At 62.7% G+C, this 56,876-nt stretch carries 56 protein-coding genes (2 of these 56 cut by a window edge); 22 read left to right on the top strand and 34 right to left on the bottom strand.

The window, feature by feature from the left end; all coding sequences use genetic code 11:
• Together BLW80_RS27895 and BLW80_RS27900 are read left to right on the top strand one after the other, a co-directional pair.
• Window positions 1-233, top strand: the 3' portion of a protein-coding gene (locus BLW80_RS27895) for a F0F1 ATP synthase subunit B family protein (protein WP_089266933.1). The gene continues 337 nt to the left of window position 1, outside the view; only the last 233 of its 570 coding nucleotides appear in the window; its start codon lies beyond the left edge, outside the window; the stop codon is at window positions 231-233.
• A 4-nt stretch (window positions 234-237) separates the two neighbouring features.
• Complete coding sequence (locus BLW80_RS27900; protein WP_068732624.1) at window positions 238-726, top strand: F0F1 ATP synthase subunit B family protein; 489 nt, start codon at window positions 238-240, stop codon at window positions 724-726.
• A 72-nt stretch (window positions 727-798) separates the two neighbouring features.
• Here BLW80_RS27900 and BLW80_RS27905 read toward each other — a convergent pair whose 3' ends face one another.
• The 12 genes from BLW80_RS27905 to coxB all read right to left on the bottom strand — a co-directional run bounded on the left by BLW80_RS27905 (window position 799) and on the right by coxB (window position 11,735).
• Window positions 799-1,485 carry a hypothetical protein gene (locus BLW80_RS27905; protein WP_244528475.1) on the bottom strand — a complete coding sequence of 229 codons (687 nt, stop codon included), beginning with the start codon at window positions 1,483-1,485 and terminating at the stop codon, window positions 799-801.
• Window positions 1,486-1,651: 166 nt separating this feature from the next.
• Entirely contained in the window at window positions 1,652-2,239 is a 588-nt protein-coding gene (locus tag BLW80_RS27910) for a GNAT family N-acetyltransferase (protein ID WP_068732622.1), read from the bottom strand.
• Window positions 2,240-2,273: 34 nt separating this feature from the next.
• Window positions 2,274-3,563, bottom strand: coding sequence for a M16 family metallopeptidase (locus BLW80_RS27915; RefSeq protein WP_093761650.1), 1,290 nt, complete (start codon window positions 3,561-3,563; stop codon window positions 2,274-2,276).
• Window positions 3,563-4,978: a threonine synthase gene (gene thrC / locus BLW80_RS27920; RefSeq protein ID WP_170849832.1), complete on the bottom strand. Its 1,416-nt coding sequence runs from the start codon at window positions 4,976-4,978 to the stop codon at window positions 3,563-3,565. Before thrC ends, BLW80_RS27915 begins: the two co-directional genes overlap by 1 nt.
• A 127-nt stretch (window positions 4,979-5,105) precedes the next feature.
• Entirely contained in the window at window positions 5,106-5,861 is a 756-nt protein-coding gene (locus BLW80_RS27925) for an SURF1 family protein (RefSeq protein WP_093761652.1), read from the bottom strand.
• On the bottom strand, window positions 5,858-6,253 hold the full coding sequence (locus BLW80_RS27930; protein WP_093761820.1) for a DUF983 domain-containing protein: 396 nt from the start codon (window positions 6,251-6,253) through the stop codon (window positions 5,858-5,860). The genes BLW80_RS27925 and BLW80_RS27930 overlap by 4 nt, the downstream gene beginning before the upstream one ends.
• An 80-nt stretch (window positions 6,254-6,333) precedes the next feature.
• Window positions 6,334-7,191, bottom strand: a complete 858-nt coding sequence (locus BLW80_RS27935; protein WP_089266832.1) for a cytochrome c oxidase subunit 3 — start codon at window positions 7,189-7,191, stop codon at window positions 6,334-6,336.
• Window positions 7,192-7,287: 96 nt separating this feature from the next.
• On the bottom strand, window positions 7,288-7,908 hold the full coding sequence (locus tag BLW80_RS27940; RefSeq protein WP_093761654.1) for a cytochrome c oxidase assembly protein: 621 nt from the start codon (window positions 7,906-7,908) through the stop codon (window positions 7,288-7,290).
• A 19-nt stretch (window positions 7,909-7,927) separates the two neighbouring features.
• Window positions 7,928-8,101 carry a cytochrome c oxidase system small membrane protein gene (locus BLW80_RS27945; RefSeq protein WP_093761656.1) on the bottom strand — a complete coding sequence of 58 codons (174 nt, stop codon included), beginning with the start codon at window positions 8,099-8,101 and terminating at the stop codon, window positions 7,928-7,930.
• A 16-nt stretch (window positions 8,102-8,117) separates the two neighbouring features.
• Complete coding sequence (locus tag BLW80_RS27950) at window positions 8,118-9,059, bottom strand: heme o synthase (RefSeq protein WP_093761822.1); 942 nt, start codon at window positions 9,057-9,059, stop codon at window positions 8,118-8,120.
• Between the two features lie 101 nt (window positions 9,060-9,160).
• Window positions 9,161-10,786, bottom strand: a complete 1,626-nt coding sequence (gene ctaD / locus BLW80_RS27955; RefSeq protein ID WP_068732612.1) for a cytochrome c oxidase subunit I — start codon at window positions 10,784-10,786, stop codon at window positions 9,161-9,163.
• A 103-nt stretch (window positions 10,787-10,889) separates the two neighbouring features.
• Window positions 10,890-11,735, bottom strand: a complete 846-nt coding sequence (gene coxB, locus BLW80_RS27960) for a cytochrome c oxidase subunit II (RefSeq protein WP_093761658.1) — start codon at window positions 11,733-11,735, stop codon at window positions 10,890-10,892.
• Between the two features lie 483 nt (window positions 11,736-12,218).
• On the opposite strand from coxB, the gene BLW80_RS27965 reads away from it, so the two are divergent.
• The gene (locus BLW80_RS27965) at window positions 12,219-12,779 is read left to right on the top strand and encodes an invasion associated locus B family protein (RefSeq protein ID WP_244528476.1); all 561 of its coding nucleotides are present in this window, start codon (window positions 12,219-12,221) and stop codon (window positions 12,777-12,779) included.
• Window positions 12,780-12,797: 18 nt separating this feature from the next.
• On the opposite strand, the gene BLW80_RS27970 is transcribed toward BLW80_RS27965, so the two are convergent.
• From BLW80_RS27970 to BLW80_RS27980, 3 genes are all read right to left on the bottom strand, one after another.
• Entirely contained in the window at window positions 12,798-13,430 is a 633-nt protein-coding gene (locus tag BLW80_RS27970; protein ID WP_093761826.1) for a TlpA family protein disulfide reductase, read from the bottom strand.
• Between the two features lie 46 nt (window positions 13,431-13,476).
• Window positions 13,477-13,989 carry a DsrE family protein gene (locus tag BLW80_RS27975; RefSeq protein ID WP_093761660.1) on the bottom strand — a complete coding sequence of 171 codons (513 nt, stop codon included), beginning with the start codon at window positions 13,987-13,989 and terminating at the stop codon, window positions 13,477-13,479.
• A gap of 89 nt (window positions 13,990-14,078) precedes the next feature.
• Entirely contained in the window at window positions 14,079-14,462 is a 384-nt protein-coding gene (locus BLW80_RS27980; RefSeq protein WP_093761662.1) for a DoxX family protein, read from the bottom strand.
• A 149-nt stretch (window positions 14,463-14,611) separates the two neighbouring features.
• On the opposite strand from BLW80_RS27980, the gene BLW80_RS27985 reads away from it, so the two are divergent.
• Window positions 14,612-15,028, top strand: a complete 417-nt coding sequence (locus tag BLW80_RS27985) for a winged helix-turn-helix transcriptional regulator (protein WP_093761828.1) — start codon at window positions 14,612-14,614, stop codon at window positions 15,026-15,028.
• Window positions 15,029-15,045: 17 nt separating this feature from the next.
• Here the strand turns inward: BLW80_RS27985 and BLW80_RS27990 are convergent, their stop codons facing one another.
• On the bottom strand, window positions 15,046-16,230 hold the full coding sequence (locus tag BLW80_RS27990; RefSeq protein WP_093761664.1) for a PepSY-associated TM helix domain-containing protein: 1,185 nt from the start codon (window positions 16,228-16,230) through the stop codon (window positions 15,046-15,048).
• Between the two features lie 343 nt (window positions 16,231-16,573).
• On the opposite strand from BLW80_RS27990, the gene tldD reads away from it, so the two are divergent.
• From tldD to BLW80_RS28010, 4 genes are read left to right on the top strand one after another with little or no spacing between them, the layout of a single operon-like run.
• Entirely contained in the window at window positions 16,574-18,001 is a 1,428-nt protein-coding gene (gene tldD / locus BLW80_RS27995; RefSeq protein ID WP_089266822.1) for a metalloprotease TldD, read from the top strand.
• Window positions 17,998-18,774, top strand: coding sequence for a signal peptidase I (gene lepB / locus BLW80_RS28000; RefSeq protein ID WP_093761666.1), 777 nt, complete (start codon window positions 17,998-18,000; stop codon window positions 18,772-18,774). Before tldD ends, lepB begins: the two co-directional genes overlap by 4 nt.
• Before the next feature lie 16 nt (window positions 18,775-18,790).
• Window positions 18,791-18,988, top strand: coding sequence for a nucleotidyltransferase family protein (locus tag BLW80_RS28005; RefSeq protein ID WP_093761668.1), 198 nt, complete (start codon window positions 18,791-18,793; stop codon window positions 18,986-18,988).
• Window positions 18,985-19,341: an MmcQ/YjbR family DNA-binding protein gene (locus tag BLW80_RS28010; protein WP_093761670.1), complete on the top strand. Its 357-nt coding sequence runs from the start codon at window positions 18,985-18,987 to the stop codon at window positions 19,339-19,341. The genes BLW80_RS28005 and BLW80_RS28010 overlap by 4 nt, the downstream gene beginning before the upstream one ends.
• Here the strand turns inward: BLW80_RS28010 and BLW80_RS28015 are convergent.
• The 5 genes from BLW80_RS28015 to BLW80_RS28035 form a co-directional block, all read right to left on the bottom strand.
• The gene (locus tag BLW80_RS28015) at window positions 19,332-19,823 is read right to left on the bottom strand and encodes a hypothetical protein (protein ID WP_093761672.1); all 492 of its coding nucleotides are present in this window, start codon (window positions 19,821-19,823) and stop codon (window positions 19,332-19,334) included. The two genes, BLW80_RS28010 and BLW80_RS28015, sit on opposite strands and share 10 nt — an antisense overlap.
• 9 nt (window positions 19,824-19,832) lie before the next feature.
• Complete coding sequence (locus tag BLW80_RS28020; RefSeq protein WP_093761674.1) at window positions 19,833-20,192, bottom strand: DUF6152 family protein; 360 nt, start codon at window positions 20,190-20,192, stop codon at window positions 19,833-19,835.
• 27 nt (window positions 20,193-20,219) lie between these two features.
• Window positions 20,220-20,735 (bottom strand): PAN domain-containing protein, encoded by a 516-nt coding sequence (locus tag BLW80_RS28025; RefSeq protein ID WP_086937046.1) that lies wholly within the window; start codon window positions 20,733-20,735, stop codon window positions 20,220-20,222.
• A 149-nt stretch (window positions 20,736-20,884) separates the two neighbouring features.
• Window positions 20,885-22,255, bottom strand: a complete 1,371-nt coding sequence (locus BLW80_RS28030; protein WP_093761676.1) for a glutamate--cysteine ligase — start codon at window positions 22,253-22,255, stop codon at window positions 20,885-20,887.
• 96 nt (window positions 22,256-22,351) lie between these two features.
• On the bottom strand, window positions 22,352-22,852 hold the full coding sequence (locus BLW80_RS28035) for a MarR family winged helix-turn-helix transcriptional regulator (protein WP_068732586.1): 501 nt from the start codon (window positions 22,850-22,852) through the stop codon (window positions 22,352-22,354).
• 125 nt (window positions 22,853-22,977) lie between these two features.
• Here BLW80_RS28035 and gstA point away from each other — a divergent pair, with 125 nt between their 5' ends.
• Complete coding sequence (gene gstA / locus BLW80_RS28040) at window positions 22,978-23,592, top strand: glutathione transferase GstA (protein WP_093761678.1); 615 nt, start codon at window positions 22,978-22,980, stop codon at window positions 23,590-23,592.
• A gap of 237 nt (window positions 23,593-23,829) precedes the next feature.
• Here the strand turns inward: gstA and BLW80_RS28045 are convergent, their stop codons facing one another.
• The 4 genes from BLW80_RS28045 to BLW80_RS28060 all read right to left on the bottom strand — a co-directional run bounded on the left by BLW80_RS28045 (window position 23,830) and on the right by BLW80_RS28060 (window position 29,700).
• On the bottom strand, window positions 23,830-26,046 hold the full coding sequence (locus tag BLW80_RS28045) for a 3-hydroxyacyl-CoA dehydrogenase NAD-binding domain-containing protein (RefSeq protein ID WP_093761680.1): 2,217 nt from the start codon (window positions 26,044-26,046) through the stop codon (window positions 23,830-23,832).
• A 12-nt stretch (window positions 26,047-26,058) separates the two neighbouring features.
• The gene (locus tag BLW80_RS28050; protein WP_093761682.1) at window positions 26,059-27,267 is read right to left on the bottom strand and encodes an acetyl-CoA C-acetyltransferase; all 1,209 of its coding nucleotides are present in this window, start codon (window positions 27,265-27,267) and stop codon (window positions 26,059-26,061) included.
• Between the two features lie 157 nt (window positions 27,268-27,424).
• Window positions 27,425-29,215, bottom strand: a complete 1,791-nt coding sequence (locus BLW80_RS28055; protein WP_093761684.1) for an acyl-CoA dehydrogenase C-terminal domain-containing protein — start codon at window positions 29,213-29,215, stop codon at window positions 27,425-27,427.
• Window positions 29,216-29,313: 98 nt separating this feature from the next.
• The gene (locus BLW80_RS28060; protein ID WP_093761686.1) at window positions 29,314-29,700 is read right to left on the bottom strand and encodes a nuclear transport factor 2 family protein; all 387 of its coding nucleotides are present in this window, start codon (window positions 29,698-29,700) and stop codon (window positions 29,314-29,316) included.
• 77 nt (window positions 29,701-29,777) lie between these two features.
• Between BLW80_RS28060 and BLW80_RS28065 the strand changes: the two genes are divergently transcribed.
• From BLW80_RS28065 to BLW80_RS28085, 5 genes are all read left to right on the top strand, one after another.
• Window positions 29,778-30,365 carry a TetR/AcrR family transcriptional regulator gene (locus tag BLW80_RS28065; protein WP_349633314.1) on the top strand — a complete coding sequence of 196 codons (588 nt, stop codon included), beginning with the start codon at window positions 29,778-29,780 and terminating at the stop codon, window positions 30,363-30,365.
• Between the two features lie 227 nt (window positions 30,366-30,592).
• Window positions 30,593-34,000, top strand: a complete 3,408-nt coding sequence (locus BLW80_RS28070) for an SEL1-like repeat protein (protein ID WP_093761690.1) — start codon at window positions 30,593-30,595, stop codon at window positions 33,998-34,000.
• A 116-nt stretch (window positions 34,001-34,116) separates the two neighbouring features.
• Window positions 34,117-34,932: a COG3904 family protein gene (locus tag BLW80_RS28075; RefSeq protein ID WP_244528477.1), complete on the top strand. Its 816-nt coding sequence runs from the start codon at window positions 34,117-34,119 to the stop codon at window positions 34,930-34,932.
• A 215-nt stretch (window positions 34,933-35,147) separates the two neighbouring features.
• Window positions 35,148-36,077 (top strand): sulfite exporter TauE/SafE family protein, encoded by a 930-nt coding sequence (locus BLW80_RS28080; protein WP_093761694.1) that lies wholly within the window; start codon window positions 35,148-35,150, stop codon window positions 36,075-36,077.
• Entirely contained in the window at window positions 36,074-36,847 is a 774-nt protein-coding gene (locus BLW80_RS28085) for a TIGR02186 family protein (protein WP_093761696.1), read from the top strand. Before BLW80_RS28080 ends, BLW80_RS28085 begins: the two co-directional genes overlap by 4 nt.
• Before the next feature lie 126 nt (window positions 36,848-36,973).
• Here BLW80_RS28085 and BLW80_RS28090 read toward each other — a convergent pair whose 3' ends face one another.
• The 3 genes from BLW80_RS28090 to BLW80_RS28100 all read right to left on the bottom strand — a co-directional run bounded on the left by BLW80_RS28090 (window position 36,974) and on the right by BLW80_RS28100 (window position 40,046).
• Entirely contained in the window at window positions 36,974-38,278 is a 1,305-nt protein-coding gene (locus tag BLW80_RS28090; protein WP_093761698.1) for an NRAMP family divalent metal transporter, read from the bottom strand.
• 73 nt (window positions 38,279-38,351) lie between these two features.
• Window positions 38,352-39,116: an MBL fold metallo-hydrolase gene (locus BLW80_RS28095; protein ID WP_093761700.1), complete on the bottom strand. Its 765-nt coding sequence runs from the start codon at window positions 39,114-39,116 to the stop codon at window positions 38,352-38,354.
• A gap of 3 nt (window positions 39,117-39,119) precedes the next feature.
• Window positions 39,120-40,046: a DMT family transporter gene (locus tag BLW80_RS28100; protein WP_093761702.1), complete on the bottom strand. Its 927-nt coding sequence runs from the start codon at window positions 40,044-40,046 to the stop codon at window positions 39,120-39,122.
• A gap of 95 nt (window positions 40,047-40,141) precedes the next feature.
• On the opposite strand from BLW80_RS28100, the gene BLW80_RS28105 reads away from it, so the two are divergent.
• The gene (locus tag BLW80_RS28105; RefSeq protein WP_093761704.1) at window positions 40,142-41,005 is read left to right on the top strand and encodes a LysR substrate-binding domain-containing protein; all 864 of its coding nucleotides are present in this window, start codon (window positions 40,142-40,144) and stop codon (window positions 41,003-41,005) included.
• A gap of 80 nt (window positions 41,006-41,085) precedes the next feature.
• Entirely contained in the window at window positions 41,086-41,634 is a 549-nt protein-coding gene (locus BLW80_RS28110; protein WP_093761706.1) for an ureidoglycolate lyase, read from the top strand.
• A gap of 9 nt (window positions 41,635-41,643) precedes the next feature.
• On the opposite strand, the gene pdeM is transcribed toward BLW80_RS28110, so the two are convergent.
• The 4 genes from pdeM to BLW80_RS28130 form a co-directional block, all read right to left on the bottom strand.
• Window positions 41,644-42,339, bottom strand: coding sequence for a ligase-associated DNA damage response endonuclease PdeM (gene pdeM, locus BLW80_RS28115; RefSeq protein WP_093761708.1), 696 nt, complete (start codon window positions 42,337-42,339; stop codon window positions 41,644-41,646).
• 38 nt (window positions 42,340-42,377) lie between these two features.
• On the bottom strand, window positions 42,378-45,098 hold the full coding sequence (locus tag BLW80_RS28120; RefSeq protein ID WP_093761710.1) for a ligase-associated DNA damage response DEXH box helicase: 2,721 nt from the start codon (window positions 45,096-45,098) through the stop codon (window positions 42,378-42,380).
• Window positions 45,099-45,285: 187 nt separating this feature from the next.
• Window positions 45,286-46,503, bottom strand: a complete 1,218-nt coding sequence (locus BLW80_RS28125) for an ABC transporter substrate-binding protein (protein ID WP_093761712.1) — start codon at window positions 46,501-46,503, stop codon at window positions 45,286-45,288.
• 106 nt (window positions 46,504-46,609) lie between these two features.
• Complete coding sequence (locus BLW80_RS28130) at window positions 46,610-47,830, bottom strand: ABC transporter substrate-binding protein (RefSeq protein WP_093761714.1); 1,221 nt, start codon at window positions 47,828-47,830, stop codon at window positions 46,610-46,612.
• A 345-nt stretch (window positions 47,831-48,175) separates the two neighbouring features.
• Here BLW80_RS28130 and BLW80_RS28135 point away from each other — a divergent pair, with 345 nt between their 5' ends.
• Window positions 48,176-49,525 (top strand): outer membrane protein, encoded by a 1,350-nt coding sequence (locus BLW80_RS28135; RefSeq protein WP_093761716.1) that lies wholly within the window; start codon window positions 48,176-48,178, stop codon window positions 49,523-49,525.
• A gap of 198 nt (window positions 49,526-49,723) precedes the next feature.
• Entirely contained in the window at window positions 49,724-51,130 is a 1,407-nt protein-coding gene (locus BLW80_RS28140; protein WP_093761718.1) for an outer membrane protein, read from the top strand.
• Between the two features lie 129 nt (window positions 51,131-51,259).
• Here the strand turns inward: BLW80_RS28140 and BLW80_RS28145 are convergent, their stop codons facing one another.
• A complete protein-coding gene (locus BLW80_RS28145) occupies window positions 51,260-52,192 on the bottom strand; it encodes a class I SAM-dependent methyltransferase (protein ID WP_093761720.1) in 933 nt (310 codons plus the stop codon).
• 74 nt (window positions 52,193-52,266) lie between these two features.
• Here BLW80_RS28145 and BLW80_RS28150 point away from each other — a divergent pair, with 74 nt between their 5' ends.
• The 4 genes from BLW80_RS28150 (at window position 52,267) to BLW80_RS28165 (ending at window position 56,749) form a co-directional block, all read left to right on the top strand.
• Complete coding sequence (locus tag BLW80_RS28150) at window positions 52,267-53,304, top strand: ligase-associated DNA damage response exonuclease (protein ID WP_093761722.1); 1,038 nt, start codon at window positions 52,267-52,269, stop codon at window positions 53,302-53,304.
• A complete protein-coding gene (locus BLW80_RS28155; protein WP_093761724.1) occupies window positions 53,301-54,977 on the top strand; it encodes an ATP-dependent DNA ligase in 1,677 nt (558 codons plus the stop codon). The genes BLW80_RS28150 and BLW80_RS28155 overlap by 4 nt, the downstream gene beginning before the upstream one ends.
• A gap of 86 nt (window positions 54,978-55,063) precedes the next feature.
• Window positions 55,064-55,369: a DUF6460 domain-containing protein gene (locus BLW80_RS28160; RefSeq protein WP_093761830.1), complete on the top strand. Its 306-nt coding sequence runs from the start codon at window positions 55,064-55,066 to the stop codon at window positions 55,367-55,369.
• Window positions 55,370-55,399: 30 nt separating this feature from the next.
• Complete coding sequence (locus BLW80_RS28165) at window positions 55,400-56,749, top strand: MATE family efflux transporter (protein ID WP_093761726.1); 1,350 nt, start codon at window positions 55,400-55,402, stop codon at window positions 56,747-56,749.
• Here BLW80_RS28165 and BLW80_RS28170 read toward each other — a convergent pair.
• On the bottom strand, window positions 56,724-56,876 hold the 3' end of the coding sequence (locus BLW80_RS28170; RefSeq protein ID WP_093761728.1) for a quinone-dependent dihydroorotate dehydrogenase. It continues 942 nt past the right edge of the window; only the last 153 of its 1,095 coding nucleotides appear in the window; its start codon lies off the right edge, out of view; it ends in the stop codon at window positions 56,724-56,726. The two genes, BLW80_RS28165 and BLW80_RS28170, sit on opposite strands and share 26 nt — an antisense overlap.

The raw sequence follows: 56,876 nt of genomic DNA on the forward strand, positions 1-56,876 counted from the left end.
TTCGTGAGAAGCTCAATGCGGAACAGGAGCAGGCCAAGGCGAAGCTCGAAGAGAGCCTTGCCACCAAGCTTGCTGCAGCGGAGCAGACCATTGCCACCACCCGCGCAACGGCGATGGGCAATGTGCGCAGCATTGCTGCGGACACGGCCTCGGCGATCGTCGAACGCCTGACGGGCATCAGCCCGGATGCAGGCGCCGTCAACGCCGCGCTCGACGCGTCGCTGAAAGGATAAACGGATGTTCGGACTTCAAGCTGAATTCTGGGTCGCCGTCGCTTTTGTCCTTCTGATGGCGGTTTTCGGCTGGTTCGGTATTCACCGCACCATCCTGACGGCGCTCGACCACCGCAGCGTCCGTATCAAGCAGGAACTCGACGACGCCCGTCGCCTGCGTGATGAAGCCGCCGCGCTGCTCGCAGACTACAAAAAGCGTCATGCAGCGGCCGAGCGCGAAGCGCAGGACATCATCACGTCCGCCAAGGAAGAGGCCGAGCGCATTGCCGCGGAAGCCAAGACCAAGATGGAAGATTTTGTCGCTCGCCGCACCAAGAGCGCCGAAGGCAAGATCGCAATGGCGGAAGCCCAGGCTATCGCAGATGTTCGCGCAGCCGCAGCCGAAGCCGCAGTGAATGCCGCAGCCTCGGTACTGTCGCAGTCCGTAAAGGGCTCGGTGGCCGACGACCTGATCGCCAAGGGTATCGGCGAAGTTCGCTCCAAGCTGAACTAAGCGAAAGACTTCAAACTAAAAAAGCCGGCGCGAAATGATCGCGCCGGCTTTTTTGTTGGCTCGGATAACCCCTTAGCGCCGCTTGCGTGCGGGTGCCTGCGATTTCAGGGCCTGCGGATCGAAGCCGATATAGAAGATGTAGGAATCGCCTGCAGTGCCTGTGGGCACGGGATAAACAAGATCCTCACCGACCAGACTGAACGGCACGCTGGTCTCGCTGCCAATCTGCACATTGGTCTGGAACACCTTGGTGGCGATGGTCTTCGGCGTCACACCTTCCTGCACCACGGCGACACGCAGCGGCACATCGACCACTGCTGGCGCGCCGGCCGGCCCGACGATGACGCGGCCCTGGATGCCGATCTTGACCGAGATCTGACCGCCATTGAGATCGCAGGAGCGCGCTGTCCGGGTGATGGTGGCCTGAAAAGCCAGATCGTTGCCGACCGCAGGCTTGCCTGCGGCGCCGACCGCATAGGTCGAGGCGCCCGGCCGGATGCTGACGCTCGGGCAGGTCAGATCGTTCTCATCGGTCTGCGGCGACTGCGGCGCGCCGACCTCGGTGGACTTGCCCGAAAACAACTGGGTGAAGCGATCGGTCATCGACGGACTACCGCCGCCGCTGCTGCTCGGCGAACCGCCGCCAAACATACTGCCGCCGCCGCAACCGGCCAGCGTCAGGCTTGCTGCAGTGATCACCAGCAGGCCGCGGAGCGCGCCGGTGCGGCCGCTGATCGGCATCGAACGAATGTTGCGCATTGTGAAGATATCCCCGGAAATTCAGTCGTTTGCGCTGCCCCGCCCAAGGCGTGCGCAGGGCCTTATAACAGCGCAATGGCGGCGAACCCAAGGCACTTAACGAGGCGCTTGAGACAGGACAGATGCGCGCCATTGCGCCACATCCGGACATCGCGTTGCAGCAGAACTACCCGCGGAAGTCCTCATGCAGCATGCCGTAAAGCAGGTGATCCTGCCAGATGCCATTGATGCAGAGATAACGCCGCGCCAGCCCTTCGCGCGAGAAGCCACACTTCTCCAGCACCCGCACCGACGGCAGGTTGGTGGGAATGCAGGCCGCCTCGATGCGGTGCAGGTTCAACTCGCCAAACAACGTTGGCAACAACACCCGCAGCGCCGCGGTCATCACGCCCTGCCCGGTATAGGGCTGGCCGACCCAGTAGCCGATGGTGCCGGCCTGAACGATACCCCGGCGCACATTGGCCAGCGTCACGCCGCCCAGCAGCGTGCCATCGGACTCGCGAAACACCAGAAACGGATAGGCGCGATCAGCGGACGCATCGTCGGCATAGCGGCGCAGCCGGCGGCGAAAGCCGGAGCGCGTCAGGTCGTCTGACGGCCAGATCGGCTCCCACGGCGTGAGATAACCCCGGCTCAGCTCACGCAGATCGGCCCATTGCGGAAAATCGCTCATCACGGGCGCGCGCAATGCAACGCCGTAGCCGCGCGGCGCCAGCGCCGCCGGCATGCTCGATGGCAAACGAAACAGGGCCATAGGCTCGCTCCCTGATGCCTCGGACCTCACCTGCCTAGTGGAGCAGGCTCTTGTCCTTGGCGCGGGTCAATCCTTCCGCAAAAGCCACTGCCGTGTCCAGCCCCCGGCCGCTGCCGAGCGCCGCCACGGCCGGGCGGCTGCGCGTCAGCAGGCCACGGGCGACGTTGCGGGTCGATTCCACGCTGACATCATCGATGCGCTGGACGAGCTCTTCCACGGTGAGCGGACGGCCATAGGCCAGCATGTGCCGCGCCAATTGCTCGGCGCGCGAGCTGCAGCTCTCCAGCGCCATCAGCAGACCGGCCTTCATCTGCGCCTTGGCGCGCGCGATTTCGGCTTCGGTCAATGTCTCCACCGACTCGTTGATGACGTCGACGATGACTTCCATCATCTCCGGCGCATCGGTGGGATCGGTGCCGGTATAGAGACCGAAGAAGCCGGTGTCGGTATAGGGCGCGTGGAAGGTGTAGATCGAATAGCAGAGACCGCGCTTTTCGCGCACTTCCTGAAACAGCCGCGAGGACATGCCGCCGCCGAGAATGTTGGTGAAGACCTGCAGACTGAACAGCGACAGGTCCGATTGCGGCAGGCCTTCCAGCGCCAGCGTCAGATGTGCCTGTTCGAGATCGCGATTGACCACGCGCGAACCGCCCTTGCCGAACATCGCCGGCTGCGGCTTCGGCGCAGCCGTGCCTTCGAAGCTGGAAAAGCGATCGGCGGCTTCATGCACGACCTGGCGGTGATTCACGGCGCCTGCGGCAGCCACCACCATGTCCGGCCCGCGATAATGCGTGGACAGGTAGCTCTGCAGCATGTCGCGATCAAAACCCTTCAGCGTCTTGGCGGTGCCCAGAAGCGAACGGCCCATCGGCTGGTCGGGATAACAGAGCTCGTTGAGATGTTCGAACACGACATCGTCCGGCGTGTCCTGTGCCGCACCGATCTCCTGCACGATCACGCTCTTCTCGCGCTCCAGTTCATCCGGCACGAAAGTGGGATTGGCGAGAATGTCCGAGAGCACATCGAGCGCCAGCGGCACATCGGCCTTCATCACGCGGGCGTAATAGGCCGTGGTTTCGGTCGAGGTCGCGGCATTGAGATCGCCGCCGACCGCCTCGATCTCCTCGACGATCTCGCGCGACGAACGCTTCTTGGTGCCCTTGAACGCCATGTGTTCGAGCAGATGCGAGATGCCGTGCTCGTTGGGCTTCTCATCGCGGCCACCAACGCCGGTCCAGACGCCGAGCGCGGCGGTTTCCAGATGCGGCATGGTATCGGTGATGACCGTCAGGCCCGAAGGCAGTTTGGTAACTTCGACAGTCATCAGGAAACTCCTTGCTTCGCAGCGCGGCTGACCGACAGCACGAACTGCTCAATATCGCTTTGGTCATTCTTCATGACCTTAATATGCTCGGGCTTCGTCATCAGCCCTTCCAGATAGACCGGCAATGCCGGCCGGACGCCGCAAGCGGCTTCGACTGCATCGGGGAATTTCGCTGCATGCGCTGTCGACAGCACGACATTGGGCACATGCATCTCGGTGGTGTCGCGATCGGCGACGGCCAATGCCACGGCGGTATGCGGATCGATCAGATCGCCGGTTTCGCGCCACGCCGCGCGAATGGCAGCCGATGTCTCATCCTCATCGGCGCGGCCGGATTCGAAATCGGCACGGATCGCGGTCAGCACTTTCTCGGGCAGCACGAAACGACCGGACTGCTTGAGCGAATCCATCAAGCCGCGCACCAGCGCAGCATCGCGGCCGGAGGCTTCGAACAGCAGGCGCTCGAAATTCGACGACACCTGAATGTCCATCGACGGCGACGACGAGGCGTGGACCTCACGCACTTCGTAGATGCCGGTCTTGAGCGTACGATCGAGGATGTCGTTGACGTTGGCGGCGACGCGCAGCTTGCGCACCGGCAGACCCATGCGCTTGGCCACATAGCCGGCAAAGATGTCACCGAAATTGCCGGTAGGTACCGTGAAATCAACGCTGCGTGCAGGCGCACCGACCGCGACGGCCGAGGTGAAGTAGTAAACCACCTGCGCAACGATACGTGCCCAGTTGATCGAGTTCACACCCGACAGCGACACGGCGTCACGAAACTTGTGATGATTGAACAGACCCTTCACGATCGCCTGGCAATCGTCGAAATGGCCCTCGACGGCGAGCGCATGGACGTTCGACGCGCCGGTCGTGGTCATCATGCGACGCTGCACGTCGGAAATACGGCCGTTTGGGAACAGTACGACGAGATCGACATTGTCGCGACCGGCGAAGGCATCGACGGCAGCGCCACCGGTGTCCCCGGAGGTCGCGACCACGATCGTGGTACGCTGATTGCGCTTGGCGAGGACGTGATCCATCAGCCGCGCGATGAGCTGCATGGCGACGTCCTTGAACGCCAGCGTCGGGCCGTGAAACAGCTCGAGCACGAACTGGTTCGACGCGGTCTGGTCGAGCGGCACCACGGCGGGATGGCGGAAGGTGGCATAGGCCTCATTGGCCATGCGCCCGAGATCCTCGTCGGAAATCTCGCCGGCCACGAACGGCCGGAGCACCTCGACGGCGACTTCCCAATAGGGCCGGCCGAACAGCGACGCGATGGTCTCGGCTGACAACTGGGGCCAGACCTCGGGAATGTAGAGGCCGCCGTCGCGGGCAAGCCCGGTCAGCATGACATCGCAAAAACCGAGTTTCGGGGCCTCTCCCCGCGTCGAGATATAGGTCGTCAAGGCGTCCTCCAAAGGCGCGGAAACCGCCAAGCCTTTGATAATAATGGGGTTAAAACTTCACGCCGCGTGAAATCGAAGGGCACCATAATGGGTTTCGCCGGGCGAGGAAACCGACTTTGGCCAGGGTTCAGGCTCGCCGCTGGCCCCTGATCCAGACCCCGAAAGCAATCACCACGGCGGCCGCGAGGCCAAACCATGTGATGGCATATTGCATGTGGTCATCCTTGAGATGGATTTCGAGCGGACCGGCCTTCGGAATGGCGTTGGCCGGCACCGGACTTTCCAGATCGACATAGAACGGCGCGACAGGGCCCCAGCCGAGCGCCTGCGCCATGGCACGCTGGTCGCGGTTGAACCAGAGACGCTTGGTAACGTCGTCATGGGGCGTCAGCGTGCCCGCGGTTTCGGGAAAGCGCAGATAGCCGGTCATGGTCACCGGCGCTCCGGTGATGAGCTTCTGCACGGCGCGGTCCTGCTGGGCGCGATCCTGCATCGTGTTCTGCACGAAGCCCGCATTGATCACGACAGTCTCGCCGGATACCAGCTGCGCCGGCAGGAAGGCCCAGGTCACCGGACCCGGCACATCGGGCCGCACGCCGGAGCCGGAGCTGTAGACCATGCCGTCAGGGACCGGCTTGTAGACCGCCGAAAAGCTGACGCGGCGGAATTCATCTTTCGCCGGGGTCAGCACGCCCCATGTGGCCGGCGCGGGCAATGTGCCGGGCGCACCTGCAAGGCGCTCCGTGAGTGCGGCGATCAACGCGTGTTTCTCGGTACGGCGCTGCAACTGCCAGAAGCCGAGGCTGAGGAGCACACCGACGATGATGAGCGTGACGATGCCGAGACCGGTGATACTGCGCCGGCGCGCTGCAACTGTGTTCATTTCGGCGTGCGATCGATCAACTGGCCTTCGGAGGCCTTGTGGTGGAATTGCAGGGCGATCAGCAGCGACTTCATTGAGCGCAACGGCAGCAGCGTGGTCGCGAGAATCAGCGGCAGCCACAGCGCGGCATGCAGCCAGAATGGCGGCTGATACTTGACCTCCACCACCAGCGCGCAACCGACAACGATGGCCCCTGCGATCATGATGATGAAGATCGCAGGACCATCGCCGGTGTCGATGAAAGCATAGTCCAGTTCGCAACGCTCACAGCGCGGCGCCAGATTGATGAAGCCCGCATAGAGCTTGCCCGCGCCGCAACGTGGGCATTTGCAGGTCAGGCCGCGGATGACGGTCTGGCCAAGACTGACGGGAACAGCGGCTTGATCGGGCATCGAGTCGAATTCTTTCACGGCGCAAGCGCCAAACAAAAAGGGCGGCCCTGCGGCCGCCCTCTTGTAGCACCCGAATGCGATCAGTGCGCGGCTGCGCCGACGATAGGGCCGCCATAGCCCCAGACATAGATCGTAACGAACAGGAACAGCCAGACCACGTCCACGAAGTGCCAGTACCAGGCGGCGAATTCGAAACCGAGATGCTGCTTTGGCGTGAAGTGACCGGCATAGACGCGGAACAGGCAGACCAAGAGGAAGATGGTGCCGACCAGCACGTGGAAACCGTGGAAGCCGGTCGCCATGAAGAAAGTCGCACCGTAGATGTTGCCCTTGAAGCCGAAAGCGGCGTGGGCGTATTCGAAGGCCTGCACGCAGGAGAAGGCAGCGCCGAGCAGTACGGTGAGGATCAGGGCGTATTTCACCGCCTTGCGGTCGCCTTCCAGCAGCGCGTGATGCGCCCAGGTGACGGTCGTGCCCGAGGTCAGCAGGATCAGCGTGTTGAGCAGCGGCAGGTGCCAGGGATCGAAGGTCTGGATGCCCTTCGGCGGCCAAACGCCACCGAACAGTGCTTCGCGGGTGGCATGGACGGGATCGCCGGGGAACAGCGACGAATTGAAATAGGCCCAGAACCAGGCAACGAAGAACATCACTTCCGAAGCGATGAACAGGATCATGCCGTAGCGATGGCTGATCTGCACCACGCGGGTGTGATCGCCCTTGTACTGGGCTTCACGAACCACGTCGGTCCACCAGCTTGCGAACACGTAGAGCACGCCGATGGTGCCGACGCCGAACACGATGGGCGCCGCGGCATACATGTGATGCATCCAGCTGACCGCACCGACCGCCATGATGAAGGCGAACAGCGAGCCTACCGCCGGCCACGGCGAGGGATCGACGAGGTGATAGTCGTGGTGCTTTGCTTGCGCCGTAGCCATTGCGGTTCTCTCCGTCAGCTGCGCCGGTTGAAGCCGGTGCGAGTTCTCTCAATTTTATAACGCGGAACGCTCCAGGATTTCTCTCAGAGCTTTCTCTTAGAGGTTACCCTTGCGCTTGTCAGTCTCCGTCGCCGCCAGCGGCTTCGGCGCGGGATCGCGCAGGGGGTAGAACGTGTAGGACAGTGTGATCGACTTCAGTCCGTCATTCTCGCTATCCGCGGCCAGCGCAGGATCGACATAGAATACGACGGGCATTTCGCGCTTCTCACCGGGCGCCAGGGTCTGGTCGGTGAAGCAGAAGCAATTGATCTTCTGGAAATACGCACCCACCGTCAGCGGCGCCACATTATAGGCAGCCTGTGCGGAGGTGGTACGGGCGGACTGGTTGGTCACCGTATAGAACACGGTCACGACCTCGCCGATCTTGACCTCGATCTCGCTCTGCTCCGGGACGAATTTCCATGGCAGGCCGCCCGACACATTGGCATCGAAGCGCACCGCGATCTTGCGCGCGATCGGCCCGGATGCGGGCGCCGAACTGGCCACCATCGTGGTGCCGTTGAAGCCAGTGGCGCGGCAGAACCAGTTATACAGCGGCACGGCCGCGTAGGACGCGCCGACCATGAAAGCCACCAGCAGACCGCAAGCCGCAGCCACCGTCGCATCGCGACCGAGGCGCGGCTTCGAGGCTTTGATGTTCTGCGGCTGATCGGTCATGTCACTCGGCTTCTGTCATTTACATGGGCCGGATGAGAACGGCCGGCCCCTTGACCATGGTGACGGCAAAGAACAGCACGACGAGGATGCCGAGCACCCAGGCGATGGCCAGCGAGCGTTCGCGCCGGCTCTTCTTCTGCGCCTCGGTGAGGACGATGCCCTCTGGCTCGGTAGGCTTGCGCTCATTGTCCATCGGATCATGCGCCCCTCTACCAAACCATCGGGAGGATGGCCTTCACGACCACCTCGAGCAACAGAATGGCAAACAGCGCGAACAGATAGACGATCGAGAAAGCAAACAGCTTGCGCGTCGCGCGATTGGCAGGCGTGCCTTCGCGCAGACGATAGACCTGCACGGCGAGATACATCATGCCGGCGCCGAGGATCAGCGAAGCCGTGCCGTAGATGGCAGAGAAATAGCCGAGCGGCCACGGGGCCACGGCGGTCGCAACCAGCACGACAGTGTAGAGCAGGATCTGCAGCCGGGTCGCGTCGGGACCAGCGACCACCGGCAGCATCGGCACGCCGGCGCGGGTGTAATCGTCGTTGCGGAACAGGGCCAGCGCCCAGAAATGCGGCGGGGTCCAGAAGAAGATGATCAAGAACAGCAGGACCGGCTCCATCGAGAGCGTTCCTGACGCCGCAGCCCAGGCGACGACCGGCGGCAGCGCACCGGCTGCACCGCCGATGACGATGTTCTGCGCGGTCCAGCGCTTCAGAGCGATGGTGTAGATCACGACATAGAAGAAAATGGTGAAAGCGAGCAGCGCGCCGGCGAGCCAGTTGACGAGGATGCCGAGCGTCATCACCGAGAAGAAGGCCAGCACCAGACCGAAGGTCAGTGCTTCCGGCCGGGTGATGCGACCGCGCGGGATCGGGCGGTTGGCGGTGCGCGACATCAGCGCGTCGATATCGGCCTCGTACCACATGTTCAGCGCGCCGGAGGCGCCGCCGCCGACAGCGATACAGAGGATCGAGGTGATCGCCAGCACCGGGTGATGATCGCCCGGCGCCAGGAAATAACCGACCATCGCCGTGAACACGACCAGCGACATCACCCGCGGCTTGAGCAGCGCGATGTAGTCGGCAACACCCGCTTCGGAGATGCGGGGGGCAGACAGGTCGATGGTATGGTGGTCGAGGACGGACAAGATCATTCTCACTTTTGTTACGAGCACTCCGCCGAAACTCTTGCGAGTTCGGCGGAGGCATTAACTCGGTGCGGCACCCAAGAGCGCCGCACGAAAACCACTTACTGAACGCGCGGCAGCACTTCGAACTGATGGAACGGCGGTGGCGAGCTCAGGGTCCATTCCAGCGTGGTCGCGCCCGAACCCCACGGATTGTTCGCAGCCTGTTCCTTGCGGACGAAAGCTTCGATCACGCCGTAGATGAAGATCAGCACGGCAAAGCCGGAGATGTAGGAGCCGATCGACGAGACCAGGTTCCAGCCGGCGAAGGCATCCGGATAATCGACATAACGGCGCGGCATGCCCGACAGACCCAGGAAGTGCTGCGGGAAGAACACCAGATTCACGCCAATGAAGGTGACCCAGAAATGCGCCTTGGCGATGGTTTCCGAATACATGTAGCCGAACATCTTCGGGAACCAGTAATACCAGCCGGCGAAGATGGCGAACACGGCGCCTAGCGACAGCACGTAGTGGAAGTGCGCGACGACGTAATAGGTATCCTGCAGCACGCGATCGACACCGGCATTGGCCAGCACGACACCGGTGACGCCGCCGAGGGTGAACAGGAAGATGAAGCCCACGGCCCACAGCATCGGCGCCTTGAACTCGATGGAACCGCCCCACATCGTGGCGATCCAGGAGAAGATCTTCACGCCGGTCGGCACCGCGATGACCATCGTGGCGGCAACGAAGTAGGCCTGCGTCGCCGACGACATGCCGACGGTGTACATGTGGTGCGCCCAGACGACGAAGCCGATGCCGCCGATCGCGACCATCGCATAGGCCATGCCGAGATAGCCGAACACCGGCTTCTTCGAGAAGGTCGAGATGATCTGCGAGATCATGCCGAAGCCGGGCAGGATCAGGATGTACACTTCGGGGTGACCGAAGAACCAGAACAGATGCTGGAACAGGATCGGATCGCCGCCGCCGTCTGCGGCGAAGAAGGTGGTGCCGAAGTTACGGTCCGTCAGCAGCATGGTGATGGCGCCCGCCAGAACCGGCAGCGACAGCAGCAGCAGGAACACGGTGACCAGGATCGACCACACGAACAGCGGCATCTTGTGCAGGGTCATGCCCGGCGCGCGCATGTTGAAGATGGTGGTGATGAAGTTGATGGCACCGAGGATCGACGATGCACCGGCGAGATGCAGCGCCAGAATCGCGAAGTCGACGGCGGGACCCGGATGGCCCGATGTCGAGAGCGGCGCATACATGGTCCAGCCGGCGCCAACGCCGTTCGCGCCGGGCTCGCCTTCCACAAAGGTCGAGATGATGAGCAGCGCGAAAGCGGCTGGCAGCAGCCAGAACGATACGTTGTTCATGCGCGGGAAGGCCATGTCCGGTGCGCCGATCATCAGCGGCACCATCCAGTTGCCGAAACCGCCGATCATCGCGGGCATCACCATGAAGAAGATCATGATCAGACCGTGCGAGGTGACGAAGACGTTGTAGGTGTGGCTTTCGTGGAAGATCTGGACGCCCGGATACATCAACTCGATGCGGATCAGGATCGACATGATGCCGCCGATGACGCCCGCCACGATCGCGAAGATAAGGTACATCGTGCCGATGTCCTTATGGTTCGTCGAATAGACGTAGCGCCGCCACCCCGTCGGATGCGCATGCGCATGATCGTCGTGGGCGTGATCGTCGTGAGCCGGTGTTGCCGCGGTCGTTGCCATTTTCAAATCCTGCTTTGTCTTCTTCTGGCAGTCTTTGGACCTTGCGGTCCCCTCGCCCTAATTTCTTACAGTGCGTGCGGAGCCTCGCGGCTCCGCCACCCGCTTACTGCGCCACAGCAGTTCCGGCCGAAGCGTAGGAATTCGTCGGATTGGACGCGAACTTCTTCTTCGCTGTCTCGATCCATGCGGTGAATTCCTGATCGCTGACGACGCGGATCGCGATCGGCATGAACGCGTGATCCTTGCCGCACAGTTCCGAGCACTGGCCGTAGAACATGCCGGTCTTGGTGGCCTTGAACCAGGTCTCGTTCAGACGACCCGGAACGGCGTCGATCTTGATGCCGAAGGACGGGATCGCGAAAGAATGGATGACGTCTGCAGCGGTCGTCTGCACACGCACGACCTTGTTCACGGGAACGACGACTTCGTTATCGACGGCAAGCAGGCGCGGCTGCTTGTCGGTGGCCATCAGCGAGTCGAATTCGAACGGGCCGTTGTCGGGATAGCTGTAGGTCCAGAACCACTGCTTGCCGGTTGCCTTGATGGTCAGGTCGGCTTTCGGAATATCGAGTTCCAGAAACAGCAGACGGAACGACGGCACCGCAACTGCGACCAGGATCAGAACCGGGATGATCGTCCACGCCACTTCGATCAGCGTGTTGTGCGTGGTCTTGGATGCGACCGGGTTGGCCTTGGAGTTGAACTTCATCACCACGATGACGAGAAGTACAAGCACGAACAGTGTGATGGCGGTGATCAGCCAGAGCAGAAAATTATGAAACCAGGTGATGTTCTCCATCACCGGCGTGGCGGCTTCCTGCAGCTTGAATTCCCACGGCGCGGGCTGGCCCATCACCTCTGCGAATGCAGCACCGCCAAAAGCAAGCCCGGCCCCAACAACTGCTAACCCCAGCAACCGGCGGCCAATCTGGCCCCTCGACATCCTCATGCCGCTCGCGCTCCCATATTTACTGTCGCATTTCGGCCTGTCGCCGAATTATGCCGCCCGATCCGCACCCTGCCAATTTGCCAAAACGCCCAAGTGATTGGCCTGGAGGCAGTTGTTAGAATGCGTCGAAATCTAGCCTCTCAAACCATAATTCGCGGTCTGTCGCAATGCAGGAGTGGCGCATCCCGTAATGCATTCGGCGGTATTGAACGAAGGTCGCAATTGCTGCATGAAATCAGGCATAAAGAGGCGTGCGGCAACCGAACGGCGCTTGACAGCGGAATTGTCCGATGTAGGCACAGATCAGGCGATCGGCAGGATGCTGATTCGCGCCTGCGAGCGCTTTCGTGGCTCCGTGGATGCCTTCAAGGCGCCGTCATTGCCGTATCATTCCGTGGTCTGGAAAAATCCTCCAGACAGACAGCGTCAAGCGTGCTGCCCTGGACTACGACCACCACGTCACCGCCTAAGGAATCGACCCGGATGGGGCACTCGAAGTTGCAACATAAACCGACCCTGAACCGCCCAAGCCGCGGGATCGCAGGCTGGCGCCGGCTGGCGCTCGGTTGTCTCGCCCTCGCGGCAATCGCCGCCGTCCCGACTACCGCCAGCGCCCAGGGTGCGGTGCGCTCGGTTCATGGCGACTGGCAGATCCGCTGCGACACCCCGCCCGGTGCCCAGGCCGAACAATGTGCCCTGATCCAGAGCGTGGTGGCGGAAGACCGCTCCAATGCCGGCCTGACCGTGATCGTGCTGAAGACCGCCGACCAGAAGAGCAAGCTGATGCGCGTGGTGGCGCCGCTCGGTGTGCTGCTGCCGTCCGGCCTCGGCCTCAAGCTTGACAATCAGGACGTCGGCCGCGCCGGCTTCGTGCGCTGCCTGCCCAATGGCTGTGTTGCCGAAGTCGTGATGGACGACAAGCTGCTCGCCCAGCTCCGCACCGCCAAGACTGCCACCTTCATCATCTTCGAAACGCCCGAAGAAGGCATCGGCTTCCCGCTCAGCCTCAACGGCATCGGCGAGGGTTACGACAAGCTGCCATAGGCTTTGAACCCGGCAGCATTAGCCGGAACCACGCCCTCTGTAATGGTCCAGCAATCGCCGGGCATCTTCAGATGTCCAGTCGGCCTCTCCAGCAAGATATCCCTCGACCTGCCCCGTCGTCCCGATCAGATATGAGATAGGCATCGCGTAGAGGCTGAACGGAGTATCCGGAGCAGCAACCTCGCCGGCACGCGCGACCAGTCCACCAGGGTCGATACCGACATCGAGATGTCTCAGCTTCAGGTTGCGTACGAACGAAGCAACGTCTGCGCGATCAGTGGCAATCGCGATGACCTGCAGATTCGCGCGCGTCTCAACATCCTGCAGCCGATCAAGGATCGGCAACTCGGTCTTGCAGGCCGGGCACCATGTCGCCCAGAAATTGACCAGAACGACCTTTCCTGGAAACGCGGTCAGATCAACCGGCTTGCCAACTAGGCGAGGCACCGCAACGGACGGGATCGGCCGCGCTCCCCGGATGACGGTGAACTGATGCCGGGTGGTGCCAAAGGGCGGCGGCCCATCAGGCCGCGCATCCGCGGCAGCGCCCCCCACAACCAATGCGGCCGTCGTGGCCAGTGCCCCTTTGAGCAGCGTACGTCGCGAGATTGGCGAGCGAGCGACAGCCCGTTCGCAGTGCGGTGTTGTCACGGTCCAGCCTCCGATGGGCATCAAATAGGGTAGCGAAGCGTGCCGCTCAGGATCGGATATAGGACCAACCCGCTTCCTGTAGCTCGATGATCCGTCCAGGCCCGCTCGGAACCATCTGGACATTGTCGATAAACGAAATCGGATGGCCCTCGCTGCGCTCCATGCCGAGCTTGGTCGCTTCGCAGACCACGAAGCGAATGTCAGGAGTGAGACCCTGCACGACCTTCAGCAGTTCCTTGACCGGCGACGTGTCCACTCGAAACATATGAATACCGGCGTTGTAAGCGACGATTTCGATCGAGAAGTCCTGCTTCGTCTCCCGATAGTATTTCGGCAGGTTCAGCGACGTCGAAATCAGCGCTCTCATGACGGTCGGGTCGTCAGTGTTGATCTGCAGTACGAGACGATGTGCCTTGGCCGCCGCAGGCTTCGTCTCCGGCGCCCACGACTTTGAAATGGCGGGCCCCGCATCCGTCAAAGCCAGAGTGACGAATAACGGTGCCGCAAACGCCAGACCGAACGCCACCGTGGCCAAAGCCTTGCCGTTATAACTCCGCATTGAAATCATCGCTTGCACTCGAACACACTGAAAGGTTCGGCTTTTTTCAACAGCAATCCGTGGAGGCCGGATGAGAGCGTGAGCGCTGGCTACCTGAGGATCATGCTGCGCTTGGCGTAAGCCACGATACCGCTCAATGCGAGCAGCACGATCGCCGGAATCGGCGAACCGCCAATGACAAACACATGCGTGAAAATCGCACCGATCATGATGCAGCACAGGAGGACCGCGCCAAACGCGACCGTTGACGGAATGATGATCAGGACCGCTCCGAGGATTTCGAGCGTGCCGGTCAGATAGCGGAACCATTGCCCAAGACCGATATGTTCGAACTCCTCAACGAGCATCGGCACGCCGTAAAGCTTGGCAGTCCCCGCAGCGGCAAACGCAAGAGCGAGCAAGCCCCTGACGGCCCAGAGACTGATGGAGGTCCAGCGCCGCGGTGCTGAGGAGGTGACGGAAGACGATGACATGGGCAGCTCCGAAGATGGTCAAAACGGTTTCGGCGGCGCGGCTGACGACAAAGTCTGCTTCAGATCCACGGCGCGCTTTCGAAGCACAAATTTCGGCAGTAAGATGAAAAAGACAAGTAGAATGCTTTTTCTGAGATAGTATGAAAAACATGACTAATGGAAAAACAGGCGATATCGCGCTGCCCGAATGCCAACAGGGCCGGGACCTAGAAGATTTTCATCGGGCGCTGGGGATGATTACCGGCAAATGGAAATGTGAGATCCTCTGGCAACTGGTCCAGAGCAAACACCGGTTCGGAGAACTGCAGCGCGCGATTCCGAATGTGACGCAACACATGCTGACGACACAACTGCGCGATCTCGAGTGCAACGGACTCGTCAAGCGCACGGTCTTCGCCGAGATCCCTCCGAGGGTGGAATATGAAATCACGGAATCGGCGAGAGCGCTCAGGCCGGTCTTCGAGGAACTGTTCCGATGGTCGCAGGCGCATTTCTCTGCGATGCAGGCCCGATCCACGACCTCACCCGGCTCCGACGAGAGCGCAGCGCCCCTGACTCATCTTTGATCCAGAAATGGAGCGACTTACTCGCCGGGCACCAGCCCGACCGCATGACGGCGCCCGGGCTTCGATGCCGCACGCAGGCGGCGGCGCGAGAAATACAGGATGAAGCCGGTCACGGTGAACAGCGGCATCAAGGCCGCGGCCAGCAAGAACACGATGCGACCAGGCAGCCCCAGGAATGCACCGGTGTGGATGTGCAGCACCGCGGCCAGAATGCGCTCACCGAATGTCTTGTCGTTGTAGAGCTCTGCCGACACCATGCGGCCGGTCAGGCCATCGATGCGGAAATCGTCGCGCGCTTCATCGAATGACGCATCCTTTGCCACCGAGCGGATACGCACGACACTGCCCGGTCCGTTCGGCACCTGCATGATCGCCATCGCATAGCGGCTGCCTTGATCAGCCAGAAACGTCGACCAGACCTTGTCGAGTGACGGAGTCGCAGGCGTATCAGCGGCAGCTGCTTTGGCGCCCCCCTTTGCTGCGCGCATGGCCGGCGCACTCGCAGCGGGCTTGCTCGACAGAAGCCAAGTCGCGCTGGCCTTGTACCAGTCGAACGACCACCAAAGGCCGGTGAGAATGGTCACCAGATAGACCGGCAGCAACCAGGTGCCGACGACGCTGTGCAGCGACCTGTGAAACGGACGGCCGGGCATCGCCAGATTCGGCTTCATCCAGGCCTTGATGCTGCGGACACGGCGCGGCCAGCGCAGCACCATCCCGGAGATCAGCAACACGAACAGGCCGAGCACGGCGACGCCGGTGACCAGACGGCCATAGCCATTGCCGTTACCCGGCAGCAGCAGAAAGCGATGCAGGTTGCGCAGCGTCGCGAAGAAGCCCTCCCCCTGCATCGCCGAGACGACGCGGCCGTCATAGGGATCGACATAGACCGACGAGCGCTCCCCAGTCTCGCTGCGGGCAAAGCGCATCCGCACCGCCGTGCCGGGCTCGCTCGAAAAGACAATGAGACCAACCTTGCCCGCTCCTGGCACCGCCTGAACCCGCGCCACCAGCTCATCAGGTCCGAGCACAGGTGCGGGGCGCGGATCCACCTTCGTCACATCGCGATTCAGCGCAGCGACGATTTCGTCCTCGAAGCTCAGCATGGCGCCGGTCAGACCGATCAGGCCGAGGATCAGCGAGATCGCCAGGCCGATGATGGAATGGACTTGCAGGAATGCGGATTTGGTTCGTGAGGCCATGAAAAGCGATAATTGCCAGAAGAGATTAGTCCTGCAAGGAGTACCGTTCACACAGGATGGTGCTCGGAGGTCTACCGCACCGCAGCCTGAGGCGCATCGGAGCGCAGTTTGTAATAGCTCCAAGGTAGCCCCATCATGGCTGGCACGGTTGCCCCCAGAGGATCTCGCCCCGGCGATGTGCAGGCCTCCCTTTTTGTCAAAACAGCACTTATCTTGGTTTGAATCGCCTGTTTCGCCGCAGGTTACGCCTTTGTAAGGCGACCCATCCCCGGGTTGTCGCTACAAATTGAAATCGTGGCCCCGCGCCTGGCGCCGGGGCCGCGCCGCTGACATTGGAGCCTGCATGACCAGCCCAGCCACCACCTCCCTGATCGACCGCGCCAATCTGGACCGCGACGAGGTTCGCCGCGAGCTCATGCGGGGGCTTCAGGGCGCCGACGATGGCGAGCTGTTCCTCGAATACAGCCAATCGGAGGCACTCGGCTTCGACAACGGCCGGCTGAAGCAGGCGACCTATGACACCGCGCAGGGTTTCGGCCTCCGCGCCGTCAAGGACGATGCGGTCGGCTATGCGCATTCCTCGGATGTGTCGATCCCGGCGCTGATCCGCGCGGCTGATGCGGTCAATGCGGTCCGTGGCGGCTATGCCGGCACCTTCGCGGCGGCGCCCTCGCATACCAATGTGCGGCTCTATAGTGACGACAATCCGCTGGACGCGCCGGGCTTCGAGGCCAAGGTCAAGCTGCTGGCCGAGATCGACGCCTATGTGCGCGACAAGGACCCCCGCGTCCGCCAGGTCTCCGTCTCCCTCGGCGCCACCTGGCAGGTGGTCGAGATCCTGCGCCCGGATGGCGAGAGCTACCGCGACATCCGTCCGCTGGTGCGCGTGAACATCTCCGTCGTCGCCGGTCAGGGTGACCGGCAGGAAAGCGGCTCCAAGGGCTATGGCGGCCGCGAGGGCTATGCCCGCTTCATCGAGAGCGGTTCGTGGCGCACGGCTGCCGATGGCGCGCTGCGCGAGGCGCTGGTCAATCTCGAATCGATCCCGGCCCCTGCCGGCGAAATGGACGTCGTGCTCGGCCCCGGCTGGCCCGGCGTGATGCTGCATGAAGCCGTCGGCCACGGGCTCGAAGGCGATTTCAATCGCAAGCAGACCTCGGCTTTCGCAGGCCTGATGGGCCAGCAGGTCGCCGCCAAGGGCGTCACCGTGGTCGATGACGGCACGATCTCGTCGCGCCGCGGCTCGCTCTCCATCGACGACGAGGGCACGCCCACCAACCGCACCACACTGATCGAGGACGGCATCCTCGTCGGCTACATGCAGGACCGCCAGAACGCCCGCTTGATGGGCATGAAACCCACCGGCAATGGCCGCCGTCAGGGTTACGCCCATGTGCCGATGCCGCGCATGACCAACACCTACATGCTGGCCGGCCAGCGCGATCCCGCCGAGATCCTCGCCTCGGTGAAGAACGGCATCTATGCGGTGAACTTCGGCGGCGGCCAGGTCGACATAACCTCCGGCAAATACGTGTTTCAGTGCACCGAGGCCTACAAGATCGAGAACGGCAAGATTGGCGCGCCGCTGAAGGGCGCGATGATGATCGGCAACGGTCCGACCGACCTGCACCGCATCAGCATGATCGGCAACGATCTCGCGCTCGATGATGGCATCGGGACCTGCGGCAAGCACGGCCAGGGCGTGCCGGTGGGCGTTGGCCAGCCGACGCTGCGCATGGACAAGGTGACCATCGGAGGAACGGGCCAGTGACCACGGATACGGAAACCACAACCGTCGCATCGACCGCAAAACGCTGGTCCGGCCAGCTGGCACAGATCGTCGCGATCGTCGGCGTCGTCTTCGTGGCAAAGGGGGCTCTCGCCGAGCCCTTCTATGTGCCGTCGGCCTCCATGGAGCCAACACTGCTGATCGGCGATGCATTGCTGGCGACCAAGTTTCCCTACGGCTATTCAACAGCCTCGCTGCCGATCCATGTCTCCCTTCCCGAGACCGGCCGCGTCTTCGCGACCACGCCGAAGCGCGGCGATGTCGTGGTGTTTCGCTGGCCCGGCGACCGCTCCCAGGTCTGGGTCAAGCGTGTGATCGGCCTGCCCGGCGATCGCGTCGAACTGCGCGGCGGTCAGGTCTGGCTCAATGGCGTCGCGACGTCGGTGAAGGCCGACGGCATCGGCGCCGCGGAAGACGATAGCGGCGGCTTCGAACCGGCGCATCGTTATGTCGAAACGCTGCCCGGCGGCGTGTCGCATCCGATTTTCAAGCTGCGTGACAACGGCCGCCTCGACAACACGCCGGAAGTCGTCATTCCCCCCGACCATCTGTTCGTGATGGGCGACAACCGCGACAACTCCGCCGACAGCCGCGTACCGGTGTCGCAAGGTGGTGTCGGCCTGCTGCCGATGGACAACCTCGTCGGCCGTGTCGATGCCATCGTCGGCTCATGGGATCTCGGCGTGCGCAACCAACCGGTGACCAACTGGCTATCGGGCTTCCGCATGGCGCGGTTCTTCACCGGGGTGCATTGAGCGCCGCGACAGCAGCATGCGCACAGCAGATTTCATTTCCGCTGTGCTGTGCAATCCGATCCATGACGCGCTCCTCTGCCGGCTGAATGAACTCGGTCTCCCGGACGCCTGGATCGTCGCCGGTTGTCTGACGCAAACGGCGTGGCCTGAACTCAAGCTTCACGCTCCGGAAGCTTGGCATCTCGACATGACCGGCGAGGCAAGGCCGCTATGACGTTCGAAGATATCCGCACACTCGCGCGCGTTTGGCCTGAAGTCGACGATGGCACTTCCTACGGCACACCGGCTCTCAAGGTGCGCAAGAAACTGCTGGTCCGACTAAAGGAAGACGGCGACTCGCTGGTGATGCCCGGTGTTCCGCGGGACGAGCGCGACATGCTCGTCGAGAACGAACCGAATATCTTCTATTTCACCGATCACTATCGCGATTATCCGATGGTGTTGATCCGCCTCTCCAAGGCGAAGCGCGCCCTGGTCGAACCGCTGTTGCGGCGACAGTGGCTGGCGCTGGCCTCGAAAGCTGCGCGCAAGGCGTTCGAGACCGAAGGCTCTTCCCGTCAGAAATAAGCAATTGCGCGGCCGCATATGGCGACCGCGAACCAGATGGCGATTGATGCCAGCGCGCCTTGCCGCGCGCCCGCAGGCATCGGTGACAGCGGCGGCAACGCGGCGATCCTTGGCATGATGATCGCCTCGACCCAGACGACATTGAGTAGGCCCAGCGCGATCAGGGCCGCCTTGATCTGAAACACGCGGTTCAGCACGACATGACTCGCTTCGGCGGTAAACAGAATGCTGCCGGTGACCACGAGGCCGAGAAATCCGGCAATGGCAAAGCGGCGCGCCCTGCGCAGCAGCGGACCGGGCGCCGTTGCAGCCAACCCGCCTGCGAGCCGAACATCCATCACCGCGATGGCACCGGCGAAGAACATCAGCGCGACGATGTGGCCGATATTGGCGGACATATAGAGCCAGCGCGATTGCCGGATCGCTGCGCCAATTGCGGACGCTTCCATGGCCATGAAGATTGCGGGCGCGCCCTCGGTCATGGGCCGGCGCTATCGCAGCTCGTAGGTCTTGCCGTCCACGGTGATGCGTTCGGCGCGCATCTCGTCTTTCTCGACGGTGGATGGATAGCCAAACGCCGAGACGGTCTTGCCGACAGCCACGATATCGGCAGACGCCCCGCGCGCCGTCATGCGCGAGGTCGGCGCAAGAGTGACGGTCCAGGCCTTGTCGGACCCCTTGATCACGATCGTCGCGTGCGGATTCTCGAATTTGCTGTTTTCGACGGGACCGTTCACGGTGACCGGATGGGCAGCGTCGTAGCTGCCCCAACCGTGATGGGCGACGGCGGCGACCGTCGTAACAGCAATCAGTAATCCAGCGCATGTCAGTGCGGGCAGGAGACGCGTCATGGCTCAACTCCCTTTATTGCTGGAATGCTACCTCACAACGCCCGAAATGAAACCCGGTTTTCGCCGCGGCGGCTTGATGTCGTTCTTCAGGAAGCAGCGCGCATTCTTGCCGGCATAACCGGGCCGCGCAAAGGTCCAGGCGCGGCATTTGTTGTCGCCCTGGCAGGCATCGCGGCAGGCATCGCCGTGTTCGGCCTTGTCGTCGTTCTTGATCTCGAACGAACGATAGTCGCCGCCAAAACGATCTGTCGAGGTTTCCACCGGACCTGTGCGCGGCTCGATGACGCCGGCGCCACGCACGCCGGAGACGCAGCAATAGCTCTCGACCCGCGGCGGCACCTTGTCTTTCAGCCAGCACACCGCGTTTTCGGAATTGTCGCTCGGATAGTTGAAGCTCCAGGCACGGCACTTCTTGTCGCGCTCGCAGATCAGTGCGCATTCGGCGGGATCGCCGGACAGTGAGACCGAGCGCGAATAATCACCGCCGGGACGATCGAAATTGGTTTGCGCCTGAGCAGGTGCAACGGCTGCGACCAACAGCATGGCGAGGGCTGTCAGACACGCTCTGAACAGGTTCCTCGGCATGCAGGATGACTTTCAGCGGTTTGCAAACGGCGTAAGAAGGACGCCATTGGAACGCCGGTCACCTGTACCGCTGATGAACGGATTTTCAGCTTCGCCAAGCCGCTGATCTAGAAGCAGTATTCCTTATAGGCGGGCGCCACCGAGCCACCCCAGGCGCCATGGAACCTGTCGAGCATCTGCTCGGCCGGAGTCTTTCCGGAATCCAGAATCCGATCGAGTGCCTCCAGATGGTGGGACTCATCGCGGCCGTGCGCGTCGAGCTTGCCGCGCCGGCGCAGGCCGCCATGGGCGAGCAACAGACACTCTTTGGCGATTTCGAACAGATACCGATCCTTGATCTTCGCCTTGAAGCCCAACTTCGGCACATCGTCGCGCAACGCCTGTCGCTCCGCCGCAGTCCAGTTCTTGACGATATCCCAGGCCGCATTGAGGGCGCTGTCGTCATAAAGCAATCCGACCCAGAACGCCGACAGTGCCGGCAAACGATCCGACGGCACGCCATCGGCGCCGCGCATTTCGAGATAACGCTTCAGGCGAACTTCCGGGAAAATCGTCGAGAGATGATTGGCCCAGTCCGAGAGAGTGGGACGCTCGCCGGGTATCTTTTCGTTCTTGCCCGCGAAGAAGTCGCGGAACGACGAGCCGGACACATCGATATAGGTATCGCCGCGCTTGACGAAATACATCGGAACATCCAGCGCGTAATCGACCCAGCGTTCGAAGCCCATGCCGTCTTCGAACGCCCACGGGATCATGCCGGAGCGGGCATTGTCGGTGTCGCGCCAGACTTCGGATCGGAACGACAGGAAGCCGTTCGGCTTGCCTTCGGTGAATGGCGAATTGGCGAACAAGGCGGTCGCGATCGGCTGCAGCGCAACGGAAACGCGCAGCTTCTTGACCATGTCCGCTTCCGAGGAGAAGTCGAGATTGGTCTGCACCGTGCAGGTCCGGTACATCATGTCCAGACCGTACTGGCCCACTTTGGGCATGTAGTTGGTCATGATCTTGTAGCGCCCCTTGGGCATCACCGGAATCTGCGCGCGCGACCACGACGGCGTAAGACCGAGACCCAGAAAGCCGATGCCGAGCGGCGTCGCCACTTCGCGCACCTGCGCCAGATGCGCCATCAGTTCGGACTGCGTCTGGTGGACTGTCTCCACCGGCGCGCCCGACAATTCAAACTGGCCGCCGGGCTCAAGCGAGATTGCGCCGCCGCCGGTGACGTCATAGAGGCCGATGATATTGCCGGCTTCCATGATCGGCTCCCAGCCGAGCAGATGCTTCATACCGTCAAGCACCGCGCCGATGCCGCGCGGGCCTTCGTAAGGCACGGGATTGTGACCGTTCAGCGTAAACGGCGTCTTCTCGTGTTCGGTGCCGATGCGGAATTCCGATGGCGGCTTCACGCCCGCCGCCAGCCACGCCACGAGTTCGTCGCGCGACTGCAGCGGCGTCATATCGATTTGGTCACGCGCCATGGAAATTCCGAATGAAAGGCGCTGCAATCTGTTGCGCGCGGTGTCGGGAACGCCCGCGGCCCGTGCGGGTCGCGAACGCAGGCAAAAATTTAAGGTTCATCGCGCCGGCGCGGCGTCTCTGGCGGCCGGCGATGTCACTGTCGATGCCGCTTCTTGGCACGCGCAGCCGAGCCGGTCGAGCAGGCCGCACAGTTTTGCTGCATCTGCGTCGGACAGTTTCGAGCCGACATGTTTCTCGATTGCCGTTGAATAGGCGCAGCCCATCTTCTTGTGCAACTCGCGCCCGGCAGCCGTGATTTCGACGAACAGGCCGCGCTTGTCCATCTTGCATTCGCGGCGTGCAGCCAGGCCTTCGTCGACCAGACGATCGATCAGCCGCGATGTCGAATATTGCGGTATCAGCATCTGCTTTTCGAGCTCGACCGGACGCATCTCGCCGGTCGGCGAGCGCGACAACTCGGCCAACGCGTCGTACCATGCGAGCGGCGGAAAACCGGCGCGCTTGAGGTCCTGCTCGACGCCGTCCAGCACCCGGCTCTGGATTCGCATCAGGCGGATCCAGGCGGCTGTCGCCTCGGTGGAAGGTTTACGTTTCATGGCTCAGTCCAAATGGTGGCGGCACCCTAGCCCACTTGATGCAGCTGCATCAATCTTGACTCTTTCATGCATATGCATTTAGTCACCCGCGTGGTTAAACCAATGTCCTCAGGGAGGAATTTTCGATGAAGCTGTATTATTCGCCAGGCGCCTGTTCGCTCTCGCCTCATATCGCACTTCTCGAAGCTGGCCTGCCTTACGATCTCGTGAAGGTCGACCTCAAAGCCAAGAAGCTGGAAAACGGCGACGACTATCTCGCCATCAACCCCAAGGGCCAGGTGCCGGCCCTCGGCCTCGACAGCGGTGCGCTCGTGACCGAAGGTCCGGTCATCGTGCAGTACATTGCCGACAAGGCTGCTGCCAAAAATCTGGCGCCGGCCCATGGTAGCGATGAGCGCCGTCAGCTGCAGGAGTATCTTGGCTTCATCAACGGCGAGCTGCACAAGAACTTCAGCCCGTTGTTCCAGCCGGTGTTCGATGACGAAGTGAAGGGCTTCTTCAAGACCCGCCTGATGGGCAAGTTCAAATATCTCGATGGCCAGCTCGCAGGCAAAGACTACCTGCTGGGTAAGGATTTCAGCGTCGCTGACGGCTATCTGTTCGTCATGCTGAAATGGGCCGACCGGATGAGCATCGATCTCTCCGAATTCAAGAACCTGATGACCTACAAGGACCGCGTCGCTGCCCGTCCGCAAGTGCAGGCCGCGCTGGAGAAGGAAGGCCTGATGAAGGCAGCGTAAGCTGCTGGCATCGCGCTGAAATACGAAAGGGCCGGATCAATGATCCGGCCCTTTTTTGTTTGTGTTGGATGCCGTGTTGATCACCACATGATAGACTTGGCGCTGTCGTCCCCTCTCCCCTTGCGGGGGAGGGTTAGGGAGAGGGGTGGCCGCAAATCGCGACGCCCGAGTTCTGGGCACCCCTCTCCCCGGCCCTCCCCCGCAAGGGGGAGGGAGCATTACGGTCCGTGCTATCGACTACGCCGCCGCGAGTTTCTTCGGCGGGAAGCGGCCGTAGAACGTCTCGCCCTTGGCGGCCATCTCTTCGAGCAGCTTCGGCGGCGTGAAGCGGGAGCCGTATTTAGCTTCAAGCTTGTGGCAGAGCTCGACGAACTTCTTCGTGCCCATGAAGTCGATATAGCTCAGCGTACCGCCGGTGAACGGCGCGAAGCCGAAGCCGAGGATCGAGCCGACATCGGCTTCGCGCGGATCGACGATCACGTGATCCTCGACGGTGCGCGCGGCTTCCACCGCCTGCACCACCAGGAAGCGCTGTTTCAGCTCCTCCACATCGAGCGTATCGGGATCAACCGGCTTCGGCAGCAGCGGAGCGATGCCCTTCCAGAGCGCTTTCGAACCCTTGCCCTTCGGCGGATACTCGTAGAAGCCCTTGCCGTTCTTGCGACCGAAGCGCTCCTGCTTCTCCACCATCTCGACGATCAGCTTCTTCTGCGCCTGATCGACTGCCTGCGAGCCCAAATCGGCTTCGGTGGCCTTCATGATCTTCAGCACCAGATCGAGCGCGATCTCGTCCGACAGCGACAGCGGCCCGACCGGCATGCCGGCCATCTTCGCGGTGTTCTCGATCATCGCCGGCGGCACGCCCTCGAGCAGCATTTCAAGGCCTTCGGCCGTGAAGCGCAACACGCAGCGATTGGCGAAGAAGCCGCGGGAGTCATTCACGACAATCGGCGTCTTGCCGATGACGCGGACGTAGTCCAATGCGGTGGCGAGCGCGACATCGCCGGTGTTCTTGCCGACAATGACTTCCACCAGCATCATCTTCTCGACCGGCGAGAAGAAATGGATACCGATGAACTTGGACTGGTCCGCGAACTCTTCGGCCAGCGAGTTGATCGGCAGCGTCGAAGTGTTCGACGCGATGATCGCGCCTTCCTTCAGCAGCGGCTGCACCTTCTTGTAGATCTCGGCCTTGACGGCGCGATCCTCGAACACGGCCTCGATGACGAGATCGCAGTCCTTGATGACGTCGAAGTCCGCAGTCGCGGTGATCTTTGCCAGCAGCGCCGTCTTGTCGGCTTCCTTGGCGCGGCCCTTGGCGATCAGACCGTCGATCGCGGCGATGCAATGACCGAGGCCCTTGTCGGCGCTGGCCTGATCGCGATCGATCAGCACGACATCCATGCCGCCGCGTGCGGAGACGAAGCCGACTGACGCGCCCATGAAACCGGCGCCGATGACGGCGAGCTTCTTGACCTTGGTCGGCGGCACGTTCTGCGGACGACGCGCACCCTTGTTGAGCTCTTGCATCGACAGGAACAGGCTGCGGATCATCGCCGCCGCTTCCTTGGTCTGCAGGATATGCGCGAACTGACGGGACTCGACGCGCAGCGCCGCATCCATCGGCAACTGCAGGCCTTCATAGACGCACTGCATGATCGCGCGGGCGGCCGGATAGTTGTCGAAGGTCTCGCGGCGATAGATCGCATTACCAGCCGGGAACATCATCATGCCCTGCTTGGAATAGACGGGGCCGCCGGGCAGCTTGAAGCCCTTCTCGTCCCACGGCGCGACGGGTTTGCCGCCGGCCTTGATCCACTCTTTCGCAGCCGTGATGAGATCGGCCGATGGCACCACCGCGCCGACGATGCCCATCGCCTTCGCCTTGACGAGATTGATCGCTTCGCCCTTGAGCAGCATCTGCATCGTGTCTTGCGGCTGCAGCATGCGCGCGAGGCGCTGGGTGCCGCCGCCACCTGGGAACAAGCCGACCTTGATTTCAGGCAGACCCAGACGCGTCTTCGGATTTTCCGCAGCAACGCGATAGTGGCAGGCCAGCGTCAGCTCGAACGCGCCGCCGAGCGCGAGGCCGTTGATGGCCGCGACCCATGGCTTGCCCGAGGTCTCGATCTTGCGCAGTGTCAGCGACAGCTTGCGGCTCTCGTCGAACAGCATCTGCTGCGCGGCTTCCTCGCCCTTGGCAGCCCTGGTCTCGGCAAACACCTTGCCCATGCCTTCGAGCATCGACAGATCGGCACCGGCCGAGAAAGCTTCCTTGCCGGAGGTGATGACGACGCCCTTCACGGCGGCATCCGCAGTGATCTGATCGACGATCGCGCCGAGTTCCTCGATGGTCGCTACGTCGAGCACGTTCATCGAACGGCCGGAGATATCCCAGGTGACGAGCGCGATGCCATCGGCGTCGGTCTCAACCTTGAAATTCTTGAAGGTCATGTTGGCCGCTCCTTACACGCGTTCGATGATGGTGGCGGTGCCCATGCCGCCGCCGATGCAGAGGGTGACGAGGGCCGTCGATTTGTTGGTGCGCTCGAGTTCGTCCAGCACAGTGCCGAGGATCATCGCGCCGGTGGCGCCGAGCGGATGGCCCATGGCGATGGCGCCGCCACAGACATTGATTTTCTCATTGTCGATATCGAAGGCCTGGATAAAGCGCAGCACCACCGAGGCGAAGGCTTCGTTGAGCTCGAACAGATCGATGTCCGACAGCTTCATGCCGGAACGCTCCAGCACTTTCTTGGTGACGTCCACCGGACCGGTGAGCATCATCGCCGGCTCGGAGCCGATATTGGCGAAGGCGCGAATCTTCGCGCGTGGCTTGAGGCCCGCCTTCTTGCCGGCGGCCTCGCTGCCAAGGAGCACGGCGCCGGCGCCATCGACGATACCCGACGAGTTGCCGGCGTGATGGACGTAGTTGACGCCTTCGATTTCCGGATGCGACTGGATCGCCACGGCATCGAAGCCGCCCATCTGCGCCATGGTCACGAAGGACGGCTGCAGCGCGGCCAGTGACTGCATCGTCGTGGACGGACGCATATGCTCGTCCTTGGCCAGAATGGTGAGGCCGTTGATGTCCTTCACCGGAATGACCGATTTCTTGAAGCGACCTTCGTCCCAGGCCTTGGCAGCGCGCTGCTGGCTCTGCACCGAATAGGCATCGACGTCGTCGCGCGAGAACCCATATTTGGTCGCGATCAGATCGGCCGAGACGCCCTGGGGCATGAAATAGGCAGGAACGGCGATCGACGGATCGACGGGCCATGCGCCACCGGCGGCACCAATGCCGACGCGGCTCATGGATTCAGCGCCGCCGCCGATGGTCATGTCGTGCTGGCCAGACATGATCTGCGCCGCGGCAAAGTTCACAGCGTCGAGGCCGGAAGCACAGAACCGGTTGATCTGGATGCCCGGGACGTCGTTGCCATAGCCGGCCGACAGCGCAGCCATGCGCGCGATATCGCCGCCAGCCTCGCCGACCGGATCGACCACGCCGAGGATGACGTCATCGATGGTGCCCGGCTGCAGGTTGTTGCGCTCCTTGAGCGCCTTCAGCGGTGCAGTAGCGAGCGCCAGCGCGGTCACCTCATGCAGCGAGCCATCAGCCTTGCCGCGGCCGCGCGGCGTGCGAACGTGATCGTAGATATATGCCTCGGGCATTCATTCTCTCCCGGTTGTCGGATAGTTGATCTATCGGCTCGTCATTGCGAGGAGCACTTGCGACGAAGCAATCCAGTCTTCGCTTGTGGCTTTCTGGATTGCTTCGCTGCGCTCGCAATGACGGCGTGTGTTGGTGATGACGGAGTACTTATTAATCTCAGAACGCTTCCGCAGGAAGCTCCATCGTCGTCGCGCTTCCGGTCTGGATTCGGGCGAGATGGAGTGCGGTTTCGGGCAACATCCGCTCCATGAAGAAGCGGCCGGTGACCAGTTTGGTGGTCAGATAAGGTGTCGCGCCATCAGCGGCAATCTTGTCCTGCGCCACCTTGGCCATCTTCGCCCACATATAGGCGAAGGCGGTGAGGCCGAACAGCTGCATGTAATCGGTGGCGCCGGCACCGGCGTTGTCGGGCTTCATCATGGCATTGTTCATCAGCCACATGGTCGCCTGCTGCAGATGACCCAGCGCGTTCGAGAGCGGATCGATGTAAGGCTTCATGGCTTCGTCAGCGCCATGCTCCTTCGCAAATGCGCCGACCTCACCGAAGAACGCCATCGCTGCACGGCCACCATCGCGCGGCAGCTTGCGGCCGACCAGATCGAGTGCCTGGATGCCGTTGGCGCCTTCATAGATCATGGCAATGCGCGCGTCGCGCACGAACTGCTCCATGCCCCATTCGGCGATATAGCCGTGACCACCAAACATCTGCTGCGCCGACACCGCATTGGCAAAACCGCCGTCAGTCAAAACACCCTTCAGCACCGGTGTCATCAGGCCCATGTGATCATCAGCGGCCTGACGCTCCTTCGGATCGTCCGAGCGATGCGCGACGTCGCTCTTCAGCGCGGTCCACACGACCATGGCGCGGGCGGCTTCGTTGAAGGCGCGGATGGTGAGCAGCGTGCGGCGCACGTCCGGATGCACCATGATCGAATCAGCCGGCTTGTCCGGCGACTTCGGCCCGGTCAGCGAGCGGCCCTGCAGGCGGTCCTTCGCATAAGCGACCGCGTTCTGATAGGCGACTTCGGACTGCGCGAGGCCCTGCACGGCAACGCCGAGACGGGCTTCGTTCATCATCACGAACATGCCCTGCATGCCCTTGTTCTCTTCGCCGATCAGCCAGCCGGTGGCGCCGTCGTAATTCATCACACAGGTGGAATTGCCGTGGATGCCCATCTTGTGCTCGATCGAGCCGCACATCACGCCGTTGCGCGCACCGATCGATCCATCGGCATTGACCATGAACTTCGGCACGACGAACAGCGACACGCCCTTGATGCCGGCTGGTGCGCCCTCGATGCGGGCCAGCACCAGATGGATGATATTGTCGGCAAGGTCGTGCTCACCGGCCGAGATGAAGATCTTGGTGCCGGAAATCTTGTAGCTGCCGTCCGCCTGCGGCGCGGCCTTGGTGCGCAAAAGACCCAGATCCGTGCCGCAATGCGGCTCGGTGAGGTTCATGGTGCCGGTCCATTCGCCGGCGACCATCTTCGGCAGGAACATCGACTTCTGCTCGGGCTTGCCGTGCACGATGAGTGCTGCGGTCGCGCCCATGGTGAGGCCGCCATACATCGAGAACGCCATATTGGCGGAGATCTGAAATTCGGCGACGGTCTGGGACAGTGTCACGGGCAGACCCTGGCCACCGAATTCAGCGGGAGCCGAGAGGCCGAGCCAGCCGCCCTCGGCGACCTGCTTGTAGGCTTCCTTGAAGCCTTTCGGCGTCGTCACGCTGCCGTCGTCGTTGCGCTTGCAGCCTTCGAGATCGCCGACGCGATTCAGCGGCTGCAGCACTTCTTCGCTGAGCTTGGCGGCTTCGCCCAGAATCGCCTCGCGCACATCGGCGGACGCGTCAGCAAAGCCGGGCAGATTGTTGTAGCGATCGAACTGAAACACGTCGTTGAGCAGGAAGCCGACGTCTTCGAGCGGGGCTTTATAGCTGGGCATGGAATTCTCTCGGTTTGAATTCAATTGATCGGATGATACGGCGCCGCCGTGTCAGATTTACGCAATTGTTATCGGAGATGAAGCAGGCAGCTGGCGGCTCATTGCCGCGCCAATTCCTCGCCCATCAACCGGTGCAACAGGTTGATGGCCTTGAGCGGCCTGACCATCACCTTGAAGTGGGTAATGCGGCCATCAGCGGCGAAGGTGATCATGTCGACGCCGTTGATTTTGATGCCCTCGATCTCGTTCTCGAATTCGAGCACCGCGCCGTTGTCGCTGCGCCATTCGCCTTTGTAAGCGAAGCCGGGGCCACCCAGCACTTTCTCTGCAGTCGTCAGATACTTGAACACGATCTCACGGCCCCGCTGCGGCGCATGCACGACCGGGCTTTCGAACACGGCGTCCGGATGCAGCAGGTCCCACAGCATCGCCCGATCATGAGACCGCATGAAACTGTACCATCTATCGAGGCCGCTCACGCTCATCGGCTCTCCCTCCCGCATCGGGCACTGTTCGGCCAGTGCCGCTCCATACACTTCTGCATGGACGTTAACGCTAGAGCGTGGATTTCGTCAATACACATGTGTATGGTCGGGAAATGGATGACCAACTGACCAAAGACCGCCTGACGCGCTCGGCCTGGCTCGACCACGGGCTGAGGATCCTCGCGCGGCAAGGCGCCGACGCGCTGAAGGTCGGCGCACTGGCCACCGGCCTAAACGTGTCACGCGGAAGTTTCTATTGGCATTTCAAAGACATATCTGAATTTCGACTACAGCTTCTGCAGCGCTGGCAGGAGCGGACGACCGATCAGGTGATCGAGGGGATCGACACGTCGATCGTGGGGGCCGCACGTCTGACCCATCTGATGAAGCTCGCTTTCAACGAAGATCGCAGCCTGGACCGCGCCATCCGCGCCATGGCCTCGACCGACACAGACGTCGCCAAAATGGTCGCCTCGGTGGATGCGAGGCGGGTCGGCTATATGGCGAAATGGTTGATTGAGGCCGGGGTGGAAAGCCAGCGGGCACTGCCCCGCGCCGAGTTTCTCTATTGGGCCTATATCGGCCAGTCCGCGGTGATGGATCCGCGCCACAGCGCCATCACCGAACTGGATGTCGACGATTTGAGTGCGCTGTTTACGCGCTGACGCCAAAGCCAGAGACATCCGATCCTACCTGCAAATCGGCGCAAGTGTATCAGCGAGTTAACTTTTAAGGCTGGCCGAGCCCGATCCTTAACCCGTTATTTACCCTAACCCTGAAAAGTCCGGATCAGAGGCAGACGACCCGCGCACGTTACGATTGTCTTCACAATGGGACGCGCGGGGGAGGCTGCAGGCGCTGGTGGGCGTCAAGCTCGGAACCGGACCAAAGCATGAATTCGCGCGTATCGTGGAGTGTTGACGGGATTGAGCCATCGGTTCGCGAGCGGGCCGAAGCTGCGGCGCGCCGTGCCGGCATGTCGCTCGGCGACTGGCTGAACTCGACCATCGGCGAAGCTCCCCCGCGCTACAACTCGCCCAATGCACGCCCGCGCGACCAGGAACGCCCCCTCACCCCACGTGCAGCGCTGCCGCAGCGCGACGCTGCCGATGTCGTCGAAATCCACGAGCGGCTTGACGCCATTGCCCGGCAGATCGAACTGTTTTCGAAGCCTGCCCAGCGCAGCAGCGAGCCCGGTGTTGCGCGCCAGCTCAATGATGCGATTTCGCGGCTTGATGCGCGTTTGTCGCAGATCAGCGAGCCCGCATATCGCCCCGCGCCGCCGCCGCAACAGCCGCGCATCGATATGGTCGAGCGCGCTGCCAATCAGGTCTATAGCGCCTCGCCGCCGATCGATCCGTTTTCGCTGGATTTCGCCATCGCCGAGATCGCCGCCCGCCAGGGCGAACTCGACGGCACGCCGCGGATGGCCCCGCGCAGCGCGCCGCCAATTGCGCCGTCCTTCGTACAGCCGCCTTATGCGCAGCCCGCCGCGCCGCCGCAGAGCTTCATGCCGGATATGTCTGGTTTGGAACGGCAGCTGTTCCAGATCACCACAAAGATCGATGCGCTGCAGCGCCCGGACAACAATATCGAGCAGTCGATCGCGGCTTTCCGCGGCGAGCTCGCCGAGATCCGCAACGTCATCACCGAAGCGATGCCGCGTCGCGCGATTGAATCAATCGAGAACGAGATCCGTGAACTCGGCCGCCGCATCGACGACAACCGCCACAGCGGCATCGATGGCGACGTGCTGGCCAATCTCGAACGCGCCCTCGCCGACATCCACAAGACGTTGACCACGCTGACGCCAGCCGAACAGCTCGCCGGCTTCGACGAGGCGATCCGCAATCTCGGCGGCAAGATCGACTTGATCGTGCGCTCGAGCAACGATCCCGGCACCATGGAACAGCTGCAGGGCGCGATCGCCGCGCTGCGCGCCATCGTGTCCAACGTCGCCTCCAACGAAGCGCTCGGCCGTCTCAGCGACGACCTGCAGACGCTGTCGTCGAAGGTCGATCAGCTTGCACGCGCCGACAACAGCGATTCCTTTGCCGCGCTTGAGGCGCGCATCATGACGCTGACGGCAGCGCTGGAAAATCGGGAGCGCCCGGCTGTCATGGCCAGCTCGGATCATCTGGAGACCGCATTGCGGACGCTGTCCGAGCGTCTCGACCATATGCCGGTCGGCAACGACTCCTCGTCGGCCTTCGCGCATCTCGAACAGCGCGTCTCCTATCTGCTCGAGCGGATGGAGAGCATCACCGATACGCGCGGCAACAATCTCGGCCGTGTCGAGGACGGGCTGCAGGACATCCTGCGCCATCTCGAACGCCAGCAGTCGCTGTTCGCCGCGCTGGACAATCCCCGCAGCAAGGCGTCATCGATCGATCCCGGCCTGGTCGACACGATCAAGCGCGAACTCTCCGACATGCGCTTCAGCCAGTCGGAAACCGACCGTCACACGCAGGATTCGCTGGAAGTCGTTCACTCGACGCTCGGCCATGTGGTCGATCGCCTCGCAAGGATCGAGGGCGATCTGCGCGCCGTCAGCGCCGCGCCTGCCAAGCAATCCGCGCCCGTTGCAACACCCGCTCCGACCCCGCGCCCGGCGACCGCACCAGCCGTTTCGGTGCCGGCCCCGCCGCGCCCGCAGATGCCTAATCCGGTGAAGCCACAGGCTGCGCCGTCGCAGGTCGAGGTGCGTCCGCCGCAGGTTCACTTCGATGCCGCGCCGCGCGACTTCGCGGCAACTGCGATCTCGCATGAACCGGCATCGGCCTTCCCGATGCCGAAGGCGATCAGCGACATTCTCGATCCTCCGCCCGCGCCAAAGCCAGTCGCGCAGTCTGCATCCGCTGCTGAGCGTCCGTCGCCGCGCCCGATGGTTGACCCGGCGCTGCCACCAGATCATCCGCTCGAACCCGGCACGCGTCCGCAGGGCCGCGGCGCATCGCCATCCGAACGCATCGCCGCGTCGGAAGACGCGATCAGCGAGATCGCCGTCGATGCCCCCGAACAGGCCACCGCGTCGAGTTTCATTGCTGCCGCGCGTCGCGCCGCACAGGCTGCCGCCGCAACCGGCAACGACAAATCGAGGTCTGACAAATCCAGGACCGACAAATCGAAGGCCACCAGACCCGGGCCGCAGCTCGCCGATAGCGAAAAGTCATCCTCCACAATCGGCTCGAAGATCCGCTCGCTGCTGGTCGGCGCCAGCGTGGTCGTGATCGTGCTCGGCTCGTTCAAGATGGCGATGACGCTGCTGGACAGCGGCTCGCCAGCGCCGGTGGCCGAGAATATTCACTCGGCACCGCCGATGCAGCTGAACGCGCCCGAGCCGGCCGAGGTCCTGACCAAGCCCGTCGCGCCGGTGCCGGCCACGCCGTCGATGACATCGCCCACCCCGATCGGCAAGCAGTCGCTGATCGCACCGCCGCCCGCCGCCGTCGAGCCTGCGCCTCAGCCGGTACCACAGGCCGCGCCCGTGCCGTATGTGTCACCCGACGTGACCGGCAGCATTGCCGCGCCGCAGGCCAGCGCCGCCGGCCCGGTGCTGCCATCCAGTGGCCAGAAGATCACCACAGCCTCGATCCCCGCCGGCGAGCGCCTGCCCGAGACCATCGGCAGCACCGCGTTGCGCAACGCGGCGCTCAAGGGCGACGCCTCTGCCGCGTTCGAAATCGGCGTCCGCTATGCCGAGGGCAAGGGCGTAGCGCAGAACTACGACGAAGCCGCCAAGTGGTATGACCGCGCGGCGCAGGCCAATGTCGTGCCGGCCATGTTCCGCCTGGGCGCGCTGTTCGAGAAGGGCCTCGGCGCGAAGAAGGATCTCGACGTCGCCCGCCGCTATTACGTGCTCGCCGCCGACCGTGGTAACGCCAAGGCGATGCACAATCTCGCCGTGCTCGATGCCGATGGCGGCACCAAGGGCGCCAACTACAAGAGCGCGTCGTACTGGTTCCGCAAGGCCGCCGATCGCGGCGTCGCCGACAGCCAGTTCAATCTCGGCATCCTCTATGCCCGCGGCATCGGCGTCGAACAGAACCTCGCCGAGAGCTTCAAGTGGTTCAGCCTCGCCGCCGCCCAGGGCGACGTCGATGCAGGCCGCAAGCGCGATGACATTGCCAAGCGTCTCGATCCGCAGTCGCTGGCCGCCGCCAGGCTGGCGGTCCAGACTTTCGCGCCGGAAGGCCAACCCGATGACGCCATTAACGTGGCCACTCCCGCGGGCGGTTGGGATGCTGCGCCGGCACAGGTCGGGGCGAAAGCATCGATGGGCAAGCGAGCTGCGCGCTAAGACAGATTTTTCTGGCCGCCGGATCGAACCGGCGGTCTTATTTCCTCAACAAACCTTCAGCAGACTCGGCACGGTGAAGTGCGCGCCGGGCCGGACTGAACGACGAGGAAATTGATTTGTCTTTTCGGAATGACGACACATCGGGGTGCGCGGAACGCCCGTCAGGGATCCCTACGGTCAACCCCTGGGCCGCACGTCCCGCCGAGCCGCCCGCTCCATCGCAGCCTCCACCACCCGAAGCACCGCGCAGCAAATGGTTCAACTGGCCCTCGGTCGCATTCGCGGTCGTGATATTCGGCGGCATCGGCGCGCAGGCCTATCAGGAGCTCTCCAAACCGGAGGCCTGGGCCTATTGGAAAGACCTCTATGTCTCGCCGAGCATGGCGTCTTCGGAGGTTGCCAAGCTCGATCCGGACAATTCGGGCCGCGGCCGCCCGGCGCTGGCGATCACGGGCGAGATCGGCCCGGCCACTGCGAGCTGGTTTCGCGAAAAGCTCGATGAAGCCAAACTCGCGCCCGGCGATACCGTGCTGCTGTCGTCTCCAGGCGGAAATGTCGGCCAGGCCATCATCATGGGCGAGATCATCCGTGCGCGCGGGCTGACCACCGCCGTGGGCACGGTGGATTCGGCCGGCCGGATCAAACCGTCCTACTGCGCCAGCGCCTGCGTGATGACCTATGCGGGCGGCAAGGCCCGCATAGGCGTCGAGGGCTCGCGGCTGGGCGTCCACCGCTTTGTATCTCCCAAGCCGGGCGCTGACCCCACCGCATCGGCGCAGCGCACCATGGGCTATGTGCTCAGCTACATGACCAAGATGGGCGTAGCCTCGTCGGTCGTAGAGGCCATGTCAGCCACCGAGAAAATTCGCTGGCTCGGCACCAGCGAGGCCGCCGCCATGAACCTCGTCACCGATCCGGCCAGGAAGTCGTGATACCCCCGGCCCGCGCCTGGCCCAACAAAATTTACCACCTTGAAAGGTGCCTCATCGGTAGAGGCGGAAAACCGCGCCTTTACCGAATTCTTTAATCCCATCAACGGATGATATCGTCTAAGACGGGGACGCGGCTCGCAATCCGCACCGCCTCCAGAACCACGCCGTGAGCGGTTTCGGCCCAACTCAGGGCCAGAATTCCGAAGCGAACGCGCGTGCAACTGTATCTCCCGATCGCCGACATTCCGATCAATGTGTTGCTCATCCTGGCGATGGGCGCTGCGGTCGGCTTCGTCTCAGGCATGTTCGGGATCGGCGGCGGCTTCCTGATGACACCGCTGCTGATTTTCGTCGGCATCGCCCCCGCGGTGTCGGTCGCGTCAGTGGCAAGCCACATCGCGGCCTCGTCTTTCTCCGGCGCGCTGTCCTACTGGCGACGCCGCGCCATCGATCCTGCGCTTGCGAGTGTGCTTCTGACCGGCGGCGTGGTCGGCACGGCGCTCGGCGTGTGGGCCTTCACGCAGCTGCGCAATCTCGGCCAGCTCGACCTCACCATCTCGCTGTCCTATGTGATCCTGCTCACCGCCGTCGGCAGCTTGATGTTCTGGGAGGGCCTGCGCGCGCTGCTGCGCATACGGCGCGGTGATCCCGTGAACTTGCGCCGGTCCGGCAGCCATAGCTGGGTCCACGGCCTACCGCTCAAAATGCGGTTCAAGCGCTCCAAGATCTATCTCTCGGTGATCCCGGTGATCGCCGTCGGCCTCCTGATCGGCTTCATCGGCGCCGTGATGGGCATCGGCGGCAGCTTTATCCTGATCCCGATCCTGATCTACTGGCTGCGCATTCCGACTTCGACGGTCATCGGCACATCCATGGTGCTGACGCTGGTCACCATGGTGATCGCAACATTGCTGCACGCCGTCACCAATCATCTGGTCGATGCGGTGCTGGCCCTCATCCTGATGGTCGGCGGCGTCACCGGCGCACAATTCGGTGCCCGCGCCGGACAGAAGATTCGCGGCGAGCATTTGCGCCTGCTGCTGGGCCTGCTGATCCTGGCGGTCGGCGTCCGCTTCGCGGTGGAACTGGTCGTTCGCCCCGCGGATCTGTTCACGATCCGCGATACCGGAGGCGTCGCTCCATGATACGCGCGCTCCCGATCATCGCCGCACTCGGCATCGGAATGCTCGCCCCGGCCCGCGCCGAACAACTGATCGTTTCGGTGTCGAACCATCGCGTGACCGTGACGCCGAATTATGCCGGCGAGGAACTGGTGCTGTTCGGCGCTGTCGAGAAAGACGACAAGACACCGCCCGGCCGCAACAACTACAATCTCGTCGTCACCGTCAACGGACCGCGCACCGACCTCATGACCCGGCGCAAGGAGCGCCGCTTCGGCATCTGGATCAACACGGATTCGCGCCAGTTCCTGCAGGTACCGTCCTATCTCGCCGTGTTTTCCAACCGTCCGATGGACGCCATCGCGCCTGCCGACGTGCAGCGCCGCCAGCAGCTCGGAATCAATAACGTCCTGCTGACCCAGCGCGTCGGCACCGACTATGCGGACGTCGTGACGACAGACCCGTTCCGCAGCGCCTTTGTGCGACTGCGCAAGGAACACGGACTGTATCGCGAGGAGACCTCAGCGGTGACATTCCTGACACCGACGCTGTTCCGAACCAGCATTCCGCTACCCGCCGAAGTGCCCATCGGAACCTACGATGTCGAGATCAAACTGTTCGCCGACGGTGCGCTGATCTCGAAAGCGGAGACGGCGTTCGATATCGTCAAGGTCGGCTTCGAGCAGTTCGTCGCCAATGCCGCGCGCAATCATGGTTTCATCTACGGACTGCTCACCGCCGCGATGGCGCTGATGTCCGGCTGGGCCGCATCGATCGTGTTCCGGCGGGATTAACTCTACTCTCGCCCCCGTCATTGCGAGGAGCCCTTGCGACGAAGCAATCCTATCTTCCTTCGCTTGTGGCCTTCTGGATTGCCGCGTCGCTTCGCTCCTCGCAATGACGGTTGAGGATTCTGCGCGCTACAAAAATATCCCCACCACCATCGCCACCACACTGACGGCCATTGCTGCAGTCGACAGCCAACCGAGCCAGTGCAACGGCCCCTTGATCACAAAATCGCCCATCACATCCTTGCGGCGCGACATTACCATCAGCAGCACCATCACCGGCACGGCGAGCACGCCGTTGATGACCGCGCTCCAGTACAGCGCCGAGATCGGGTTAATCGAGGTGAAATTCAGCGCGATCCCGATCACCGCGGACAGTGCCAGAACCGAGTAGAACGCCACGGCCTCGCGCGGCTTGCGATCAAGGCCGACCAGCCAGCGCTGACCTTCGCCCACAGCATAGGCAGTCGAGCCTGCGAGCACCGGGATCGCCAGCAGACCCGTGCCGACGATGCCCAGCGCAAATATCCATTCCGCGAATACTCCGGCGATCGGACGCAAGGCTTCAGCCGCCTGCGCCGAGGTCTCGATATCCGTCTTGCCTGAGGCATTGAGCGTGGCCGCAGCCGTAATGATGATCGACAGCGCGATCAGGTTGGAGAACGCCATGCCGACGATCGTGTCGGCCCGAATGCGCGAAAACTCCATCGCGGCACCAATCGGCCTCTCGATCAACGGAGCTTTGGCGGGATCGATACGTTCGTCCTCCGCCTCCTGCGAGGCCTGCCAGAAGAACAGATATGGCGAAATCGTCGTCCCGAGAATGGCGACTATGGTGGTGAGATACGAGTCACTCCAGGTGATTTGCGGCAGCAGGATGCCTGTGAGAGCCGCGCTCCAGTCGACCTTCACCACCGCAAGCGCGGCGACATAGGAAAACAGGCAGAGCGTCAGCCATTTCAGCACCGAAACATAGCGCTTGTAGTCAAAGAAGATTTGCGCGCCTACCGAGAGCGCGCCGAACAGAACGACATAGACGATGCCATGACCTCCAACGAGCAGCTTGGTGGCATCGGCCATGGCGCCGAGATCGGCCGCGATGTTGATCGTGTTAGCGATGAACAGCAGCGACACGATGAGGTGCAGCAGCGACGCCGGATAGTGCCGGCAGACATTTCCGGAAATGCCACGACCGGTCACGCTGCCGACGCGTCCGGAAATTTCCTGGATTGCGACCATCAGCGGAAAGGTCAGCAGCATGGTCCAGCCGATGCCGTAACCAAGTTGTGCCCCGGCCTGACTATAGGTGCCGATGCCGGACGGATCGTCGTCGGAAGCGCCGGTGATCAGACCAGGACCAAGCCGTTTCAGAAAGCCTTTCGGACTAGTAGCTTCTCCCTCCTGATCATCAGGCTTCTCGCTGGACTGGTCCGACATCTGATCCCTGCCATCTCACCGCTCGGCAACGTGCCGTCGCAGCTAACGTTCCGAAGCAGGGACTGGCAATGGGCTAGATCAAAGTCCGCACACCCGGTTCGAGGATACGCAGACGGGCACCGAAGCCGAGCGTGTCGAAGGATGCGCGCAGGTCGCCGGCGCTCTGTTTGAAATGCGCCCATCCGTCGGTGTGCACCGGCACAATCGTCGCATCGGGAAACGCGCGCGCCGTCTCGATCGTGTCGTTGGTGTCCATGGTGAGGTGGAATGGCCCGCGGGTTTGCGCCGCGCCGGCGAAGGGTAGCACAACGCCGGCCGGAAAACGCCGCGCGACCTCGGCGACACCATCGAACCAGACGGTGTCGCCTGTAATGTAGATCGGCCTGCTCCCTGGCGCGTTCGAGCTCAGCACGAATCCGATGACATCGCCCGACAGCGGCTCGATGCCGGCCGGGCCATGACGCGCGGGCGTCGCGGTGATCGTCAGCGAGTGACCATCCTTGCCTGTAAGTTCGGTGCTGTCCCATGGCGCGAGACCCTCGACATCCCCACCGAGGCGCTTGGCGCCCGCAATGGTTGTCAGTGCGCGCGGCGCGTGGCGCAGGAAATCGCGCCCGGAGTTATCAAGGTTGTCGGAGTGCTGATCGTGACTGAGCAACACCGCATCAACCGCGCCGACTTGCGCGGCGGAGATCGCGGGACCGACGAGTTTTTCCAGCGTGACATGCGGCAGCTTGTAAGCGCCCGGATGATCGAAAGTCGGATCGGTGAGCAGCCGGAAGCCGTCGAATTCAATCAGCGCGGTGGGTCCGCCAATCAAAGTGATGGTGAGAGACATGAACTACTCCTGTCGCAGGGGGGCTGGTGAAGCGGCCGGTCTGGTGACGAGATAGATACCGAGGGCGACCGGGACGATCCCCAGGAGATCACGACTTTCAACATGCTCGCCGAGCACCATCCAGGCGAACAGCATGCCGAGTGGCGGCATCAGGAAGTGATAGGCGCTGGCAGCGGTGGCGCCGCAGGTCTTCAGCAGGTGAAACCACAGCAGATAGCCGAGGATAGAACCGCCCAATGTCAGGAATGCAAACGAACCGATCAATCGCGCACTCGGCACGATCGCGCCGATATCGGAAAACGTGAGCGCCACCGGGATCAGCACCACGCCGGCCACAAGATTCTGCACGCCGTTGCCGAGCCACAGGCTGCCCTTTGGTGCCAGCAGCTTGAACAGGATCGTCCCGGTCACGATGGACGCGAGCGATGCCAGCGTGAATACGATGCCCTGCGCGCTGTCGGTGCCCACCGATATGCGGTGCCAGACGATCGAGGTGACGCCGGCGATGCCGAGTAAGAGCCCGGCGACCTTGCGCCCTGTGAGCGGCTCCTTCAGCAACAGCGCTGCGAACACGGCCGTAAACACCGGGTTTGCGCTGACGACCAGGCCACCGAGACCGGCGGAGATGGTTTGCAGGCCGGTATAACCGAGGCCGAGATACAGCGCGTTATTGGCTAGGCCGATGACGGCGTAAGCCGCGACATCGCGCCAGGACAGCGACCAGGCACCGCGGCGCAGGGCGGAAATGCCAAGGATCAGAACACCAGCGAGCGAGAACCGCGCGGCGAGCAAAATGAGCGGCGGGCAATCGGTGACAGCGATTTTCCCCGCCACGAAGGAGAAACTCCAGAGCAGACAGAAGATGCCGATATAGATCGGCAGCGGATTGAAGGCGGCACGGGGAACCGCAACTGACGGCGCGAGGGACATCGGAAATCTCCTTTGCCACCGGTCTATGCGCTCGCCTTCCCATTTGGAAATTAAATGATATACTTGCTATCAGTTGAAAAACGAATGGACAGCCGATGCTGGATCTCGAACTCCTGCGCAGCTTCGTCTCGGTGGTCGATGCCCGCGGCTTTACCCGCGCCGGCGAGCGCGTTCACCGCACCCAATCCACCGTCAGCCAGCAAATCAAGCGACTGGAAGAGGATATCGGCCAGCCGCTGCTGAACCGCACCGGCAAGGACGTGACCCCGACCGAAGCCGGCGAGCGCCTCCTGTCCTATGCGCGACGGCTGCTTGCGCTAGCGGAGGAAGCCCGCGACGTGCTGGCCCGGCCGACCAATGAAGGCGCTGTCAGGCTCGGCATCCCCGAGGATTTCGCGGCCTATCGCCTGACCGAATTGCTGGCGAATTTTTCGCGGTCGCGGCCCGGCTTGCGGCTCGACGTGCGCGCCGACCAGAGCACGTATTTGCGCCGCGATCTCGAACGCGGCGAACTCGACCTGGCACTGTTCAAGCGCGCCGCCGGTGAGAAAGGTGGCATCGCGGTGTGGCCCGAGCGGATCCATTGGGTCACGAGCAAGGCGCATCCGATCGACCCCGCCATTCGGTCGGTCCCGTTGATCGGCTTTCCCGCCGGCTGCCTTTACCGGACCCGCGCGATCCATGCCATCGAGGCGGCAGGCCGCAGTTGGCACATGGCCTATACGAGCTCCGGCCTCGCCGGGATCCAGGCCGCGGTCGCCGCCGGACTTGGCCTCAGTATCCTGTCCGACATGGCTATCCAGACCGACCATCGCATCTTGACGGCGAAAGAAGGCTTCGCGCCGATCGACCAGACTGAAGTGGCGCTGATGGCCGCCCCCGATGCGAGCCCGGCAACGCTGCGGCTTGCCGATCACCTCGCCGAGTTCTGCGATACGGTGCAGGCGAAGGCGGCGTAAGGCCACTCTTTCTTTTAAGTACTCGTCGGTTTGCAGGGCCATGGAAGCCATGCTTCGGACACGCCCCCAAGGAGCCCTCCATGCCGACATCCAACCCTGTTACTGTCGAGGCTCTGAGTCCCACGTCGTTCGAGCCCTTCGGATGGGTGCTCGGCAAAACCGATCCACTCAAAAAAGACGCGGTCGGTTTTCGAAGCCCGGCGAGCGATTTCTGGCACGAACGTTTCTTTGATCCCGGCACGGGAGGCAACACCGAGGTCTTGTGGGTCGAGTATCGCGACAACAATCCGCTTGTCTCAAAGCTCGAAGTCCATCACCTGACCCAACAGGCGGTCGTGCCTCTCACGAAAGAGATCGTTCAGATCCTTTGCTTGAGTGACGCAAACCAGCGGCCGGATTTGTCGACACTCCGAGCTTATCGTTTGTCTCCCGGTGTCGGAATCTGCATGCGTCCCGGCGTTTGGCACGCAACGCGCGCCGACGATGCGACCTGCCTGATGCTGACCCGAGGCTCGACGACTGAGGATCTTATCGACCATCTCGTCAACAGCCAGCCCGCAAAGGAGACTGCCATCCTGGAAATCCCGCAGGTTCGCCTTCTCCTGGACGGGCAAAATGACGATGTATGAAATGCCGCTCTAGCAGCAGCGCGATGCAGCGATGGCGTGCATGCGCCGGTCGCCGAGCACATGGGCGACGAAGCCGAGTGTCTGGAAGATCCTGGCGAATGCCGCGTCGCGGATGCTGAGCCCGCCGGTATAGGCACCGAAGGCCGGCATCACCGCGCGGGTGCCGTCGCTCGCAAAGCAACGACGTTCGACGGCGCGCCCGCGCGTGCTGACGCGCGCCTTTGGATGCAAGTGACCGGCAATCTCGCCGGCAGCACCAGTCGGCTCATGACGGAAGGTGATCGGGCCGATGGCGACCTCGTCTGCGACGGTGCCGCCGAGATCTGGCGGCAGCGCGGGATCGTGATTGCCTGATATCCAGATCCAGTCACGGCGCATCTGCAATGCGGACAGCACCTCGCGATTGGCCGGCGACAACCGCTCGTGGGCGTCACGGTCGTGGAAACTGTCGCCGAGCGCAATCACAATGCGCGGATCGTGACGCGCGATCACCGCACCGAGGCGACCGAGTGTTGCGATCGTATCGTAGGGCGGCAGCAGCACGCCGCGATTGGCATAGCTCGAGCCCTTTTCGAGATGCAGGTCGGACACCACCAGAAGTTTCTGCTCTTCCCAATACAAAGCACCCGACAGGTCCGCAGCCAACGTGACGCCGGCGATGCTGACGGTGCTCATATCGACGGTGATGGTCGAATCGGCGTGCATGGTGCTCTTTTAAGACGAATGCGAGATTCGCAAAACCCTTACGATCGCGTCTCTTCGAATCCCGTCGCCTCTTTCACGAGTTCCTCGGCGGCTTCCGCCAGGAGCTCGTCCGACGCTTCGCCGTATACCGCTTCACGGCCGATTTCCAGCATCACCGGCACCGCCAGCGGCGACACGCGATCGAGTTCCCGGTGAACGATACGCCCCTGAATCCGCGTCAGCATGTCGCTCAATCGCCGAATGTCCAGCAATCCCGTCGCGGCGTCGGCGCGCGCGGCGCGCAGCAACACATGATCGGGCTGATGCTTGCGCAGCACGTCGTAGATCAAGTCCGTGGAGAACAGCACCTGGCGGCGCGATTTCTCCTCGCCGGTGAAACGCGTGTGGATCAGCCCCGAGATCACCGCACAGGTGCGGAACGTCCGCTTCATCAGCGCCGATTCCGCGAGCCATGCTTCGAGATCGTCGCCGAGCATGTCGGGATCGAACAGCGCGGCAAGATCGAGCCTGCCCTGCCTGATCATGTGCGACGTGTCGCCGAGGCCCCATATGGCCAGCGCATATTCATTGGCAACGAAACCCAGCGGCCGCGCTCGGGCGCGTTCCAGCCGCCGCGTCAGCAGCATGCCCAATGTCTGATGCGCAAGACGGCCTTCAAACGGATAGCAGACGAGGTAATGCTTGTCGGCGCGCGGAAAGGTCTCAACCATCAACTCGCGCGCGCCGGGCACATGCGAGACATGGGCCTGCAGTAACAACCATTCGCGCACCTGGTCGGGCAGGCCTTTCCACGCCCGCTCATCGTCCAGCAGCTTGCGCACGCGTTCGGCAAGGTAGGTCGAGAGCGGAAACTTGCCGCCCATATAGGATGGCACCTTGGCGTCCTTGTCATGGGCGCGCGAGACATAGACCTGGTCCTCGACCAGGGATTCATAGCGCACGACTTCCCCGCCAAAGACAAAGGTGTCGCCGACCACGAGGCCTTCGATGAAATATTCCTCGATCTGGCCGAGCATACGCCCCCCGCGCGCCAGCGCACCAGTGACACCCTTTTTGCCTTTTCCGCTGCCTCCGCGCACCAGCCGCACCTTCAGCATCGTATCCTCGACGATGGTGCCGACATTCATGCGATACATCTGGCGCACCTTGGGATTGGTGACGCGCCACTTGCCGGAGGCGTCCTGCTTGATGCGGGCGAAACGCTCATAGATTTTCAGCGCATAGCCGCCGGACGCCACGAACTCCACGGTATCGTCGAAATCGACACGCGACAGCTCGGCATAGGGCGCCGCCGAGCGCACTTCGTCATACAGATCATCCGCACGAAACGGTGCGCCGCAGGCGCAGCCGAGCACGTGCTGCGCCAGCACATCGAGCGAACCAATCCGCAGCGACGGCGTATCCTGTGCATTTTCGGCAACGGCATCGATGGCGACGTGGCATTCCAGAACTTCGAAGCGATTGGCCGGGACCAACACGGCGCGCGAGGCTTCGTCGATGCGGTGATTGGCGCGGCCGATGCGCTGCATCAGCCGCGAAGCGCCCTTCGGCGCGCCGACATTGATGACGAGATCGACATCGCCCCAGTCGACGCCGAGATCGAGCGACGAGGTACAGACCACGCCGCGTAACTTACCGGCGGACATCGCGTCCTCGACCTTGCGGCGCTGCGCGACGTCCAGAGAGCCATGATGAAGCGCGATGGCGAGGCCATCGTCATTCATGCGCCAGAGATCCTGGAACAGCATCTCGGCCTGACTGCGGGTGTTGACGAAAACCAGCGTCGTCTTGTTGGCCTTGATGAGATCGTAGATCTCGCCAAGCGCATGGCGCGCGGAATGCCCCGCCCAGGGCAAGCGTTCCTTGGTGTCGAGCATCTCGACCACCGGCTCGGCTGCGCCGCCGGCGACGACGATATCGGCAGAGACGCTCTCGTCGACGGGCTGCGGCACCAGGAAACGCGCCAGCGAGTCAGGCTCGGCCACCGTCGCCGACAGGCCGATGGCCCGCATGTCAGGCGCGAGTTTCCACAGCCGCGCAAGGCCGAGCGACAGCAGATCGCCGCGCTTCGACGTCACCAGCGCATGCAACTCGTCGAGCACGACGCGCTTGAGTGACGAGAACAGAAACGGCGCGTCGTCGGACGACAACAGCAAGGCCAGCTGTTCCGGCGTGGTCAGCAGAATGTCCGGCGGATAGCGCCGCTGCCGTGCACGGCGCGACACCGGCGTGTCGCCGGTGCGGGTCTCGACCTTGATCGGGAGCTGCATCTCCGCGATTGGTGTTTCCAGATTGCGCGCGATGTCGACGGCGAGGGCTTTCAGCGGGGAAATGTAGAGCGTGTGCAGGCCACCGGTGCGCAGAACGGTGCGGCCGGTGGAGACGAGGGCACTGTTCTTGGCGGCAGGCGAAGCGACAGCGACGTGCTCCCCTCCCCCTTGCGGGGAGGGGTCGGGGGTGGGGGTGCCACGAACTCCGACCTCGCTTGTGGACCCCCCTCCCCGGCCCTCCCCCGCAAGGGGGGAGGGAGCTGCCCCCGCCGCGTTTTTGTTACCGCTCAGTTCCACCAGCGTCGGCAGGAAGCCGGCCAGCGTCTTGCCCGCGCCGGTCGGCGCGATCAGCAGCGCCGAGCGATCGTCCCTCGCCTTCTGCAGCAGCGCCAATTGATGTTCGCGCGGCGACCAGCCGCGCATGGCGAACCAGCGCAGGAAGTGATCGGGCAACAGGTCGGGTTTGGCGACGGATTTACGGGGCGGCACGCGTTAGAACTAGGCACTCTCAGCCGTCATTGCGAGGTCAAGGAAAGTTGCCGTGCAACTTTCCCCTAAGCCCTTGCGACGAAGCAATCCAGAAAACAGCAAGAGAGGACTGGATTGCTTCGCCCAAAGGAAATTTGCTGCGCCAATTTTCGCCGGGGCTCGCAATGACGTGGAGAGACCTGTGGTCTTATTGCGTCACCGACTTGTCGGAGATGATCCAGTCCTTGCCGTCGAACCGCTGGGTGTAGAGCGTCGCCATCGGAACATAGGCGTCATTGGTATAGCTGTAACTCACCCCCGGCAGCATTTGCGGAGCGCGGAAGCCGTTCAGGCCGATGGCCTGTTTCAGCACATTCTCATGGGTAAGCTCGTCGCCGCAGCGGCGCAGGATCTCCGCCATGGACACGGCCTGACCATAGCCGAAGAAGGCGATCGAATTATCGGCAGAGACCGTCGGCAGATATTTCGCGCGCAAAGCTTCGAACGCCACGATGTCGGGATCCTTGGCATAAAGCGGCGAGCCGATGTCCTTGCCATAGGCAATCGAGACGATGCCCTTAGCATTCTCCAACCCTGCCGCCTCCAGGATCGATCGACCGGTGGAGCCCGCCGACAACAACTGCAGCGGCTTCCAGCCGAGCTCGACCACCTTGCGGATCGACTGTGACGTCGCCTTGCCGGTGGTGATATTATAGAAAACATCGGCACCGGATTTGGCGAGATTGATCAGCTGCGAGTCGATCGTGGGATCGGTGAGATCGTAGGTCACCTCGGCGATCACCTTGGCGGTCCCGCCGGCTTTCGCGAGTTCATCCTTGAACGGCCCGAGGAAATCCCGGCCGAAATCATCGTTCTGATAGAGGATTCCGACTTTCGCATTCGGATTCACGCTGACGGCATATTTGGCGAGAATACGCGCCTCGGTCGGATAGAGTGGCAGGCCGGCCATGGTCCATTTGTTGTTCTTCGGATCGTTCCACTTCGATGCGCCGGTGTTGAGCAGCAGCTGCGGCACCCCCTTGGAATTGAGATATTTGTGCACGGCCGTCTGCGGCGCGGTGCCGAGCGAGCCATAGAGTGCGAGTACCTCCTCCTGCTCCACCAGACGGCGTGTGGCCTCGACCGCCTTCGGTGCGCTGTAGGAATCGTCCATCGTCAGAAACTTGATCTTGCGGCCATTGATGCCGCCCTTCTCGTTCAAGCTCTGGAAATAGGCTTCACCGACACGGCCCAGCACGCCATAGAGCGAACCGGGTCCGCTATGCGGAATGGTTTGTCCAATCTTGATTTCAGTATCGCTGGCACCTGGATCGTATTTCTTGTCGGCGCCGATAGCGGCCGTCACAGTCAGTGGCAACACGACGACGGCGACCCGCGCCGCAGACGCAAATAGTCCCTTGTTCATAGCGTTTTCTCCCTGATGATTTTTGATCCGGCTCTTTGTGAGTCCGATTGGTCGTCTCCATCCCCGGCACGACGCCGGGGATGGTTGTTACTTCTAGAATACACGCTTACTGGCTCACCGGCTTGTCCGACAGATCCCAGTCGGTGCCGTTGAATGTGCCCACATAGAGCGCCTTGATGGTGGTGTAGTCGGTCGGCGTGAAGCCATAGGTGATACCCGGCAGGAACACCGGTGCGCGGTAGCCTTCCAGATTGGTGGCATGCTTGAGCACGTTCTCGCGGGTGAGATCGTCGCCGCAGCGGCGCAGGATCTCCGCCATGGTCACGCCCTGCGAGTAGCCCTGAAACGCGATGGTGTTGTCGGGATCGACATTCGGCAGATACTTCTTGCGCAGCTCCTGAAAGGCGATCACGTCCGGATCGTCCTTCCACTTCTCGCTGCCGACTTCCTTGGTGTAGGTCATCGCGACGATGCCCTTGGCATTCTCGGCGCCGGCGGCGTTGATGATCGAGCGGCCGCTTGATGTCGATACCAAGAGATGCAGCGGCTTCCAGCCGAGCTCCGCGACCTTGCGGATCGACTGCGACGTCGCCTTGCCGGTAGAGATGTTAAAGAAAGTGTCGGCGCCCGATTTCGCCAGATTGATCAGTTGGGAATCGATGGTCGGATCGGTGAGGTCATAGGACGCCTCGGCGATCACCTTCGCGGAGCCGCCCGCTTCGGCCAGAATCTCCTTGAACGAATTCATGAAGTCCTTTCCGAACTCGTCGTTCTGGTAGAGGATCGCGACCTTGGCATTCGGCTTGGCCTGCATCAGGTAGCGCGCGATGATCCGGCCCTCGGTCGAATAGATCGGCAGGCCCGGCGTAGTCCATTTGAACTCTTTCGGGTTGTTCCAGCGCGACGCGCCGGTGTTGAGCAGGAGCTGCGGGATCTTCTTGCTGTTGAGAAACTTCTGCACCGCCGACTGCGGCGCAGTGCCCAGCGAGCCGAACAGCGCCAGCACCTCGTCCTGCTCCGCGAGCCGGCGGGTGGCCTCGACGGCCTTCGGCGCGCTGTAGGCATCGTCCAGCGACATGAAATTGATCTTGCGGCCGTTGATGCCGCCCTTTTCGTTCAGCATCTGGAAATAGGCGGCCTGTGTCCGGCCGATCACGCCATACAGGGAACCGGCGCCGCTATAGGGGATGGTCTGACCGAGCTTGATCTCGGTATCGCTGGCACCGGGGTCGTATTTCTTGTCCGCCGCAGAGGCCGAATGGGCCAGTATCGAGACAACTGCAGCGAGTGTTGCGGTCCTGAAGACGGACCTGTGGCGAGAAGGCATCTGGTGTTTTCTCCCCGAGACCCGCTTGTGCGGGCGTGTTTTTGTGACCCGTCGCGGCGTTGATCGCGGCTGTACGGGCTTGCCCTTATCCTCTGCGGGCGCGACAGGCTTGGCAATCCCTCACAGGTTGCCTCATGTTTTCCGCGGGTTGGCTATCGACAGGTCTCCGCGCACCCAAACGTGACGAAATACGCACTGCGCCAAGAGCATCTAAACGTTTATTTAACCGGCTTTTTTCGGCCGGCGCCGCAGCGGTTGCAATGTCGGACAGTGTGGCCGTCCGGATACAGCCAATATGGCCCGACTCCCCTATTCTAACGGTTCAAATCTGAATTGGGGTCGACCATGAAACGTATTCTTCTTGCGAGCGCCGCGCTGCTCGGAACCGCTGTGAGCGCGCAGGCCGCCGACATGGCCGTCAAGGCCCCTTACTACAAGGCGCCGATTGTCGCCGTCTACAACTGGACCGGCTTCTACATCGGTGTGAACGCCGGCGTCGGCATCGGCCGCGACCGCGTCACCCACAGCTACACCGGCGACTCGCTGTATCTCACGCCGCAGGGCGGCTTCGGCGGCGGCCAGATCGGCTATAACTGGCAGGGCGACTCGCTGCTCGGCCCGATCGTTTACGGCTTCGAAGCCGACATCCAGGGTTCGGGCCTCACCGGCGGTGGCGCCAATGTGGTTGGCCCGCTGCAGACCGTCTACGGTCAGAAGTCGGATTGGTTCGGCACCGTTCGTGGCCGCGTCGGTCTCGCAACCGGTCCGGTCCTGAGCTACTTCACCGGCGGTTTCGCTTACGGCAACGTCAAGACCACGATCACCGAAGGCGCCGTGACGACGTTCTCGGACAGCCGCATGGCGACCGGCTGGACCATCGGCAGCGGCGTGGAAGCAGCGCTCGGCGGCAACTGGACCGGTAAGATCGAATATCTCTACCTGAACCTCGGCAACCGCTCTGACGCGTTCGCCACCCCCACCCAGCTCACCAACACCGAACTGCGTGAAAACCTGTTTCGCGTCGGTCTGAACTACCGCATCGGCGGCAACAGCGTTTACACCCCGGTCGCTGCGGCGAACTGGACCGGCTGGTATCTCGGCGGCAACATCGGCTCCGGCACCGGACGCGATCGCACCACACTTACCGGCGTCACCCCGGTTCCCGAGCAGTTCAACCTTGCTCCAGACGGCATCAACGGCGGTGCCCAGATCGGTTACAATTGGCAGGCATCGAACTGGGTTTACGGTCTTGAAACCGACATCCAGGCTTCCAGCCAGCGCGACAACAAGACTGCGGTTGCTCTCGGCCTCGTCAGCTACGATCAGAAGCTGCCCTGGTTCGGCACGGTTCGTGGCCGCCTCGGCTACTCGGTCGGTTCGACCCTGTTCTACGCCACCGGCGGTTACGCCTACGGCGGCGTGAAGACCAAGATCAACGCACTGGGCGTCGAAGTTGCCAACGCTTCGACCACCAAGAGTGGCTGGACCGCCGGCGCCGGCATCGAGACCCCCTTCAAGCTGCTCGGCCTGTTCGGACCGAACTGGACCTCGAAGACCGAATATCTCTATGTCGACCTCGGCTCGGCTTCGACCACGATCCTTCCGGGCGTCGTCAGCGAGAGCAAGGTTACCGAGCACATCTTCCGCACCGGCCTGAACTATCACTTCAACAGCCCGGTCGTTGCGAAGTACTGATCTCAGCGACATCCTCTAAAATCGAAAACCCCGGCCTCGCGGCCGGGGTTTTTGTTTGCGTCTTCAAGTAATGCTGTTTCGGAAAAATTAACCACGAGGGAGGCAATATCTAGGTACCGCAATTTCTGGTCGCGCGGCTACAGACAGCATCTAGTTACCGCTTCATAGTTCGACCAGAAATCTGAACTGGATCCCTTCATGAAAAGCCTCTGCCTCACTACCGCGACGCTGCTGTCCCTGACCGCCGGTGCGCAAGCCGCCGACATGGCCGTGAAGGCCCCCTACTACAAGGTGCCGGTAACAGCGGTTTATGACTGGACCGGCTTCTACATGGGCGTGAACGCGGGCTACGGCGTCGGCCGGGATCGGCTGCAAAACAACGACCCCATCACTCCCGGCTCGGCCACCTCGACCTATCTGCAGCCCGCTGGCGGATTCGGCGGCGGCCAGATCGGCTACAACTGGCAGACCGGCTCCATGTTCGGCCCGCTGGTCTACGGCGTCGAAGCGGACATCCAGGGCGGCGAGTTGAAGGACAGCTATCCGTTGCTGAACAACGGCGCCTTTCCGCTGGCGCCGCAGGACACCTACAGCCAGAAAATCGACTGGTTCGGCACGGTGCGCGGCCGCGTCGGTCTGGCAACGGGTCCGGTGCTCAGCTATGTGACCGGCGGCTATGCCTATGGCAACGTCACCACCACCACCACCTCCCTGGGCTTTCCTGCCCTGGCTACGAGCCGCGTCCAGGGCGGCTGGACCGTTGGCAGCGGCGTCGAGGCATCTCTCGGCGGCAACTGGACCGGCAAGATCGAGTACCTCTATCTCAACCTCGGCAACAAGACCGATCAGGTGATGGTGCTCGGCACGTTTCCGCAGACCACCACCACTGAACTGCGCGAGAATCTGTTTCGCGTCGGCCTGAACTATCGCATTGGCGGCAACAACAGCACCTATGTGCCAGCGCCCGCAGCGAACTGGACCGGCTGGTATCTCGGCGGCAATGTCGGCTCCGGCATCGGACGCGACCGCACCTCGGTCTCCAAAGCCGGTGACGGCCTTGGTGACTTACCTTCCTACGATGCTTTCAACCTCGCTCCCGATGGCATCAATGGCGGCGTACAGCTGGGTTACAACTGGCAGATGGCGAACTGGGTCTACGGTCTGGAAACCGACATCCAGGCCTCCAGCCAGCGCGACAACAAGACGGCCATTGGCCTCGGCGACGTCCCGTTCGACGCCAAGCTGCCCTGGTTTGGCACCGTACGCGGCCGTCTCGGCTACTCGGTCGGTTCGACGCTGTTCTATGCCACCGGCGGTTACGCCTATGGCGGCGTGAAGACCAAGGCCAGCGAAGACGGCGTCGTGCAGCTCAATGCATCGACCACGAGGAGCGGCTGGACCGCGGGCGCCGGCATCGAGACGCCTTTCACCCTCCTCGGCCTGTTCGGGCCGAACTGGACCTCGAAGACGGAATATCTCTATGTCGACCTTGGTTCGACCTCGAACCTGATCAACACCACGACCATCACGACCAACGTCTCCGAACACATCTTCCGCACCGGGCTGAACTATCACTTCAACAGCCCAGTCGTCGCGAAGTACTGATCACGGCGACATCGCCGAAACGCAAAACCCCGGCCTCGCGGCCGGGGTTTTTATTGGTATGACGCTTGGCGCTCACCGACGTTATTGCCCGGCTGTCATTGCAAGGAGCCCTTGCTGACCCCGACGGCGTTAAAGCCGACGCTTGATCGCGACGGCCACCAGTCCTGGCGCGGCAAGGCCGCGTTCCGTGCGAGACGAAACGTGTTCAAGATGAATGAGCGCCAGGCCGGCAGCTGCGATCAGGCCACGGAGATGATCTTCGCTCTGCGCATAACGCAAGCCCGCGCCGAGAGCGACACCTTCGCCGTCATGGGTCTCGGCCGTGAAGGCAAGCAGCCCGTCTGGAACCAGCACGCGCGTAGCTTCTCGCAAAACCGGCGCAAGGTCGTGCAGATAGATCAGCACGTCGGCTGCGATGACCAGCTCGACACTGCTATCTGACCGGCGGCACAAACCCTCGACGATCTCGGCCACTTCAAGCTCGGCGTAAAGCCCGGTGGCATGAGCGCGCTCGATCATGCGCGGCGACAGGTCGATGCCGATGATGGCGCCGGTGCAGGCGGCAAAAGCGCCGGCCGCCAGCCCGGTGCCGCAACCGAGATCGATGGCGCGGGGGAAGAGCATCGCCCTACCCGTCGCAGCGCACGCGGCACGCACGGCGCCCAACAGGACCGCTGGTCCGCGATAACCGAGCGTATCGACAAGAGCGGCGTCGAACTTGGGCGCGTATTGATCGAACAGCGCCGTCACATAGGTCGCCGGCATGGCCGAGAGATCGTCGGCGCCGAGCCGCATCAACCGCAGACCAGCACCGTTGCGATCACCGGGATCGCTGGCCTGCGCGCGGCGAAACGCGGCGATGGCGCCGGCGGTGTCACCCAGCTGCTCCCGGACCTCCCCGAGCACGAACCATGCGGTGGCAAAGCCCGGCGCCAGATCAGTGGCCTGCTCGAACAGATCGGCCGCCGCCTCCAGATCTCCCTGCACCTGCAGGTCGCGCGCATAGTCGAAACGCCGGTCGGCGTTCATATCGCCGGATGACATGAACAAGCGCGCGGGCATGGTGGGAACCGATCGGAGGGCGGGGCGTTCGCAGGATGACTCGAACCAACCCAAGGCGGACCTATATAACCGAGATGCGTCCGCAAGACATCCTTATCCCGGTTCCCGCCGGCCTTTGCTGCAAACCGGGCGGCTTCCATATCGACCCGGTCAGACCGGTCGAGCGCGCCGTGATCACCCACGGCCATTCTGACCATGCCCGCCCCGGCCATGGCGCAGTGCTGGCGACGCAAGAGACCCTCGATATGATGCGGCTGCGCTATGGCGATAATTTCGCCGGCAGCACGCAGGCGATCGCCTATGGCGAGACGGTCAAGCTCGGCGATGTCACGGTGTCCTGCCATCCGGCCGGGCATGTGCTGGGATCGGCGCAGATGGCGGTGACCTGCAAGGACATCTGCATTGTCGCCTCCGGCGACTACAAGGACGCCCATGATCCGACCTGCACGCCGTTCGAGGTTGTGCCCTGCGACGTGTTCATCACCGAAGCGACGTTCGGGCTTCCGGTGTTTCGCCACGACGATGCCGCCGACGAAATAAAGAAGCTGCTGGCCTCGGTCGCGCTGTTTCCGGAGCGTGCGCATCTGGTCGGCGCCTATTCGCTGGGAAAGGCACAGCGGGTCATCAAGCTGATCCGTCAGGCCGGTTATGATGCGCCGATCTATCTGCATGGCGCGATGGAGAAGATCACGCACTACTATCAGAGCCGCGGTATCGATCTTGGCGAATTACGCCCGGCGAAGGGCGTCAAGAAAATTGATCTCGCCGGCACCATCACGCTGGCGCCGCCATCAGCCACATCGGATGTGTGGACGCGGCGCTTTCCCGATCCAGTCACCGCCTTCGCGTCTGGCTGGATGCGCGTGCGTGCCCGTGCGCGGCAACGCGGCGTCGAACTGCCGCTGGTGATTTCGGATCACGCCGATTGGGATGGTTTGATCGCGACCATCGGCGCGACCGGCGCCGGCGAAATCTGGGTCACCCATGGCCAGGAAGACGCGCTGGTGCATTGGTGCCAGAGCCAAGGCCTGACCGCGCGGCCTCTTGCGCTGATCGGCTATGGCGACGAGGAGGAAGAGACACTTCCGCCTGGCGAAAGCGCCGAGGCATGAACCGCTTCGCCGAACTGCTCGATCGCCTGGCCTATGAACCCGGCCGCAACAACAAGCTGCGGCTGGTCACGGGCTATTTCCGCGAAGTGCCCGATCCCGACCGCGGCTACGCGCTGGCGGCACTGACAGGTGCGCTGTCGTTCAAGCATGCGAAAGCTGGATTGATCCGCGACCTCATCGCATCGCGAACTGATCCGGTGTTGTTTGAACTCTCTTATGACTATGTCGGCGATCTCTCGGAGACGGTTGCGCTGATGTGGCCGAAGGCTCAGGACATCGCGCACAACAACCCGCCACCACCGACACTCACCGAAGTCGTCACCACACTTCGCACGCTCGGCAAGGCTGAATTGCCCGCGCAACTGATGCGCTGGCTGGATGAACTCGACGAGACCGGGCGCTGGGCGCTGCTGAAGCTCGTCACCGGCGCGATGCGGATCGGCGTCTCCGCACGACTGGCCAAGACCGCTGCGGCAGCGCTCGGCGACAAGGATCCGCATGACGTCGAGCTGATCTGGCCCGGCCTCGCGCCGCCCTATGGCGAATTGTTCGCCTGGCTTGAAGGCCGCGCGGAGAAGCCGGTCAATCGCGATCCGGCGCCGTTCCGCCCGGTAATGCTCGCGCATGCCGTCGAAGATTCCGACTTCGCCAATCTCGACGCGTCCGATTTCGTCGCGGAGTGGAAATGGGATGGCATCCGGATTCAGGCGGTCAGCGGCAAAGGCGATGACGACAGGATCGTCACGCGGCTCTATTCGCGAACCGGCGAGGACATCACCGGAAGCTTCCCGGACCTGACGCCATCGCTGCGTTTGCCCGGCGCGATCGATGGCGAGTTGCTGGTCCTGCGCGAGGGACGCGTGCAGTCGTTCAACGTGCTGCAACAACGGCTGAACCGGAAAAGCGTGACGCCGAAGCTGATGAAGGAATATCCCATTCATCTGCGCGCCTATGACCTGCTTGGCGATGGCGAGACGGATTTGCGCGAACTGCCATTCGAACAGCGACGAACCAAACTGGAAAGATTCATCGCGGAGCTCGACGACGACAGGATCGATCTGTCCGACCAGATCCCGTTCGCAACATGGGATGCCCTCACCGCCGCGCGTGCCGATCCTGTCAGTGCCGGAGCCGGCGAAGATGCCGATGCCGTCGAAGGCGTGATGCTGAAGCGGCGCGATTCTGCCTATCTCCCGGGCCGACCGAAAGGCCAGTGGTGGAAGTGGAAGCGCGATCCGCATATCATCGACGCGGTGCTGATGTATGCGCAACGCGGCCACGGCAAGCGCTCGTCCTATTATTCGGATTACACCTTCGGCGTCTGGACCGCCGGCGAGAGCGGCGACCAGCTGGTGCCGGTCGGCAAGGCCTATTTCGGCTTCACCGACGAGGAACTGCTGCAAATCGACCGCTTCGTTCGCCGCAATACCACCGAGAAGTTCGGCCCGGTCCGCCACGTCACCCACGAACCTGACAAGGGGCTGGTGCTGGAAGTTGCCTTTGAAGGGCTGGCGCGCTCGCCCCGGCACAAGTCGGGGGTCGCAATGCGGTTTCCCCGCATCAGCCGGCTGCGCTGGGACAAGCTGCCACGTGAGGCCGACCGGCTGGAGACGCTGGAGCGCATGCTGAAGGCGGAAACCACAATTGCGCCGCCCGAGCCTGCGACGCCTTGACGGTCCATACTTGACGAACGAGCCGGGTTCCCCATTTGCGTGGGACCACCTATGATCAGCGCGCGATTTGCGCGCAGGAGACCATCATGCAGCCAAATGAGACCCGGGACTTGCCGGCCAACGATGACGGCCTGGCGCGCTTCCTCGGCGGTTCGCCGCTGGCGGTACTCGGCCGGCTGATCCTGCTGTCGATCCTGGTCGGCGTCGTTCTCGCCGCCATCGGCTTCGATCCGTGGAACATCGTCACCAGCATCCGCCGCCTGTTCCAGTGGGTCTATGACCTCGGCTTCGATGCCATCAATGGCCTCTGGCGCTACTTCCTGCTCGGCGCCGTGATCGTCGTGCCGATCTGGCTGATCATGCGGCTGTTCAGCGCGCCCCGCGGCCGCTGAGACGCGCATCATCCGCTTCAGGCTGCATTGATGTCGTCGGGATTGTCCGTAACCAACAGGCGCGTCTTTGCCATCGCCGGCCCGGCCATGCTGGCCAATCTGACGACGCCGCTGATCGGCATCGTCTCGACCGCGGCAATCGGCAGGCTTGGCGACCCGCACCTGCTCGGCGGTGTGGCTTTGGCCTCCGTGGCATTCGACTGCATTTTCTGGCTGTTCGGATTTCTGCGCATGGCGACGGTTGCCTTCACCGCACAGGCGCTTGGCGCCGGTGACCGGATCGAGGTGCGCGCGATCCTGCTGCGCGCGTTGATGCTCGGAGCGGCGATCGGGCTGACGCTGATTATCTTGCGGACACCGCTGGCGGCGCTGGTGTTCAGCATCATGGGCGGCAGCGACGCCGTCACATCCGCCGCACGCCAGTATTTCTTCATCCGACTCTGGTCCGCGCCGCTGATGCTCGGCAACTATGTCATTCTCGGCTGGCTGGTCGGCCAGGCGCGCACCGGGATCGCTCTGGCACTGCAGGTCGGCATCAATCTCGCCAATATGGCACTCACCTCCCTGCTGGTCCTGCAATTCGACTTTGGCGTCAGCGGTGCAGCACTGGCTACGGTGATCGCGGAAACCGCGGGCTTTCTCGCCGGCCTCATCGCCATGTGGAAAATCCTGGGCGGCCGCATCGATGTGCCGCGCGCGATCCTGTTCGACCGCATCCGGCTACTACGGTTGTTCGCAGTCAATCGCGACATCATGATCCGTACGGCAGCACTGATTGCTGCATTTCTCTTCTTCACGGCGCAGGGCGCCCGTGCAGGCGACCTGACCCTGGCTGCCAATGCAGTGCTCAACAACTTCGTCATGATCGGCTCGTTCTTCCTCGACGGCATCGCCACCGCCGCCGAGCAACTCTGCGGTCAGGGCACCGGCGCTCGCGACCGCAAGCAGTTTTCCCGGGCCGTAAAGCTCGTCCTGATCTGGAGCACGGCATTCGGCATCGCTGTCACGTTGCTATTCGTGCTGTTCGGCGGCGCGCTGATCGATTTCATCACCACCAGCCCCGAAGTTCGGCTCGCTGCGCGGAATTACATGCTGCTGGCAGCGCTGGCGCCCGCCTGTGGCGTCCTCGCTTACGCCTATGACGGCATCTATATCGGCGCATCGTGGGCGCGCGACATGCGCAACCTGATGCTGCTGGCGTTAGCGATTTACACCGCCGCATGGTTCGCACTGGCCAGCCTCGGCAATACCGGACTATGGCTCGCGTTTCTGGTGTTCATGCTGTCGCGCGGCGCTTTGCAAGCGCTGCGTCATCCGGCCCTGCTGCGACAGTCGTTTCCGCAGCAGGCCTGGCTTACGCCGGCCAGTCTTCCGCTGTGATCGTCGCCGCATCGGCGCCGACGATTTCCGACAGTGAATCACGGCCGGTGCGCAGCAGCGTCGAGGACAGGTCGGCCTTGATGCTGTCGACAAGGCCGACGCCTTTATAGACCAGCGCCGAATAGAG

The sequence above is a fragment of the Tardiphaga sp. OK245 genome (assembly GCF_900108575.1).
Classification (GTDB): Bacteria; Pseudomonadota; Alphaproteobacteria; order Rhizobiales; family Xanthobacteraceae; genus Tardiphaga; species Tardiphaga robiniae.

Bases quoted from the DNA above. Each gene is read 5' to 3' on its own strand.
- BLW80_RS28005 (WP_093761668.1), top strand. From the start codon at position 18,791: ATGCGCACAGCAGATTTCATTTCCGCTGTGCTGTGCAATCCGATCCAT.
- BLW80_RS27980 (WP_093761662.1), bottom strand. From the start codon at position 14,462: ATGTCATCGTCTTCCGTCACCTCCTCAGCACCGCGGCGCTGGACCTCC.
- BLW80_RS28165 (WP_093761726.1), top strand. From the start codon at position 55,400: ATGTCGTCGGGATTGTCCGTAACCAACAGGCGCGTCTTTGCCATCGCC.
- BLW80_RS28105 (WP_093761704.1), top strand. From the start codon at position 40,142: ATGCTGGATCTCGAACTCCTGCGCAGCTTCGTCTCGGTGGTCGATGCC.
- BLW80_RS28125 (WP_093761712.1), bottom strand. From the start codon at position 46,503: ATGAACAAGGGACTATTTGCGTCTGCGGCGCGGGTCGCCGTCGTCGTG.
- BLW80_RS28145 (WP_093761720.1), bottom strand. From the start codon at position 52,192: ATGCCCGCGCGCTTGTTCATGTCATCCGGCGATATGAACGCCGACCGG.
- BLW80_RS27930 (WP_093761820.1), bottom strand. From the start codon at position 6,253: ATGCCCGATCAAGCCGCTGTTCCCGTCAGTCTTGGCCAGACCGTCATC.
- BLW80_RS28160 (WP_093761830.1), top strand. From the start codon at position 55,064: ATGCAGCCAAATGAGACCCGGGACTTGCCGGCCAACGATGACGGCCTG.
- BLW80_RS28035 (WP_068732586.1), bottom strand. From the start codon at position 22,852: ATGAAACGTAAACCTTCCACCGAGGCGACAGCCGCCTGGATCCGCCTG.
- BLW80_RS28060 (WP_093761686.1), bottom strand. From the start codon at position 29,700: ATGAGCGTGAGCGGCCTCGATAGATGGTACAGTTTCATGCGGTCTCAT.
- BLW80_RS28030 (WP_093761676.1), bottom strand. From the start codon at position 22,255: ATGGCGCGTGACCAAATCGATATGACGCCGCTGCAGTCGCGCGACGAA.
- BLW80_RS27985 (WP_093761828.1), top strand. From the start codon at position 14,612: ATGACTAATGGAAAAACAGGCGATATCGCGCTGCCCGAATGCCAACAG.
- coxB (WP_093761658.1), bottom strand. From the start codon at position 11,735: ATGAGGATGTCGAGGGGCCAGATTGGCCGCCGGTTGCTGGGGTTAGCA.
- BLW80_RS28090 (WP_093761698.1), bottom strand. From the start codon at position 38,278: ATGTCGGACCAGTCCAGCGAGAAGCCTGATGATCAGGAGGGAGAAGCT.
- BLW80_RS27945 (WP_093761656.1), bottom strand. From the start codon at position 8,101: ATGGACAATGAGCGCAAGCCTACCGAGCCAGAGGGCATCGTCCTCACC.
- BLW80_RS27915 (WP_093761650.1), bottom strand. From the start codon at position 3,563: ATGACTGTCGAAGTTACCAAACTGCCTTCGGGCCTGACGGTCATCACC.
- BLW80_RS28010 (WP_093761670.1), top strand. From the start codon at position 18,985: ATGACGTTCGAAGATATCCGCACACTCGCGCGCGTTTGGCCTGAAGTC.
- BLW80_RS28055 (WP_093761684.1), bottom strand. From the start codon at position 29,215: ATGCCCAGCTATAAAGCCCCGCTCGAAGACGTCGGCTTCCTGCTCAAC.
- BLW80_RS28070 (WP_093761690.1), top strand. From the start codon at position 30,593: ATGAATTCGCGCGTATCGTGGAGTGTTGACGGGATTGAGCCATCGGTT.
- BLW80_RS28155 (WP_093761724.1), top strand. From the start codon at position 53,301: ATGAACCGCTTCGCCGAACTGCTCGATCGCCTGGCCTATGAACCCGGC.
- BLW80_RS28140 (WP_093761718.1), top strand. From the start codon at position 49,724: ATGAAAAGCCTCTGCCTCACTACCGCGACGCTGCTGTCCCTGACCGCC.
- BLW80_RS27940 (WP_093761654.1), bottom strand. From the start codon at position 7,908: ATGACCGATCAGCCGCAGAACATCAAAGCCTCGAAGCCGCGCCTCGGT.
- BLW80_RS27965 (WP_244528476.1), top strand. From the start codon at position 12,219: ATGGGGCACTCGAAGTTGCAACATAAACCGACCCTGAACCGCCCAAGC.
- ctaD (WP_068732612.1), bottom strand. From the start codon at position 10,786: ATGGCAACGACCGCGGCAACACCGGCTCACGACGATCACGCCCACGAC.
- BLW80_RS28100 (WP_093761702.1), bottom strand. From the start codon at position 40,046: ATGTCCCTCGCGCCGTCAGTTGCGGTTCCCCGTGCCGCCTTCAATCCG.
- BLW80_RS27935 (WP_089266832.1), bottom strand. From the start codon at position 7,191: ATGGCTACGGCGCAAGCAAAGCACCACGACTATCACCTCGTCGATCCC.
- BLW80_RS28025 (WP_086937046.1), bottom strand. From the start codon at position 20,735: ATGCTGTTGGTCGCAGCCGTTGCACCTGCTCAGGCGCAAACCAATTTC.
- BLW80_RS28045 (WP_093761680.1), bottom strand. From the start codon at position 26,046: ATGACCTTCAAGAATTTCAAGGTTGAGACCGACGCCGATGGCATCGCG.
- BLW80_RS28085 (WP_093761696.1), top strand. From the start codon at position 36,074: ATGATACGCGCGCTCCCGATCATCGCCGCACTCGGCATCGGAATGCTC.
- BLW80_RS27905 (WP_244528475.1), bottom strand. From the start codon at position 1,485: ATGCGCAACATTCGTTCGATGCCGATCAGCGGCCGCACCGGCGCGCTC.
- tldD (WP_089266822.1), top strand. From the start codon at position 16,574: ATGACCAGCCCAGCCACCACCTCCCTGATCGACCGCGCCAATCTGGAC.
- BLW80_RS28095 (WP_093761700.1), bottom strand. From the start codon at position 39,116: ATGTCTCTCACCATCACTTTGATTGGCGGACCCACCGCGCTGATTGAA.
- BLW80_RS28130 (WP_093761714.1), bottom strand. From the start codon at position 47,830: ATGCCTTCTCGCCACAGGTCCGTCTTCAGGACCGCAACACTCGCTGCA.
- BLW80_RS28135 (WP_093761716.1), top strand. From the start codon at position 48,176: ATGAAACGTATTCTTCTTGCGAGCGCCGCGCTGCTCGGAACCGCTGTG.
- BLW80_RS28020 (WP_093761674.1), bottom strand. From the start codon at position 20,192: ATGACGCGTCTCCTGCCCGCACTGACATGCGCTGGATTACTGATTGCT.
- BLW80_RS28015 (WP_093761672.1), bottom strand. From the start codon at position 19,823: ATGACCGAGGGCGCGCCCGCAATCTTCATGGCCATGGAAGCGTCCGCA.
- pdeM (WP_093761708.1), bottom strand. From the start codon at position 42,339: ATGCACGCCGATTCGACCATCACCGTCGATATGAGCACCGTCAGCATC.
- BLW80_RS27910 (WP_068732622.1), bottom strand. From the start codon at position 2,239: ATGGCCCTGTTTCGTTTGCCATCGAGCATGCCGGCGGCGCTGGCGCCG.
- BLW80_RS28110 (WP_093761706.1), top strand. From the start codon at position 41,086: ATGCCGACATCCAACCCTGTTACTGTCGAGGCTCTGAGTCCCACGTCG.
- BLW80_RS27925 (WP_093761652.1), bottom strand. From the start codon at position 5,861: ATGAACACAGTTGCAGCGCGCCGGCGCAGTATCACCGGTCTCGGCATC.
- BLW80_RS27990 (WP_093761664.1), bottom strand. From the start codon at position 16,230: ATGGCCTCACGAACCAAATCCGCATTCCTGCAAGTCCATTCCATCATC.
- gstA (WP_093761678.1), top strand. From the start codon at position 22,978: ATGAAGCTGTATTATTCGCCAGGCGCCTGTTCGCTCTCGCCTCATATC.
- BLW80_RS27900 (WP_068732624.1), top strand. From the start codon at position 238: ATGTTCGGACTTCAAGCTGAATTCTGGGTCGCCGTCGCTTTTGTCCTT.
- BLW80_RS27975 (WP_093761660.1), bottom strand. From the start codon at position 13,989: ATGCGGAGTTATAACGGCAAGGCTTTGGCCACGGTGGCGTTCGGTCTG.
- BLW80_RS28150 (WP_093761722.1), top strand. From the start codon at position 52,267: ATGCGTCCGCAAGACATCCTTATCCCGGTTCCCGCCGGCCTTTGCTGC.
- BLW80_RS28050 (WP_093761682.1), bottom strand. From the start codon at position 27,267: ATGCCCGAGGCATATATCTACGATCACGTTCGCACGCCGCGCGGCCGC.